We start from the raw sequence: 57,671 nt of genomic DNA, 5'->3' as shown, positions 1-57,671 counted from the left end.
GATAGAATTTGAAGATTATCTTTGGGAACTCATTACTGAACATTCGTGGCAGGCAAACCCGCGCATTTTTTATTTGCATGATGCTTTTCTTTTCCGCAGCAGCCGCATAAAAATGGATTCAGAATATCGAGATATCAAAGAACAAATTTTAATTTCTCTTATCAAGCACTTTTCTAAAAGAGAAGAGAATGAATAAAGCCGAATATGATTGATCTAAATATTTCCGAAACTGTACGAAGAGTCTTCTGACGTTTTAAAAAACCATCATTGAACCCGGTGGATCCAAAGATGGTTTTTAAGTCTAAGCGATTTTCATTCTGGTGGGTCTCATCAGACGTCTGCTTTATAAGCAGGAGTCTCTCAGAACCCCTTGTTTTTTTGAATAAAATCAACAATGTCGTTTAACAAATCCTTATCTTAACATGCAAATAAATCAGGCAGTCGAGAATGTCTCGACTGCCTTTAAACGATGCATGTAAAATCATTTTTTATTCGTATATAAATTCCGGCTCTTGTGAACCTTCATGAAGAGAAACTTTCAATGAATAATCGTCAAAATACCATTCATCTTTCGCTTCAATAAAGTAGCGGACATTGTTTACTTTTTCTTCTGCGATTGGTTCACGGGGCTGATCCTGCATGATGGCCAAAGAAAACCCCGGCTGCAGGCCGCCGCTGCCGCCATATCTTACATAAAAACGAATATAGGATTCATCATTTATTTCGAGTTCTTTTTCATACCAGCTGGCTGCTTCTTCTGTTACTTGTAGTTTCATAAGCTCATCTCCTCGTATGGTTCCTGTATCCGTTGTGTTACCTATTTTTACAAGGAGTAAACGTTTCCTTAAGATTAATTTTTGTCCTCGTCTTTATTTGGAACCGGATCAAATCCACCTTTATGAAAAGGGTGGCACTTTAAAATTCTTTTTACAGTTAAATAACTTCCTTTAAAGAATCCAAACCTCTTAAGAGCTTCAATGCCGTATTCAGAGCACGTCGGCTGAAAACGGCAGCTTGGAGGCGTCATTGGGCTGATCCATTTTCTGTAAAAGGTAATCAGGGCAATAAAAATCTGCTTCATATGGGATCAGCTAAACTTATGCTTCCTGCTTTTTGTCATAAGACAGAGAAGCTTCCGCATCATGAAGGTGAATCGACTCTTCATTTCTGCAGTTTACAGTAAAGGATTCTACAAAATCATATTCATAGAGGTCTGCTGCGACTAATCTTACAATATCTTCTACAAAACGCGGATTCTCATAAGCCTGTTCTGTAACCATTTTTTCATCCGGACGTTTTAATACAGGATGAATTCGGGCACTGGCATTACTTTCAGCAGCTTCAAGCAGGGCTGCTTTCCAGTCGATTTCCTGTTCATTGAAGTCTTCCGTAAGCTTAACAGTCATCGTCACATTACCGCGCTGGTTATGCGCACTGTATTCACTGATCTCTTTAGAGCAAGGGCATAGAGTGGTAATTTTACCGGTTAAAGTTACGGTCACATCATAGCCAGTCGCTTCTGCGTATTCGACGCGAATCGTTGCATCGGCATGGTTCATACCGGCTAAATCAGAATAAGGACCTTTTCTTTCGAAAAACCATGGGAAAGAAACTTCCACTTCTGCATTGTCTTCTTTTAAGCGGCCGGCCAGTTCTGAGGTGAAGGTTTTCAATGTTTCAATATCTATCGCGAACCCTTGGTTATGAAACTTATCCAACTGTTCGGTAAATCGGCTCATATTTGTTCCTTTACTGTCCTGGGAGATAGAAGAGCCAAACTTAAAGGTGCCGATCGTCGTTTGGATTTGCGGTGACAGCTGACTTGGAATTGAAATCGGATGCTTAACATTAGAAATACCGACCATATCTATATCAAACAAAAAGTCTTTCTTGGAATTCTGTAAATCGACCATTTTATCTTTGTCGACCGGCTTTGTGCGCGGGCCGGGCTTTACGGAACCAAATAATTTATGACGATCTTCTTTAGAAGGCAATTTTTTTGAGTTATTTGTTTCTGTTTGATTCATAACTAGGACTCCTTTCAGACCTATTTCTACGTCAAAGTATACCGTATACAGCATTAAATATACAGTGGGATGCTCTTAGATTGTGTGACTGCAAACCCAATTATACCTTCATAAAGAAACCTGCGGCAATAGGGTTTTGCGCAGGTTTCTTTACATCCATGTGATTTTAGGTTCTGTCTTATTTAGGATACGCTTAATATTTGTACGATGGCGATAGATAACAAAAAGGGTAAGTATAGCTATGACAATCGTTAATCCATACTCCTGAAGAAAGAGGGTAACAATAATGGAGACGATTCCTGTGATCATAGATGATAAAGACACATACTTAGTTAAGTATAATAAAAGAAAAAAGGTTCCAATCATTATAGCAAAAACGACAGGGTTGACACCTAATATAACGCCTCCGGATGTTGCTACAGCTTTTCCGCCTTTAAATCCCGCAAACACTGGATACATATGGCCGATGACAGCGAATATACCAACCACTAAAGGAATAACGTCTACACCTATCCAAATCGGCAGTGCGGTCGCGATCGTGCCTTTTAGTATATCAGCCGTCGTTACGATCAAACCTGCTTTCAAACCCAGTACGCGAAAGGTATTTGTGCCTCCAAGATTCCCGCTGCCATGTTCTCGTATATCTATTCCATATCCTAATTTTCCTACGATAAGACCAGAGGGAATTGCTCCTAATAAGTAAGCAATTAAAATAAATAGGAAATATTCCATGATGATGTACAACTCCTTAAGCCTTTGTTATTAGTTTATCATTATATCTAGTAATAAAGAACAAAAAGTTAACGCGAATTAACAGTATCAGACGAATAGAATTTTTCATAGAGGTCTCTTTTTTCATAATATGGAAAAAGAGGAGGGGGGAGCACGTGTTAGAAATGAGAAAGTGACTTATGAAGGAGTTACATATCCTGAGGAAATGATCTCCATTATTCGAAACGGACTTCCAAGGAGAGGACGTGCTAAGCATATTTCCATTATAGGTGCCGGGCTGGCCGGATTAACAGCTGCCAGCCTTCTCATGCAAGCTGGTCATCATGTGACGATCCTCGAAGGAAATAGCCGTATTGGCGGCAGAATATATACAATGAGACAGCCTTATATTAAAGGCAGATAGAACAGGCGTTAAATGAGCTGGCAAAAATATATGGAAAGATTGTTTACCAGGAATTTATTGGCGGAGTTTCCTTCAGCTGGTTTGAAAATCCTTTCTCGGCCGGGTGTTTTACACTCTTTGCTCCCAATCAGGAAAGCGACCTCAGAGAGTATATTTACAAGCATCAAGGCCTTGTACATTTTGCCGGTGAGCGCACTTCCAGCTTCCATGGCTGGGTGGAAGGTGCGATAGAATCGGGGATCCGTGCCGCCTTCAAAATTAATAACTGGGAAGATTAAAGCTGCTGTTTTTGCGGCTTTTTTATTTTATGGAAAAAACAGTTCACTTTAAATTTTTGAAAATTCCTTATATACTTTAGTAGATTACTCGAATAAAGAAAACCATTTCAATAGGAAAGTAACTATGATTTGTAAAAAATTTACTTGTGTAATCGATCCCAATAATTTATTGTAACAAAAGTAAGTTTTTTATATGAATGAGGGAAAGTTAACTAAAAAAGTGGAGGAAAAGCTATTGGATTCAATGTCTTTTATTTTATTCGGTTCAACCGGGGATTTAGCCAAGCGTAAAATCTACCCTGCTCTATACAACTTATATATGGAACAGGCGATGCCCGAATCGTTCTCTGTGATTGGTTTAGGGAGAAGAACGTTATCTCAAGAAGAATTTCAAGGTCGAATAGAGGATGCAGTCTATACCTTTTCTAGAAGCTCAGTAGACGAGGAGGCTATGAAAAAGTTTATTCAAAGCTTCCGTTACCATTCCCTTGATGTGACAGACCCTGCCGGCTATGAAGATCTATTATCATTTGTCGAGCAGAGAGAAGAAGAACTGAACATAACGGAAAATCGATTGTTTTACTTATCTGTCGCTCCACGTTTGTATGATGATATCATTACAAATGTGAAACGTAGCGGTTTAGGCGATACAAAAGGATGGAAGAGGCTGATTGTTGAGAAGCCGTTCGGCCATGATGTGGAAACAGCAAGGGAACTCAACGAGAAGCTCGGTAAAGTTTTTGATGAAAAAGAAATTTACCGAATCGATCATTACTTAGGTAAGCCGATGGTACAGAACCTTGAGGCTCTTGAACATTCCAACCCTGTGCTTAAAGCACTTTGGAATAAAAAATATATCGCCAATATGCAGATTACAGCCAGCGAAGTTGTCGGTGTTGAAGAACGGGCAGGTTACTATGATCAAGTAGGAGCCATACGGGATATGGTGCAGAACCATATGCTGCAGCTTCTGATGATGACCGCCATGCATCTGCCGAATGAAATGAATCCTGATAATATCAGGGAAGAGAAGAAAAAAGTCATGCAGGCACTGCGTCCGCTGTCCAAAGAAGATGTGACGCGTGATGTTGTAAGAGGACAATATGGTTCAGGCGTTATTGATGATGAACACGTACACGGCTATCTTGATGAACAGGGTGTAGATCCCTCTTCAAGAAATGATACGTTTATCGCTGCGAGATTATGGATTGACAGTGATTTCTGGAGAGGTGTTCCTTTTTATATCCGTACAGGAAAGCGAATGAAGGAGAAATCCACTCGCATTGTTATGGAGTTTAAAGGAGAGACGCACAACCAGTATGAGGGTGAGCATCTAGAGCCAAACCTGCTCATTATTGAAATCAGCCCAAATAAAGGCGTTACCTTGCAGCTGAACAGCAAGAACACGTTAAACAATAATAAGCTTGAACCTGTTCATATTAATTTCTCCCGCGATCAAAGCAACTTGCCTGAAGCTTATGAACTTCTTCTTCAGGATGCATTTGAGGGAGACCAGACCTATTTTGCCCACTGGGATGAAGTAGAATTATCCTGGCAGTGGGTACAGCCTATATTGGAAGTGTTTGAAGAAGACGCTACAGATCTTCATGTATATGAATCGGGATCAATGGGACCTAAGGCGTCAGATAAACTGCTCGCTGAACATGGCTTTAAATGGTGGTAAGCCATTTACAGAAATAAAAGCAGAAGTAATTAATTAAGGAGATGATGACTTTGTCACAGGAAATTGGTGTTATTGGCTTAGCAGTCATGGGAAAAAATTTAGCATTAAATATTGAAAGCAGAGGGTATTCCGTAGCGGTGTATAATCGTACGCAAGAGAAAACCGACGATTTCTTAGCCAACGAAGCGGCGGGCAAGAACTTCACAGGTGCTTCCTCTATCGAAGAATTTGTAGCTTCATTAGAAAAACCTCGTAAGATCTTATTAATGGTTAAAGCAGGACCAGCGACTGACGCTACCATTGAGTCCCTCCTGCCTCACTTAGATAAAGGCGATATTTTAATCGATGGCGGTAATACATTCTATCAGGATACAATCCGCAGAAATAAAGAGCTTCAAGAGTCAGGTATTCACTTTATTGGAACAGGAGTATCCGGTGGGGAAGAAGGAGCCCTTACAGGACCTTCTATTATGCCTGGCGGTCAGAAAGAAGCGTTTGAACATGTTCAGCCGATTCTTGAAGCGATTGCAGCACGTGTTGACGGTGTACCTTGTACGACCTATGTCGGGCCGGATGGAGCAGGACACTATGTAAAAATGGTTCACAACGGTATCGAATACGGGGACATGCAGTTGATTTCTGAAGCTTACTTTATTTTAAAACATGTGTTAGGTTTATCAGCACAGGAACTTCACGAAGTATTTGCGGAATGGAACAAAGGAGAGCTTGACAGCTACTTAATCGAGATTACGGCAGACATTTTTACAAAAGTAGATGAAGAAACAGGCAAGCCGCTCGTAGACGTTATTTTAGATACAGCAGGACAAAAAGGTACAGGGAAGTGGACGAGCCAAAGCGCTCTTGAGTTAGGGGTTCCACTGCCGATTATTACAGAGTCAGTATTCTCCCGCTTTATTTCTGCTATGAAGGAAGAGCGTGTAAAAGCAAGCAAGATCCTTAGCGGTCCAAATGCCAAGCCGTTTAGCGGCAACAAAGAAGAAGCGATTGAATCTGTACGTAAAGCCCTGTATATGAGTAAAATCTGTTCCTATGCACAAGGTTTTGCCCAAATGCGCGCAGCTTCCAATGAATATGACTGGAACCTGGCTTATGGAGATATCGCTATGATCTTTAGAGGCGGCTGTATCATCCGTGCACAGTTCCTGCAGAAAATTAAAGAAGCGTATGATCGTGAAGCAGATCTTGATAACCTGCTGCTTGATCCATACTTTAATGACATTGTTCAAAACTATCAGAGCAATTTAAGAGAAGTTCTTTCCTTAGCGATCGAACAGGGAATTCCGGTTCCTGGCTTCTCAAGCGCCCTTGCTTATTATGACAGCTACCGTACAGAGACACTTCCTGCTAATCTGCTGCAGGCTCAGCGTGACTACTTTGGTGCTCACACGTATCAGCGTATTGATAAAGAAGGTATCTTCCATACAGAATGGTTAAAATAATTAAGTTAAAGGATGACTTCGTAAAGAAGTTATCCTTTTTTTCTTATCTTCATAAGGAGCGAGAACGGCTTCCGCCAGAACTGACTGGCTGTCGAAAAAGCTATATCTCAGGATGGAACTATTTTACTCTCTGACCTGTCATCGCAAAGCTGGCTTTCATCCAGAGTATGTAAAAGGTTCTATCGGTTACAACGAGGGCAAATACTGAGAGCCCCCTGCACAACAACCGGGTGATCAAATACACCAAAGCGTGGGTCTTGTGAAAAGGCTTAAGGAGGAAGTTCGATTGAGTTAGGCACTTCCTAAAAGAAGACCATGTCTTTTTCTGCGTTGTAAAATCATAAAGAGATTCTGGTGTGTCAACATCGAACGACCCCACCATATGGGACCGCTTAAAAGAGAGGAGTATTCGCTCCAGTGGAACAAAAAAAAGCTGTCGAGAAAAAACTCGACAGCTTGAGCTCAAAACAACCTTATAAAGTCATTACTTATTTTCAAATAGAAGCACGCGCGCAGGAGCTGCATCTGTTCCTAACAGTTTCATCGGCGCAGCTACCATGTGATAGCTTTTAGGCTCTACTTCTTTTAAGCGCAGTCCTTCAATTACGATAATGCCTGCACCAAACAGTGCTTTATGAGTCGGGTGTTCCGGCTGGCTGCGCTCAATCCCTAAAGAATCGATGCCGACACCGCGGATTTTCTTTTCCACTAAGTAGTTGGCGGCATCTTCTTTCACATAAATAAACTCGAAATTAAATTCGTCTTCAAATGAATTTTTTGTTTTAAACAGGACAAAATCGTTTTCCTCGATATCCAGTCCTTCTAAATCCTGCTTAGTAATACCGTCTTCAACTTCCGTTAAGTCGAAAACTTTGGCATCGCCTACAAGGCTCTCAAGAGAAATTGATTCAAACGTATCCCCATCGTTGACCATATGTAATGGTGCATCAATGTGAGTGCCTGTGTGGGCATCGATTTCAAGGCGTGATTCAGTAACGTGCCCGTTTGTCTGGCTGTTAAAATTCGGCTGCTTTTCTGGTTTGTTTTTATACACCGGCATTCCTTCATAGACTGGAGCCGTAATGTCGATCATTTTCATGTTCATTCTCCTTTCATCTGCATAAACAATCGCTCCTCTCTATTTTTACATGCTTTAAGAAAAGTCGCAAATCATGCAGAGACAGGACGGCTTTAGAAGGATTCCTGTAAAGTTTGTCGAATTGTAAAGTAGACATACAAGGACGAGGTGAAAGGTTTTGGAACAGACCAGTTTGTTTGATAACCAGGCATCAGCCAATGATCCGTTATTTCAGATGCTAAGCCAGCTGGAGTGCGGGATGTCGTTGATGGTTTCCTCCTTTAAAGTGACTAGGAATACGTATGGATTATTTGAAATCGAGAATAATGAAGTACATGACTGTAAAAGTACGGTTGAGGAGTGCTATGCGTATTTATGCAGGGCGATTTTGGAAAAATAAGAAATCCAGAGATTAAAAGAGTAAAGGGAGTGGTAAACACCTTTAGAAATAGAAATAGCATTGGAGGTATAGACATGTGGTGGACTCATTCTTTTTTTAAGTATACGACAGGATTAATTTTACTATTGATCAGCATATTTTTTTTAGAGGTTTTAAACTTTTTCAGCCCGGTGCTTACCATTTTATCTACTTTGTTTTATCCAATATTGATTGCGGGCTTTTTTTATTACATATTTAAACCGGCCGTTTTTTTGATCCAAAAAATAAAATTCGTACCGAAGCCTGCAGCTATTTTGATTGTATTTGCTGCGGTGGCTGGACTGATCTATGGAGGGGTAAAGCTGATCGCCAATACGCTTTCCGGGCAGGTTGAACGTCTTTCTACGAGCCTCCCTGAAGACTTATCGAAAACAGCAGACCAGGCAGAAAAAATGATCGAAGAGAATAATTTAGGACTGTTTTCGTTTGAAAGCCTGCGCCAAAAAGCAGCCAGCTCTCTGAGTGATTTTGTTCAATCGGCCGGAGATCATGTCACAGAGGTCGCCGCTGCAGCGGCTAGTGCTGCTACAGTGATTGTTGTAGTGCCTTTTGTATTGTTCTTTCTGCTGAAGGACGGCCATAAACTATCAGATTTTCTCATAAGGTTTTTACCGGAACAGCATGAGCAAAAGGGGCTCGATTTATTAAGCAACATTGATAAAACTCTTGGTGCCTATATTATCGGGCAAATTACCGTCGCCTTTGCCGATGGTGTTTTAATGTATTTCGGCTATTTAATTATTGGATTGGATTACGCGCTCCTTCTCGCAATCTTTGTTTTTATTACGGCTGTTATTCCGTTTTTCGGCCCGATTCTAGGGGTTATCCCAGCATTAATCGTCAGTCTAACCCAGGAGCCGAATATGGCAATATATGTCCTGATTGTCATGGGTATTGTTCAGCAGCTCGAAGGGAACCTTATCGCACCCGTCGTTCTTGGGAACCGGCTGAACGTCCATCCTTTAACGATTATATTACTGCTAATCGTTGCTGCCGCCCTGTTTGGTTTCATTGGAATGGTTATTGCTGTTCCCCTTTATTCCGTGCTTAAAGTCATTGTGAAAAATCTCTATTCTTTCTTACTCCTTCGAAAAAGCAGTATTTATTAGCAGAAGTTTTGAAAAATATCAGGATAGGGAATAAAGATATAGTTATATAGAAAGAGGGGGCGAACGATGATCACATTTAATAACGTCACAAAAAAATATCCCGACGGAACAAAAGCCGTCAAAAACATTAATTTAGAAATCAGAGAAGGTGAATTCCTCACAATTATCGGTCCGAGCGGATGCGGAAAGACAACTACGATGAAAATGATAAATCGATTAATCGAACCGACAGAAGGATCGGTGTATATTAAAAACAAAGACATCAAGGATTACAACATTCATGAATTAAGATGGAATACCGGGTATGTACTTCAGGAAATCGCATTATTTCCGCATATGTCTGTGGAAGAGAATATATCTGTCGTTCCTGAAATGAAAAAATGGAATAAAAAAGAGTTATCCAAGCGCATTGATGAATTAATGGACATGGTAGGTCTTGATCCAAGTGTCCATCGTAAAAGAAAACCTAGTGAACTGTCAGGGGGACAGCAGCAGCGGGTGGGGGTCATTCGGGCCCTTGCTGCTGATCCTGATATCATATTAATGGACGAGCCATTCAGTGCGCTGGATCCAATCAGCCGCGAACAATTACAAAAAGATATTCACTCTCTTCATAAAGAGATCAGAAAAACGATCATATTTGTCACCCATGATATCGATGAAGCGATGGCGATGGGGGATCGCGTCTGCCTTATGAAAGACGGCGAAATCGTTCAGCTTGATCAGCCGCAGAATCTCATACTTAACCCGGCCAATTCATTTGTGGAAGATTTTATCGGTGAAAGGAAATCTCCGTGGCAGACCGCTGTCGATGTAATGATTGACCAGACAAAGCAGCGGCTGTTTACTACACAGGAATGGGAAGATGGTCTGGTGCCAGGCCGCGGGACTTTTGCAGTGAAAAATACGAATCAAACCTTCGCTTTTGGTGTGGAGCATGGAGAAAAAACCGATCTTCCTATCCTCTCTCACGAAATGACATTAAAAGAGGCGATGGAAGTTTTTGAGCAGAGTGATTACACTCTTCTTCCTGTTACAAGAGATGGTAAAGTTCTAGGTACGCTCTCTTATAAAGATATGGTGTTCTACCTCAAGAAGCAGATTAAATCGGAAAACGGGGTGGTGCAGCCATGAATGAATTCATTCAAGTCTTTCAAAACAGGCAGGGGATTTTGTTAGAAAAAATATGGGAGCACCTGCAAATTTCGATGATTTCCCTTGTTATTGCTACTCTTATATCCGTTCCCCTAGGCTTGTACCTAACGAGAAAACAAAAAGTGGCTGAACCTATTATTGGTGCCACTGCCGTTCTGCAGACGATCCCCAGTTTAGCAGTTTTAGCCTTTTTAATTCCTTTTATGGGCATTGGACAGACACCGGCGATCATTGCCTTAACGGCATATGGACTCCTCCCGATTCTAAGAAACACCTATACAGGAATTAAAGAGGTCGACCCTTCCTTAAAGGAAGCGGCAACAGGAATGGGCATGAATTCTTTTCGGCGATTAGCGCGTGTAGAGCTGCCGATTGCCATGCCTGTGATTATGGCAGGGATACGTACTTCCCTGGGTTTTATTGTAGGAACGACAACCATTGCGGCTCTAATCGGGGCCGGGGGCCTTGGGGATTTAATCCTATTAGGGTTAGACCGCGGCGGGGATCTTAATCTTATTATTTTTGGTGCAATACCTGCAGCTTTGCTTGCGATCGTCCTGGATGCTGTTCTCCGGTTATTTGAACGGACATCAGCCAAATCAGGCTTCCGTTCTTTAGTCATTCTCCTTACAGCTTTTGCATTGATTGCAGCCGGACCGCTGGCTTTTGGAGGAGAAGTGAAAAAAGATATTACCATCGGGGCCAAACTCGGTTCAGAGCCATCTATCTTAGTCAATATGTACAAATTATTAATTGAAGAGGAAACCGATCTGTCTGTAGGACTTGAAACAAACCTCGGAAAAACAGAAATGGTCTTTAGTGCCCTGCAAAGTGGAAGTATCGATATTTATCCTGAATTTACCGGAACAGCGATCGTTTCCTTACTTGGTGAGAAAGCAGATAGTAATGACAGCCGGGAAGTTTACGAGCAGGCCAAACAAGGAATGTCTGAAGAATTTAATTTAGCTTTTCTTGAGCCCATGGAATTTAATAATACGTATGCTGTAGCAACGACAAAGGAAACGGCAGAGCAATATGAGCTTCAAACGATTGGTGACTTAAAAGCGGTGGAAGACCAGATTACAGCAGGCTTTACCCTTGAGTTTAATGACCGCTATGATGGGTATCAGGGTATGAAAGAGGTCTATGGACTCGACCTTGGTGAAGTCCGTACAATGGATGCCGGACTGAGAGAAGGGGCAATTGAAAGTGGAGAAGTTGACGTGATAGACGCTTACGCCACTGATAGTTATATGATAGAATTAGATTTAACGACTTTAAAGGATCCGGAAAATCTATTTCCTCCTTATCAGGGCGCTCCATTGATGAGAGAGGAAACGTTAGAGCAATATCCTGAGCTTGAAGAAGTGTTAAATCAGCTCGGGGGACTTATTTCGGATGACGAAATGAGAAAAATGAATTATCAGGTAGATTATGAAGACCGTAATCCCGAGGAGGTCGCCCGTGAATATTTAATCGAACAAGGGCTTTTAAACGAATAGGAGGGTTCATGATGCATCAAAATCCTGATCGGCAGAAAATGCGTTCTCTCTTAGATGAATCGAAAAATATTGCGGTTATCGGTCTTTCTGATAAGCCTTACCGCACATCTTACCAGGTGAGCGAAGCGATGCAGAAGGCGGGATATAAAATTATCCCCGTCAATCCTGAGATTGAGTCAACACTGGGAGAAAATGCATACAGCAGCTTAAGTGAAGTTAAAGAACGTATTGATATTATAAACGTTTTCAGACGTTCCGAATATTTACCTGGGGTTGCCCGCGAATCTTTAAATATTGATGCAAAAGGTTTTTGGGCCCAGCAGGGTGTCTATCATCCGGACGTGCCGGAGATACTAAAAAAGAAGGATATGCTTGTCATCATGGATAACTGTATTAAAGTAGCTCACGCGGTTTTAAGATAATCTTTTTTTGGAAAAATCCCTGTTTTACAGGGATTTTTTCATGAAATATTGTAGAATGATATTTGCGTCTTTTGAGAAAACCGCTACAATATAACAAGTATGGTTAATAAATGAACGTTTACAGATGCGAACATTTGTTCTATTATAGTGGTAGACCGTGTCGTTTTGTTTTTTGAAAGGAGCCGATGGAACATTGAGTCAAAATCAAGCATACTCAGATGATTCAATTCAAGTATTAGAAGGATTGGAGGCTGTACGGAAAAGGCCGGGAATGTATATCGGATCAACAGACCAAAGAGGACTTCACCACCTAGTCTATGAAATTGTAGATAATGCAGTGGATGAAGCCTTATCAGGGTTTGGGGATCAGATGGTCGTTACCCTGCACAGGGACGGAAGCGTTTCGGTTGCTGATGAAGCGCGAGGTATGCCGACAGGGATGCACCAGACAGGAAAGCCGACTCCAGAAGTCATTTTGACGGTGCTCCATGCTGGCGGGAAGTTTGGACAAGGCGGATATAAATCAAGCGGCGGCCTGCACGGAGTCGGTGCTTCTGTTGTAAATGCACTATCCGAATGGCTTGAAGTCCATATCTGCCGGGACGGCGAAAAGTTTTATCAAAGGTTTGAAAAGGGAGGCGTTCCAGTAACGTCACTTGAAAAGCAGGGAAATACGAGAAAAACAGGAACGACCATCCGCTTCAAACCAGACACAACGATTTTTTCTGTGACTAAATATAACTTTGAAACCTTATCTGAACGTTTACGCGAAGCCGCTTTTTTACTTAAAGGCTTTAAAATTAAGTTAGTCGATGAACGGGATGGATTAGAAGAAACCTACCAATACAACGACGGTCTTGAATCGTTTGTTGCTTACTTGAATGAGGAAAAAGATACGCTGCATTCTGTCGTTTCTTTTGAAGGCAGCAGTGCAGGCATCGAAGTTGATTTTGCTTTTCAGTTTAACGATGGGTTCACGGACAGCATCTTATCCTTCGTCAACAACGTAAGAACGAAAGATGGAGGAACCCACGAATCAGGGGCTAAATCAGCGATTACTCGTGTATTTAATGATTACGCAAGAAGATCTCAAGTTTTAAAAGAAAAAGATAAAAACCTTGAGGGTAATGATATCAGAGAAGGATTTACGGCGATTATCTCTGTAAGAATTCCTGAAGAACTGCTGCAGTTTGAAGGCCAGACGAAGAGTAAGCTCGGTACTTCAGAAGCCCGTTCTGCTGTAGATGCTGTCGTAGCAGAACAGTTATTGTATTTCCTAGAGGAAAACCCGGATATCTCTTCTATGCTTATTAAGAAAGCAATCAAAGCAAAAGAAGCCCGCGAAGCGGCTAGGAAAGCGAGAGAAGATGCCCGTTCTGGGAAAAAGCGCAAGCGTAAAGATGCGTTACTCAGCGGCAAGCTTACGCCGGCACAGTCCAAAAATCCGCAGAAAAACGAGCTTTACTTAGTGGAGGGGGACTCTGCAGGTGGATCAGCAAAGCAGGGACGTGACCGTAAGTTCCAGGCGGTTCTGCCGCTTCGAGGAAAAGTTATCAATACAGAAAAAGCAAAAATTGCAGATATATTTAAAAATGAAGAAATTTCTACGATTATAAATACGATTGGTGCAGGTGTAGGCGGCGACTTTACATTAGAAGACTGCAATTACGATAAAATCGTCATTATGACGGATGCCGATACAGATGGAGCGCACATACAAGTTCTGCTTTTAACTTTCTTCTACCGGTACATGCGGCCGCTGGTCGATGCCGGAAAAGTATATATTGCGCTTCCGCCGCTTTATAAAGTTTCCAAAGGAAAAGGAAAGAAAGAAAAGGTAGAATATGCCTGGGATGATGAAGGCATGCAGAAGCTTTTAAAAGAGTTTAAAAATGGATATACGATCCAGCGATATAAAGGTTTAGGTGAAATGAACGCTGATCAGCTGTGGGAAACAACGATGAATCCACAAACTCGTACACTGATCCGTGTAACGATTGATGATCTGGCTCGTGCTGAGCGCAGAGTGACAACCTTGATGGGCGATAAAGTAGAACCTCGCCGTAAATGGATTGAATCCCACGTGGCTTTCGGTTTAGAAGACGAAGCCAGTATCCTGGAAAACGAGAAACTAGAGAAATAAAAGGGGGATATTCTGTTGGCTGAGGCAGAAAAGTTTTTAGATTTACCTTTAGAAGAAGTGTTAGGGGACCGTTTTGGCCGCTATAGTAAATATATTATCCAGGAGCGGGCGTTACCAGATGCCCGTGATGGACTAAAACCCGTGCAGCGCCGAATTTTATATGCGATGCACCAGGAAAGAAATACACATGACAAAGGCTACCGGAAATCTGCTAAAACAGTAGGTACGGTTATCGGTAACTATCATCCGCACGGGGATTCTTCCGTGTATGATGCGATGGTGCGTTTAAGCCAGAATTGGAAAGTCCGTCACGGATTAGTGGAAATGCATGGAAATAACGGGAGTGTCGACGGCGATCCTCCAGCAGCAATGCGTTATACGGAAGCCAGGCTCTCAAGTATTTCCTCTGAGCTGTTAAGAGATATCGAAAAAGAAACGGTTGAGCATATTCCCAACTTTGATGACACCATTGAAGAGCCGACGGTCCTGCCGGCTAAGTTCCCGAACCTTTTAACGAATGGATCAACAGGAATATCTGCCGGTTATGCAACTGAAATACCTCCGCATAATCTTGCGGAAGTGATAGACGCCGTTATCATGAAAATAGACAAGCAAACCGCTTCTGTTGATGAGCTGATGACGAAACTGAAAGGTCCTGATTTTCCAACAGGCGGGATTATTCAGGGCGTTGACGGATTAAAGAAGGCCTATGAAACAGGTAAAGGAAAAATTGTCCTGCGAGGGAAAGCTTCTATCCAAAGCGTAAGAGGCGGTAAAGAACAAATCGTTATCGATGAAATTCCTTTTGAAGTCAATAAAGCAAATCTTGTGAAGCGAATGGATGAGCTTCGTATTGACCGTAAAGTCGAGGGAATCGCAGAAGTTCGTGATGAAACAGACCGAACGGGAATGCGAATCGTTGTTGAATTAAAGAAAGATGCCAACAGTGAAGGTGTATTGAACTACCTTTATAAACAAACCGATCTGCAGATTGCTTATAACTTTAATATGGTGGCGATTCACGAACGTACGCCTAAGCTGATGAGCCTGCCGATGCTGTTAGATGCTTATATCGCCCATCAGAAGGACGTCGTGACCCGGCAGTCGATTTATGACTTAAACAAAGCCAAGAAACGCGCCCATATTGTAGAGGGGCTGATTAAAGCCATTTCCATACTTGATGAAGTGATTGCCACTATTCGTGCTTCAAAAGATAAGCAGGATGCAAAGCAGCAATTAATCGCGAAGTACGGCTTTACAGAAGAACAATCCGAAGCAATTGTAACGTTGCAGCTATACCGTTTAACCAATACGGATATTACTGAACTTCAGAAAGAAGCGGAAGAGCTCGAGAAGAGAATTGATTACTTACAAACTCTTCTAGGCAACGAGAATGAACTTCTGAAAGTTATTAAAGCTGACCTGCGTTCGATTAAGAAAAAGTTCCAGGATGCGCGCCTGACGCAGATTGAAGAAAAAGTAGAAGAGCTTAAAGTAGACTTGGAAGTAACGGTAGCGAGTGAAGATATCGTCGTTTCTGTAACAAAAGACGGCTATATTAAAAGGACGAGCCTTCGCTCTTATGGCGCCTCAAATGGGCAGGATCTGGCCATGAAAGACGGCGACCACCTGCTCAGATTATTAGAGATCAATACAACCGATACGATTTTACTTTTCACAAATCTAGGTAAATATCTCTTCCTTCCTGTTCACAAACTGCCTGATATCCGCTGGAAAGATTTAGGGCAGCATATTGCGAATATCGTATCCATTGAAAAAGAAGAGTACCTTGTCGATGCGATACCGATTCGCGAATTCAAACAAGATCAGTTCCTCCTTTTCTTTACGAAAAACGGCATGGTTAAGAAAAGCGAGCTTTCCCTTTACCAGGCAACGAGACATTCGAAGGCTCTTGTTGCGGTCAACCTAAAAGGAGGCGATGAAGTCGTTGACGTCCACTTAACCGATGGCAATGCGCAGATTTTCATCGCTTCCAATAAAGCCTATGGATTATGGTATGAAGAATCTGAAGTGAACACTGTCGGCCAGAGAGCGGCAGGAGTTAAAGCAATTCAGTTAAAAGACGGAGAGCATGTCGTATCGGGACAAGTGTTCTCAGCAGAAGAAGACCCGTCTCTATTGCTTTCAACACACCGGGCAGCTGTCAAACGGATGAGATTAAAAGAGTTTGACAGGACATCAAGAGCGAAACGCGGAGTTATCATGCTGCGGGAACTGAAGAAAAACCCGCATCGTATCATTGATTTGCATATGGTTACAAATAAAGATGAAGTTGTGCTTAAAACTACCAAAGATGAACTGACGACAGTTCATCCAATGGACTTTAAAGCCAGCGACCGTTACAGCAATGGTTCCTACGTCCTTGATGTCGATCAGAGCGGAGAAGTGATCGAGTCATGGGTGCAGCCAGGCTATGAAACTCCTTATAAAGAACCGGATGAGCAGGGCTAGTAATGTTGCTACCTTAACAACAAAGAGCAGGTATTTTCCTTTTTTACGCAGCGTTTAAAGGAGCAAAGCGGTCTTTGCTCCTGAAGCTTAATGCTTTTTGGTAAAAGGTGAAGACTTTCCTTATATTAGGAAAGTCTTTTTTGTATAGAATTGTAATTTCAGAAAAATATGATAAGATGAATGTATATTCAGTTTGAGGGGATGGTGTATGAATAATCTTCGAGAAAAAATTATTGAAACATCGCTGCGGTTGTTTGAACAGTATGGCTTTCACGGGGTAACCGTCAAACAGATCGTCGAAGCGTCCAAAACCTCTAAAGGAGGGTTTTATCACCACTTTCATTCTAAAGAGGAGCTTCTTTTTGTCATTCACGATGCCTTCATTACATACGTATCAAAGGAAGCGAGGGCAGCGATGGCGATTCATTCTTCACCCGTTTATCAAATCCAGGCGATCATCCGGTCGTTTGTTAAAGTGTTTGACCTTTATAAGCCGCACATATCCGTTTTTTATCAGGAAAGTATTTATTTAAAACCCGCTTATGAAAAACAAATTAAGCGCAAACGTGATGAATTTAAGCAAATGGTTCTTCAAGTCATTGAAGAAGGTCAGACAACAGGCCACTTCCGAAAAGAAGTTCCACCTATACTAGTAACCATGAGCATTCTTGGCATGGTGAACTGGATTTATAAATGGTATGACCCCGATGGAGAATTTTCGATTGATGAAATTGCCGATGCTTATATTGATTTAGTGCTCCATTCGCTTTTAACAACAGGAAACGAAGCTCACTACCAGGAGCAGATGCTTAAGGTTCCTTTTTTTTACAACTAAAAGTAAACGCTTTCAGTTTTTTATTTTTGCCTCATACAGACCAACCAGTCGGTCTTATTTGAAAGGGGGAGCAAAATGAATTTTGAATTGACGAAAGAGCAGGAAATGACGAAAAAAATGGTGTGTGATTTCGCTGATGAGGTGATCCGCCCGCGTGCAGTGGAGATTGATGAAAAAGCTCAATTTCCTAAGGACATTTTTGATGAGATGGGTAAACTCGGATTGCTGGGGATTCCCTTCCCAGAAGAATATGGTGGCTCAGGCGGCGATACGCTTACGTACGCGCTGGCCGTTGAAGAGATAGGAAAAGTATGCGGTTCTACCGGCTTAAGCTATGCGGCGGCTGTTTCGCTTGGAGCAAGCCCTATTTATTACTTCGGTACAGAAGAGCAGAAACAGGAGTATCTCGTTCCTTTAGCTAAAGGAGAAGGGTTAGCTTCTTTTGGTCTGACAGAACCGAACGCAGGTTCGGATGCCGGAGGAACGAAGACTCGTGCCGAGCTTAAAGGCGATAAATATGTGCTCAATGGTGAAAAATGCTGGATCACAAATGCCGAATATGCACGTTCAATTACCGTCACGGCGGTCAGCGGCAAGCGCGAAGACGGCAAAAATATCATCTCGGCCTTTATTGTTCCAAAAGATACGAAAGGCATGAAGATTACAAGCCCTTATGAAAAGATGGGTGTCCGCGGATCTAATACATCTGAGATCATTTTAGAAGATGTCGAGATTCCAAAAGAGAATATTCTAGGAGATCCACATGGAGGATTTAAGCAGTTTCTTTATACGTTAGATGGCGGAAGAATCTCTATCGCAGCCCTTGCACTTGGAATTGCGCAGGCTTCTCTTGATAAAGCCCTCGCTTATGCCAAAGAAAGAAAACAGTTTGGCCAGCCGATTTCAAACTTCCAGGCGATCCAATTTAAGCTTGCCGATATGGCGATGGAAGTCGAGCTTGCTAGGAACATGGTGCTTAAAGCAGCATGGCTGAAAGATCAAGGAAAACCTTTTTCAAAAGAAGCGGCGTTTGCCAAGCTGTACGCTTCTGAAACAGCTTTCCGCAGTGCAAACCAGGCGATTCAGATTCACGGCGGCTATGGTTACATGAGGGAATATGAAGTCGAGCGTTTCCTGCGCGATGCGAAGCTGCTGGAAATCGGTGAAGGAACTTCAGAAATACAGCGTATGGTCATTGCTCGTCAGTTAGGCTGCTAAATTATAGAGGAGGAATAGGATGAGTCTTTTAAATCTTACCGTAGGTGAATTATTAGAAAAACAGGCCGAGCAGCACCCCGATCATGAAGCGATGGTTTATCCTGAACAAGCTTTAAGAAAAACATATCGCGAACTTAATCAGATGGTCGATGAAGCGGCGAAAGGCTTTATGGCTTTAGGTATTGAAAAAGGGGACCATATGGCGATTTGGGCCGATAACAAACCTGAATGGCTCGTTTCTCAGTTTGCGAGCGGGAAAATGGGGTCAGTCCTTGTGACAGTCAATACGAACTATAGGGCCCAGGAACTTGAATACTTGTTAAAACAGTCCGATTCTTCGACTTTAATTTTAGCAGAAGAATTTAGAGGCGTATCTTATATAGACATTTTAAGAGAAATCTGCCCGGAGCTAGAGTACTCCGAAAAAGGAGATTTACAAAGTGAGAAACTCCCTCACCTTAAAAACATAGTTGTCTTAAGTGAGAAGAGTTATGCCGGATGCTATTCCTGGAAGGACGTCCTTGAGGCTGGACGGAAAGTCAGCGATGAAGAGCTTAAAGAGCGTCATGGTACCCTGGATCATGAAGAAGTGATCAACATGCAGTATACGTCAGGGACCACCGGTTTTCCTAAAGGCGTCATGCTCAGCCACCATAACATCGTTAACAATGGAAAGCAGGTAGCCGAATGTATCAAGCTTACAAAAGAAGACCGTCTCTGTATCCCTGTTCCCTTCTTTCACTGCTTCGGCTGTGTGATGGGGACAATTGCCTCCGTTTCCCAAGGAGCGACAATGGTCGTTTTAGAACAGTTTCATCCGGAAAAAGTGCTCCGCGCTGTTAAAGAAGAATCTTGTACGGCTCTTCACGGAGTTCCAACGATGTTTATTGCTGAACTAAATGATCCAAGCTTTGACACTTATCGCCCAACTACACTTAGAACCGGCATTATGGCTGGATCGATCTGTCCAATGGAAGTGATGAAAGACGTTATGAATAAAATGGGTGTAGAAGAAATTACGATCGCATACGGTCAGACAGAATCTTCACCGGTGATTACGCAGACAAAAACAGACGATCCTGTTGAACTAAAAGTCCGCAGTGTCGGAAAAGCACACCCGAATGTAGAAGTAAAAGTAATTGAACCTGCTACCGGGGAAGAAAATCCTCCTGGTATCCCTGGGGAGCTCTGCACGAGAGGATATCTCGTCATGCAAGGCTATTACAAGAACGAAGAAGCTACTCAAGCTGCCATTGATCCAGATGGATGGCTTCACACCGGTGATATTGCGGTTATGGACGAGAACGGCTATTTCGAGATTACCGGACGAATGAAAGACATGATTATTCGCGGCGGAGAAAACGTCTATCCAAGAGAAATTGAAGAGTTTCTCTATCAGCACCCTGATGTTCTTGATGTTCAGGTTGTCGGTGTTCCTGATAAAAAATTCGGCGAGGAAATCGTGGCGTTTATTATTAAGAAAGAAGGAACGGAAGTCACAGAAGAAGAGATCCGCGAGTTCTGCGAAGGCATGATCTCAAAGCATAAAATTCCTCGCTACATCCGTTTTATTGATGAATATCCAATGACAGCCAGCGGAAAGATTCAAAAATTCAAGTTAAAAGAAGAAGCGCTTGAGCAAGCAGATATAAAAAAATAAGTAAAGGGGGACGCTTAAATGTTTTCCAAGATTTTAATTGCCAATCGCGGCGAGATCGCCTCTCGAGTCATCCGTACATGTCAAAAAATGAATATTAAAACCGTGGCGGTTTATTCAGAAGCCGATCAGGAGGCACCGTTTGTAAAAGAAGCTGATGAAAGTTATTTAATCGGCAAGCCGCGAGTGAACGAATCATATTTAAATATCGAAAAAATCCTGCAGGCGGCGAAGAACTCAGGAGCGGAAGCCATTCATCCGGGCTACGGACTGTTAAGCGAGCATAGCGGTTTCGCACAATCAGTCAGGGAAGCCGGACTTACTTTTATCGGACCATCGGCTGATGTTATTTCCACAATGGGAGATAAAATCGCCGCACGAAAACATATGGAGCAGGCGGGAGTACCTGTGGTTCCAGGCACGATGGAGTCGATCGCAGATGTAGAAGCTGCGAAGAAGAAAGCAGAAGAGTTTGGTTATCCCGTGATGCTCAAAGCGGCCGCAGGAGGCGGGGGAATCGGCATGCAGGCCGTTTCAACTCCTGAAGAATTAGAAAAAGCTTTTGAAGGCAATCAAAAGCGAGCAAAAACTTTCTTCGGAAATGGCGATATGTTTATTGAGAAGCTCATCGTCAACCCGCGCCATATTGAAATCCAGGTACTTGCGGATGAACATGGAAATGCGGTTTATCTCTTTGAAAGAGAATGCTCGATTCAGCGCCGTCACCAGAAAGTGATTGAAGAAGCTCCATCGCCTTTTTTATCAGAGAAAACGAGAGAAAAGATGGGCGAAAGCGCCTTAAAAGCTGTACGTGCTTTAAGGTACGTCAATGCAGGAACGATGGAATTCTTAGTTGATGAAGAGGAAAACTTCTACTTCTTAGAAATGAATACGAGGCTGCAGGTTGAACACCCGGTGACCGAGGAAATTACTGGAGTCGATTTAGTCGAACAGCAGCTGCGGGTTGCAAACGGGGAAAAGCTTACATTCAGCCAAAATGACCTTACGATTATCGGCCATGCCATCGAAGCGAGAATTTATGCGGAGGATCCAAATACGTTTTATCCTTCACCAGGTCAGTTAACTAAGCTTCAGCTGCCAAAGGGAGAAGGCATTCGTCATGAGCTTGCTGTTCATGAGAAATCCCAGGTTACTCCGTTTTATGATCCGATGATCGCAAAGCTTATCGTCCATGCCTCTACAAGGGAAGAAGCCATTGATAGAATGACAAAAGCTCTTCATCAATATGAAGTGGAAGGCATTAAATCAAATGTGACGATGCTTAAGAGAATACTAACTCATGAAAAATTTATCGCAGGAGAAACCACCACATCATTTGTATCAGATTATTATATACCGACTGTAACGAACCACTAAGGAGGAATTAGAGATGAACGAAGTAAAAGCATCTATGGCAGGAAGCGTATGGAAAATTGTCGCCAATCAGGGGGACAGTGTGCAGGACGGAGAGGACATCGTGATCTTAGAATCTATGAAAATGGAAATCCCGATTCCAGCAGAGAAGAGCGGCACGATCAAAGAGTTAAAGGTCACTGAGGGAGACTTCGTCAATGAAGGAGATATAATCGCAATCATTGAGTAATTAGGAGCGGATATGGATGAATAAATGGCCGTCATCAGTAACAATCAAGGAAGTGGGACCAAGGGATGGACTACAAAATGAAGCGGTTCACGTACCGACGGAAGATAAAGTCCGCTGGATCGATATGCTGTCAGAAGCAGGGTATCAATCGATTGAATTCAGTTCATTTGTCCACCCGAAATGGATTCCGCAGTTAAAAGATGCGAAAGACGTTGCCGGACAGATCAGCCGAAAACCCGGGATTACTTATGCTGCTCTAGTTCCTAATCAAAAAGGACTAAAGGCAGCGATCGAAACAGGGGTCGATGAAGCGGCTGTCTTTATGTCAGCGAGTGAAACACATAATAAGAAAAACATTAACAAATCAATTGAAGAGACATTTCATGTTTTAAAAGACGTCGTTCATAAAGCAAAGCAGCAGGGAATGCGGGTGCGCGGCTACCTGTCTACTGTTTTTGGCTGCCCTTATGATGGGGCGACTTCCGTAGATGATGTGATATACATCTCAAGGCGGCTGCTCGATATGGGAATTGATGAATTATCGCTCGGTGATACAATTGGCGTGGCTAATCCTCGTCAGGTGGATGAGGTGCTTACAAGGCTTTTGCAAAAAATTGATAAAGAAAAGGTTGCCCTGCATTTTCACAATACTCAAGGAATGGCTTTAGCTAATGTTCTCGTTTCTTTAGAGCATGGGATTACAACTTTCGATAGTGCGCTTGGGGGCCTTGGCGGCTGTCCTTATGCAAAAGGGGCCTCAGGTAACTTAGCCACAGATGATCTCGTTCATATGCTTCACGGTATGGGAATTGAAACAGGGATTGATGAAGAGAAGCTGAAAGAAGCGGCTCTCTTTATTCAGAAGGCGCTCGGTAAAGAGCTTCCAAGCCACCAAATGCAAATATTAAACCGAGGAACAGAAGGGTAGGTCTTTATGTCACTCGTAACGCTTCATTACTTAGAAGAATATATAGCCGTACTTACGCTCAACCGTGAAAAAGCGGCGAACAGCTTATCAAATAACCTGCTGGATGAACTGCAGGTGAAAACGGAGGAAATCAGACAGTCACCTGCCCGTGTGGTTGTCATTACAGGTGCAGGTGAAAAAGCTTTTTGTGCCGGTGCTGACTTAAAAGAACGCTCGGAAATGACGGAGCAGGAAGTTGTTGCGGCCGTTAAGAAAATTGGCGACACGATACGTAAGGTTGAACAGCTGCCTATACCAGTAATTGCGATGATCAACGGCGCTGCTTATGGTGGAGGCCTTGAACTTGCACTGGCTTGTGATTTGAGGGTAATGGCCGATCATACAAAAGTGGGACTGACCGAAACCTCATTAGCGATTATCCCGGGAGCCGGAGGAACCCAGCGGCTTCCCCGTTTAATCAGTCCAGGACATGCTAAGCGGTTAATTTTCACAGCAAAACCCGTTACAGCAGAGGAAGCTTTACAATTAAATCTTGTCGAAAGTATTTACAGTGCAGATCGATTAGAAGAAGAAACGCTCGCTTTAGCCCGGCAAATCGCAAGTAACGGCCCTGTGGCATTAAAACAAGCGAAAAAGGCAATTGATTGTGGTCTTAATACAAACCTACAGACAGGTTTAGCATTCGAACATGAATGCTACAAATATACAATTCCAACGAGTGATCGATTGGAAGGGTTACAGGCGTTTAAGGAAAAGCGTTCTCCCAGCTATAAAGGGGAGTAGACAAGGAGGGAAACTATGCTAGACGATACGCTGCAGACAATGAAAGAGAAAATAGCTTCAGGCGGTGCTGAAAAATATCATGAAAGCAACCGGCAGAAAGGCAAGATGTTTGTTCGTGAGAGATTAAAGCTTTTATTTGATGATGATTTAAATATTGAGGATGCGTTTTTTGCAAATAACGTGGACGGATCACTTCCGGCCGATGGGGTCGTCACCGGCATTGGAAAAATCAACGGTGAGCAAGTATGTGTCATGGCTAATGATTCTACGGTTAAAGCAGGTTCATGGGGAGCAAGAACAGTAGAAAAAATCATACGGATTCAGGAAACGGCGATGAAGCTCGAACTGCCGATGCTGTACCTCGTTGATTCAGCGGGTGCGCGGATTACAGATCAAGTCGAAATGTTTCCAAACCGCCGGGGAGCGGGACGGATTTTCCATAACCAGATTAAATTATCCGGCCGGGTGCCTCAGGTTTGTTTACTGTTTGGCCCTTCAGCAGCGGGTGGTGCCTATATTCCGGCTTTCTGCGATATCGTAGTCATGGTCGACGGCAATGCCTCGATGTATTTAGGATCACCGCGAATGGCAGAAAAGGTCATTGGTGAGAAAGTAAGCTTAGAGGAAATGGGAGGCGCCTCCATGCACTGCTCTGTTTCAGGGTGTGGTGACGTCCTTGCGGCAGATGAAAACGAAGCGATTGAGTTCGCCCGTAAGTATTTGAGTTATTTCCCTTCGAATTATCGTCATCTTCCTCACAGGGAAGAAACGAAACTTCCAGCTTCTTTTGAAAAAGATATTTCCGAGCTGATACCAAAAAATCAGAACGCTCCGTTTGATATGTATCAATTAATCGACCGGCTGATCGATGAGGGCAGTTTCTGTGAGATAAAGAAGAAGTTTGCACCAGAGTTAATTACTGGCCTCTCTCGGATCGATGGGCGTGTGGTTGGCATAATTGCTAATCAACCACGGGCTAAAGGCGGCGTTTTATTCCCGGATTCAGCGGATAAAGCGGCAAAGTTTATGCAGCTGTGTGACGCGTTTAACATTGCGCTGCTCTTTCTTGTGGATATCCCAGGATTTATGATCGGGACGAAAGTAGAGCGTGCAGGCATTATCAGGCACGGAGCAAAAATGCTTTCTGCGATGAGTGAAGCGACAGTGCCTAAAATTTCTGTTATCGTTCGTAAAGCATACGGAGCGGGCCTTTATGCGATGGCAGGGCCGGCGTTTGAACCAGATGCCTGCTTAGCTTTGCCAACGGCACAAATCGCCGTGATGGGACCGGAAGCTGCGGTTAATGCCGTGTATGCCAACAAAATTTCCGCCCTTGAGGAATCTGAGCGTCCGGCATTTATCAAACAGAAACAGGAAGAGTATAAAGAGAATATCGATCTTTACCGGTTAGCTTCAGAAATGGTGATCGATGATGTCGTACAGCCTGATCAGCTGCGCGGCCAGCTGATGCAGCGCTTTGAAGCCTATCAATCTAAAAACGTCACCTTCACAGAAAGAAAGCATGGCGTTTATCCTGTATAAATAAGAAAGCCCTAGCATGGATGCAATAAAATCTAAAAGCCGCTCCACGTTAGTGTAGCGGCTTTTTAATGTTTATTTCTGCATGGTCTGTGATTCGCCGATGGATCGGATTTCTTCTACTGTTTCCGGGTTTTCCAGGGCACTTAAATCACCAGCCGGTTCATTTAAAAAGGCAGACTTGATCGCCCGGCGCATGACCTTGGCATTTCTTGTTTTAGGCAGATCCGACACTGCAAAAATCCGCTTAGGCGCCAATGCTTTTCCTAACTTTTGAGCTAAGAATTCACGAATTTCATCGATCACTTCTTCTCTGTTTTGATCTTTTGAGTTTAGTACGGCAAAAGCGACGGGTTCTTCTCCTTTAATGCTGTGGGGAACTCCGATTACCCCGGCTTCAACAACGGATTCATGACCTACGAGGACCGATTCTACTTCAGCAGGTCCCAAACGTTTTCCGGCCACGTTTAAAACGTCATCAGAACGCCCTGTAATCGTATAGTACCCGTCATCATCAGCAATCACCCAGTCTCCGTGGACCCATGTATTCTCAAAACGGGACCAGTAAGCAGCTTCATACCTCTCATTGTCTTCAAAGAAGCCATTTGTCATTCCTACCCAGGGCTGTTTAATGACTAGTTCGCCGACCTCATTCCGTAAAGATTCTCCATTTTCATCAAAAACATCAGCATCCATACCTGGCAGCACGGCATTAAATGTTACCGGCTGAATCGGTTTAACGAGCACATTGCCAAAGATACCGCCGGAGATCTCGGTTCCTCCAGAATAGTTAAAAATCGGAACTTTGGATTTGCCGACATTTTTGAAAAGCCAGTTCCAAGGTTCAGGGTTCCAAGGTTCTCCCGTGGAGCCGATAACTTTCAATGAAGATAAGTCATGCTTTTTGATCCAGTCTTTTCCGTGCTTCATCATCGAACGTACAAGTGTCGGGGAAATACCGATATGTGTCACGTTATATTCATCAACCATCTGCCATAAACGGTCCGGGTTAGGGTAGTCCGGAGTTCCTTCAAACATTACGATGGATGCTCCATTTAAAAGTCCGCCGTATACGAGGAAAGGACCCATCATCCAGCCCATATCGGTATACCAGAACAGTGTATCTTCCTGGCAGACATCCATACAGATGCCGGCATCAAATGCTGCTTTAATTGGAAAACCTGCATGAGAATGAAGGACGCCTTTTGGTTTTCCTGTCGTTCCTGACGTGTAAATGAGCATACAAGGATCATCTGCTTTTGTACGCTTTGTTTCATAAACAGAGGAGTTGTTTAAAAGCTCTTCAAACGCAATATCTCTCTGCGGGTTCCACTGGTCGGCGGAACCTGTTCGGTCGACGACGATTACATGCTGTAAATGTTCACTGCGATCGGCAGCCATATCAGCTTCCTGTTTCATAGGGACGGTTTTGCCGCGCCGATAAAAGCCATTGGCAGTTATAAGAATTTTTGATCTTGAAGCATTGAGACGAGTGGAGATTGCCTCGGCCTTATAGCCTGAAAAAGTAGGGCAGGCAACGGCGCCAACTTTAGCAATCGCAAGCATTGAAATTAGCGTTTCGGGAAGCATCGGCATAAATAAAGTCACGATATCTCCTTTAGAAACTCCTAAATCTTCTAAGCCATTCGAGAAAGCGTTTACTTTTTCCTGCAGGCTTTTAAACGTGTAGGAGGTTTTATCACCATTGTCACCTTCCCATAATAAGGCGATTTTCTCCTTAGTTGACTCTTTTTCAGCCCACTTATCGAGAGCATTATGAACGACATTCATCTCAGCGCCGCTGAACCATTTAGGGTAGAGGGGGCCTTTTGAGAGATCAACTACTTCTTCATAAGGTTTATACCATTCAATTCCTAAAACAGAGCAAGCTTCTTCCCAAAGCCACTCGATATCTTCAATTGATTTTTTATGAAATTCATCATAATTATCATATCCGTGCACTTTCATCCACTGATAGAGTCTAGTGCTCTCTTTCAATTCGTCAGCTGGTGTCCAGGCAGTCTCATATGTACTCATTCTAACTTCCTCCTTAGCGACTTTTAAAATATTCAAAATAATGCTAATTATAGTATAACGGAATTTAAGAGCTGAATGAATGATAAATAGGAAGGAAGAAAGAAAATTATCGGAAACAAGCCTAATTCTATGAAAGTCGGGGTATATAAGTTAAGGGTATTTTTGAAATCACTTCATTATTGAGTTTCTTTTCTGTTAATGGTAAAGTCAAAATCGTAAGAGCAAGCTAGAGGGCTTCTCTTGCTTATGATTACCTGAGAGAGAAAAAATAATGTTATTCTAACTATGTAGTAAAAATGCTTACATGTAACTAGGAGGTAGACTATGAGAATTATAGTAGCAGGGGGAGACGGTTTTTGCGGATGGCCAACCGCACTGCACTTATCAAAGCAGGGTCATGAAGTAACGATCGTTGATAACTTAGCGAGAAGAAAAATTGACGATGAGTTACGCTCGAATTCAGTAACACCAATTGCTTCTTTAGAAGAAAGAGTAGCTAAATGGAAAGAGATTACTGGAAAAGAGATAAAAACTTTTATTGGAGATTTAAATCATTACGACTTTTTGCGTGAAGTGTTCCGCCAGACAGAACCTGAAGCGTTTGTACACTTCGCTGAGCAGCGTTCAGCTCCATATTCAATGATTGATAGAGAGCATGCTGTATATACTCAGTCTAATAATGTAATTGGTAACCTGAATGTATTGTATGCTATTAAGGAAATGGCTCCGGACTGTCACCTGATTAAATTGGGTACAATGGGAGAGTATGGTACACCAAACATTGATATTGAAGAAGGTTACATCGAGATTGAACACAATGGCCGTAAAGATACACTTCCATATCCGAAACAGCCAGGATCCTTCTATCATTTATCAAAAGTACATGACAGCCATAATATTATGTTCGCTTGTAAGATCTGGGGCATCCGTGCCACTGATTTAAACCAGGGGATCGTTTATGGGTTACATACAGAAGATACTCAGCTCGATCCTGTGTTGTATAACCGCGTGGATTACGATGGTGTCTTTGGAACAGCATTAAACCGTTTCATCAACCAGGCGGCCATCGGTCATGATATTACTGTGTACGGTTCCGGCGGACAGACAAGAGCCTTCTTAAACATTGAAGATACGGTACGCTGTGTGGAAATTGCAGCAGAGAATCCGGCTGACCGCGGAGAATTCCGTGTATTTAACCAGTTTACTGAATGGTTTACAGTGAACGAATTAGCGGAGCGTGTACAGAAGATCGCGAAAGAAGAAGGATTTAATACTGAGGTTCAGAAGATTGAGAACCCTCGTATTGAAAACGAAGATCATTACTATCATGCGAAAAACACGAAGCTTCGGGATCTCGGTTTAGAGCCTCATTTGTTAACAGATGATGTTATCCGTGATATCTTAAATGTAGCTGTTGAAAATAAAGACCGAATCATTAAGGAAAACGTATTGCCATCTATTACTTGGAAATAAGGAGTTTTACGCCTTGAAAATCGCCATCATTACCGAAACATTCCTACCATCAACAGACGGAGTAGTAACTAGATTAAAAGAAGCCATCAGATATCTCAGGCAGCAGGACCATGAAGTGGTAGTTATTGCTCCGGACCTGGGTGTAACTGAATATGAAGGTGCGATTGTTGAAGGTGTAAAAGCTACTACTATGCCTTTTTACCGGTATAAACAGTTTTCTCTGCCGCAGAAAAAGGTGAAAACGCTGCTTGAGAAACATGATCCTGATCTGGTGCATGTAGTTAACCCGGCCATTGTCGGAGTATCCGGTGTATATTATGCGGATAAAATGGGGTACCCGCTCATTGCTTCCTATCATACCCATGTTCCTAAATATTTTGAGTACTACAAATTATATCCACTTATACCTGCTTGCTGGTGGTATTTCAGGAAACTGCACAATTACGCTCATCTTAACCTGTGTACATCCAAGGCTACCCAGAAAGAATTAAATGCAAAGAAATTTCATAATGTTCACGTCTGGGACCGCGGCGTAGCGATTGACCATTACCATCCGCGCCATCGCAGTGAAAAAATGCGTGAACGTTTATCAGGCGGAGAACCAAATAACAAGCTGTTAGTGTTTGTAGGAAGGCTTGCAGCTGAAAAAGAGATTGATAAGATTAAGCCGCTTCTTGAGCAAAGGGAGGACCTTTCTCTTGCTATTGTAGGGGATGGACCTGAAAAGGAGTCACTGGAGAAATCATTTGCCGGAACGAAAACGACATTTACCGGATTATTGCACGGTGAAGAGTTAGCACAGGCATTTGCTTCATCAGATGCTCTTATTTTCCCGTCCATTACTGAAACATTAGGACTGGTGATCCTTGAGGCTATGGCGTCAGGGTTACCCGTAATTGCAGCAAAAAGTGGACCAACAATGGAACAGGTGGAAGATGGAAAGACAGGGCTGCTGTTTGAAAATGAAAATACAGACAGCATGATTTCAGCCATTAACCGGCTGGAAAACAAAGAATTGTACGAAAAGCTTTGTTATAATGCCAGAATTGAAGCAGAAAAATTCAGCTGGCAGAAGCCTTCTGAGCAAATTCTAGAGTTTTATTACCAGACTCTAAAGATTTATCAGGAAAGTTCATCTAAATCAGCTAAATCCAGACTTAAAGCCACAGAGTAATTCAATCTGTGGCTTTAGTTTTGCATTTTTAATGGATTTTAATTTTTACTTAGTACTTAGTAGTAACTCCGAACATTATTTAAAAACATACCATTTTTAATAACAAATAGAAGATGTCAGCAGGGCAGTGAATACTAATGTGCTGGAGAACGTTACGGTAAATTCAAACCATCCGTATTTTGTTTGGAAAAGTTAAAGGATAATTTGCAATGAGTGTAGAAAAATACTTAAGAACATTAAACAATTAGGGAGGCGAACTAATGATTAATAAAGTTGGTCAAATTATGCTGTATGTAGACGATCAGGATAAAGCAGTGAAATTTTGGACAGAAAAATTGGGTTTCTGCGTAATTTCTGATGAAAATAACGGTCAAGGAATGCGATGGATTGAAATAGCACCAGCAAAGGAATCAGAAACAAGTATAATACTTCACAATAAAGAATTAGTGGCTAAAATGGATCCGGAATTAAATCTAGGAACACCTTCGTTAATGTTTTTCACCAAAAACCTTGAGGAGTTACGTAACAAACTATCCAGCGAAGACATAACAGTTGGTGAAATAGTAAATATGCCGTCTGGCACAGTATTTAACTTTGCAGATCATGAAAATAACTATTTCGCAGTTATGGAAAAGAATGACTAGCAGTCAAAAAGTGTAATAGATCTTGAAACTTAGTAGCAACTCCAACTTAATATAAAAAAACTATTTATAAAACGGCAAAAGTCCCAGTAAGAGAAAACATCCAGGTTAGAAAAAAATGGCTGGGAAGTTAAAAAACATGAGAAACAAAGAATAACAATAATTCATGCAAAACACAATAACAGCTAATTTTTAATTTCGTCTCAATATCTAGAGTATACTTGTATTATGAGACAAAATTAATCTTTCTTAACTAACTTCCTATAATATATATTATGTTAACTAGAAAACAAAAAGTAAAATAGAGGGCTGTTTTATGCCCTCTACCTCTTTAATGTTTAATAATTTTACTCTCATACGGCTGTAATGAATGTCCTTCAAAAATTTTAACTTGATCACTGTGATTCATTATAAAGGAATATTCATCCTGGTCTGTATAACGTTTATAAACCTCAACGCATTCCTCAGTTTCTGTAATCGAGACTTCCTGCTGGACGGTGATCTCTTTAGCAATCATATTCATTGCCTGATCTTCGAGTCCGCCGCCAATATAATAAACTTTTCCGTTACCAAATAAATTCCTCGTTACGGCTGCATATTGGCTGTAAAATTCGTCACTGTATTCAAATAATACTTCAGCTGTCTCAGCGGTGATTAAATCTCTCCAAGCTGATAATGCTTCTACCTCCTGAACATGAATTCCTGTTAAAATACGCACAGGTCCTGGAAGTGGCTCCTTAAAAGGAATATTGTTATTTTTATCTTTTAAACCCGCCCTAAAAGAAAAAACGATTGTTCCGCCATTCTTCGTGAAATTTTCAAGTTTTTCGGCAAGCTGCTCGTCAATGATCTGCATAACAGGCACAACAACTACTTTGTAAGCTGATAGTTCCCGATCATAAGGAATGACATCAATTGGTGTATTTAAGTCGTAAAACGGCCGGTAGAGACGCATAAGCTCATCTTTAAATTCAAAGTCTTTGCTCTGCTGCTGTGAGCGCCACGACCATACATTATCATAATCGTAAATGACAGCTATTTCAGCTTCTATAGGAGCCTGCAGAACCTCTTCATAGTCTTTCATCTCATGAAAAAGTGACTGTACCTCTTTATATTTTCTTCCATATTGATTGTCGTGGTCCACCACACCAAAACAAAACTGTTCTGCCCCTTTTGTCATTCCTCTCCATCTGAAGTACAGCATATCCGTACAGCCATGGGCGAAGGCCTGATAGGACCACATTTTTGCCTGATTAGGCCTAGGGAGATAACCGATCACATCATGCCCCTGCGCTCCCATCAACTCTTCTACAATCCAGAAGTTCTTATCTAACAGACCGCGGTTAAAATCAAGCGTCATCGCAATTTCTGCTGGTGGAATCGGTTCTTCCAGGCCGCCCCAGACCGGATAATTATCGTAGGAGACAAAATCCATCGGCTTCACGTTTTCCGCATGATCAAACCATTTATTAAAAAAGCCGCCAGAGACATTTGTCGTCACTTGCTGCTCTGCACCTTTATGTTTCTTTACAATTGATGTCATTTCATGAGCAAAACTGTTAAGTGAAGCTGACCTGAATCTGGCCCAGTCTAATTTCAAGCTTGGATTATGTGTGGTAATCGTCGGTGTCGGGATAGGAATTTCCGAAAAGTCATTATAATTCTGCCCCCAGAAAATCGTTCCCCAGCTTTCATTTAAATGATCGATATCTTCGTATTTTTTAGATAGATAAATCTGAAATTTATTATGGCAGTTACTGCAGTAGCAAAGATCGCTGCCTTCATGGCCAAATTCATTATCTACCTGCCAGGCAATTATAGAGTTTTCGCTGCTGTAATGCTTAACTAATTCTTCTGTGATTCGGGCACTGTATTTTCGGTAGATCTCTGAATTAAAACAATATTGCCTGCGGCCGCCAAAAGCTCTTTTATGGCCGTATTCGTCTTCGGATAGTATCGAAGGATATGTACTGGCGAGCCAGGCTGGAAACGTTGCAGTCGGGGTTCCAAACATAATATCTACCCCCTTATTTTTCAAAGACTGAATGACCCCATCAAAAAATGAAAAATCAAACTGCCCTTCTTTTTTCTCCATTAAGTGCCAGGCGAATTCACCGATACGGACAATATTTTCTCCGAGTTCTTTTATTCCTTGTATATCTTCTTCCATCATTTCTTTCGGCCAATGCTCAGGATAATAATCAACACCAAGATAAGGCATGCTGCAGACCTCCAATTCATCTTAAAAATTTTCAATGCTTAAACGCTTTCAAAACTTAATAAATTTAATTAACTAATTTGTAACTAACCTACCATAAAGACTTCATCAAGGAAACCCTTTTTTATAAGTTTTCTCAGCCATTCAATTACTTGTATAAGAACTCCCCTCCATATAGAATGGAAACACTAAGTTCAAAAAGGATGAGTGTGCTATGAGAAGATCCGCCTTTATATCTGCTGTAGTTGCTGGATTAATCACCTTTTTAATGCGGCCCAAAAAAGTACTTGCACCTACACATGGAGTTGAGCGTAACGTTTATCCTCATTCGAAGGTTCCTATTTCTCCTGGCGATTTGTTATTTTCTCCAATTGGCAAAAGCGAATCAAAATATGTCGGGCATGTCGGAATCGTTACTTTTCAACAGGAGGTTGTTCATTCGATCCCCTCCGGCCTAGTAAATGACCCGATACCTCACTATTTTGAAAAGTTTCGTTCCATATCTGTGTATAGTGCCAAAAATTCTGAAGCCGGCGCAAAAGCAGCTGAGTATGTTGAATCCATTTTAGAGGAACAGAGAAATAGTCGTTATCGCGTATTTACTCCCTTACAAGTAATCAACCAGGAGCAATATTGTACTAAAATTGTGTGGCAGGCTTACTATTATGGATCCGGAATTAATCTCGGTCGTCTGCCTAAAGCAAGCCGGGCAATCCATCCTCAGCTTTTAAAAGACAGACGGCATTTAAACAGACTAATATAAAAAGTCCGCCCTTTTTATAACAAAGGCGAACTTTTTATTTATGTTTATATTATGACCATCTGGTACTTTTAACTTTTTAGTAATGTTTTTTTATTTTGGGTTTCGGAGTTACTACTAAGTTTTAAGTCAGAATCTTTATTCTTCATGATTGATCTTCGTCTGGCCGTCTGCCTGAATAATTTTTCTTTCTTTTAGCAGTTTTCCAATAGCCCGTTTAAATGCAGATTTGCTAATCTGGAAAGTTTCTCTGATCTCATCTGGATCACTTTTATCTGTTAAGTTCATGACGCCGTCGTTTTCTACAAGGTAGTTGTAAATTAACTCCGCATCTTCATCCATTACCTCCTGTTTCAGTGGTCTTAATGAGATATTGATTGTTCCATCTTCTTTTACGTCAATTACTCTTCCATCTACCTGTTCGCCGAGCCTAGGTTCTTCTGTTCTCTCATGGGGGTGAATAAACCCTCTATACCCTTCTCCTGTTAGCACAAAGGACCCTGCTTTCGTTGAGCGGTACACACGCGCTGCGACTTCTGTACGCAATAGAGACTCAGGCGCAGCAATGATATCTTCCTGAATTTCCCCTTCTGTGATTGGCTCTGCAAATATTCTACCCTTTTTGTCTTTTTCAAGACTTACAAACAGGCTGTCCCCTTCTTTAGGCCAGACTCTTTTCAGTTTAGGCAGGTGATCTACTGAAACGAGAAAAGCTTTATCCAGACCGATATTTACAAAAGCCCCGAGGTGAGGAACGACTTCTTCCACTTCTGCCCACCCATAAGATTCCATAGTGGCTTCCGGAATGACGGTAGTCGCCACTACTTGCTTATCTCTATTTTCGTAGATAAACACTTCGATCATCTGATCCTGTTCAAATGATTCTTCCTCTGCCTGGTCATTTGGAAGAAGGATTTCATGTTCTCCATCTGTAACGATGTAGCCGTCAGACTTTTTCTTAATTACTTTTACCTTTTGAATGGTACCTGTTAGATTATTATTCATTGCTCTCCAACTTTCTTGATATTAACTTTCCTGCTCTTTTACATAGTCAGCGAGCAACTGATAGGATCTAAGCTTGTCCTTAAAAGAAAAGATATTGGTGATGATTAAAAATTCATCGCTCTCATATCTTTCTTCCAGCTCTATTAACTGCTTATAAACAGTAGAAGGACTTCCTATCAAGCACCTTTTTCTGTTCTTCTCTATTTGCTCACTTTCTTTTAGAGAAAAACTGTGTTCTTTAACATCTTCAATAGAAGGAACTCGTGTATCCAGCCCTTTGACTACCTGAAGGAGCCACATATCCTGACTCTGCGCCAGTTCTTCTGCTTCTTCATCCGTTTCACCGCACACGACAAAAATACAGGCGTTGACAGCAGGTTCTTTTAGATGATCTGAGGCCTTAAACTTCTCGCGGTAGACGGCCAGTGTCTCGTCGGCATGTTCTGGATTAATAAAATGACCAAAAGTAAAGCCTGTGCCGTTTACGGCCGCATGGCGGGCTCCTCTTTCTGTCAGTCCTAACGTCCACATTTGTGGATTAGAAGGTGTATCCGGTTTAGCAGAGACGCCAAAATACTCATGCTCCTTAGGGATACTTCCCGTTAAAAACTGTCTCACTTCTTTTACCTGACGCGAGAAAGAGCTTAAAGGCTTATTATACCCATCAGTTAATGCGGCACGCGTCTTCTTGCCGCCGCCCGGGGAACGGCCTAGCCCTAAGTCAATTCGACCGGGAAACATAGCTTCAAGCATTTTAAAATTTTCGGCGACTTTTAATGGACTGTAATGAGGCAGAAGCACTCCGCCTGAGCCCACTCTGATATTTTTTGTTACAGAAGCTACTCTGCCGACTAATAATTCGGGGGAACTGCTTGCTAACCCGTTTGTATTATGGTGTTCAGCCACCCAGTAGCGGTGATAGCCAAGTTTTTCTGTAATCTGGGCAAGCTCTAGTGTGTTTTCTAATGCTTTTTGGGCAGTCTCTCCTTTTGAAATCGGGCTTTGATCAAGTACACTTAATCTCATGGAAACAGACCCTCTCTTATTTATAAACGTCTTTCATAATCTGATTTAATATCGCCAGCTGTTCTTCAAACAAAATCTTGTATTTTTTCTTAAGTACGTCGAATTCTTCTTTCCCTTTATCTGTTAAATAATACCAATACACTTTTTGTCTTCTTTTTTCATGGGATTTAAAGTCTTCTTTTCGATAGAGTAACCCTTCTTCAGTCATATCATGCAGTGTATCAAGAAGTGTTGAGGGTGCAGGGATCCAGTTTGTTGTAAGCTTTTTAAACTCGGCTTTAAAATGCTCGCTGATTAGTGGTTCACTTACCTGCAGCAAATGCATAATATAAAACTTTGTAAATTGAGCGGCACTCATATTTAAAGCAAACTTCTTCGGATTATTTTTATGAGACATCGTATCCTCTCCCTCTGGCTTTTCTTCTATTTTACAATAAAAACCAGAGGGTTTGTCTAATAATAAGCACATTTGTTCGGTTTTAATTTTATTTTTTGATTTTTATAGTATTCGGAGATACTACTAAGTTTTAAGTGAGTGTAATTTATTCAAATACTTTTCTGCGGATTTCCGGCTGGGCAAAATGATGATTTGAGCGTGAGAACAGTGCTGAAGCTGAGCGCTTATCAGCTTGCTTCTCTTCTTTTTAGGAAATTGCCAGACAAACTGGACAAATTCTTTATCAAGCTTTTCTACACAGCCTTCGCCGATATCCTCTCTCGTTCGACCATAGTTGTGCAGCCAGCGTTTGACCACGCGGTACAGGCAAAGATAGCGATTGAGATCGATCATAATAATAGTATCTGCTAAAGCAAGTCTCTCATTCCATACCTTGCTGTAGTTGCCTTCGATGATCCATTGATCCTTTTTTAAATAAAATTCCTGTTTAACCCTAAGCTCTTCCTGGGTAGACTGTAACCAACCAGGATTCCAAAATAAACGATCCATATGAACGACTTCAATATCGAGAATTTTTCCAAGCTGCCTGGCTAATGTAGATTTCCCTGAACCGGCTGAACCAATGATCGCAATTTTGTTCATACGCCACCTCTTTAAGAAAAATAGACACTTTAATAGTCTACCAATCTTCCTGTATTTACGAAAGCAGTTTATATGTAAATGATCTGAAACCAAATGAATTAGTAATTCGTCTATATAATGGGAATAAAAAAAGCCCACTATTGTGGGGGCAATAGCAGGCTTTTTATTAAACTGAATTTTTTACTATTCAGCAAGTACTTGGATAGTAACGTCTTGACGGCCGAAGTCTAATGCGTCTTCGCGATTAGGCATATAAAGATCGATTCTGTTTCCATCGATAGCTCCGCCAGTATCTCCAGCGATCGCTGTTCCATAGCCTTCAACGTATACTTTAGAACCTAATGGAATAACATCCGGGTCTACAGCTACAACTTTTTGATCAGGGTTCTTATTCAGGTCAATTCCAGTAGCTGTTACTCCAGTACATCCTGTGCAGCTTGCTGTATAAGCAGTTGCTTCTGCCGTAAATTCTTTAATTACATCATTGCTAGTATCATTTGAAGTTTCTTCAGTATTAGTTTCTTCCGCTGGGGCTTCTTCAGTTGTTTCCTCAGCCGGAGCTTCTGCCGGTTCTTCCGACGGAACGGCTTCACCGGAAACAGAAAGTTTGTCGCCTGGGTGAATAAGTGAACTTGATAGACCGTTCCAGCTCATAAGCTCGTCCACAGAAGCGTTGTGCTCTTTACCAATACCATAAAGAGTGTCACCTTTTTTAACTTCATAAGTTTCTGCTTGTTGAGCGGATGCTTCACCAGAAAGCTTTAGCTGTTGATCGATTAGAATCAAGTCAGAATCTAAATTATTTAGTTCTTTTAGTTTGTCTACGGAAGTATTATTTTCTTGAGAAATGCCCCAAAGAGTGTCACCTTTGTTTACTGTATATTCATCAGCGCTTACGCTTGTTGCGAACGCTCCAGTTAATGCTGCTGTTGCTGCTAATGAGAAAGCTGTTTTTTTCATATTGAGTCGAGTCCTCCTCTAAAATTGAAAGTGTTTGTTTTAACCACAATTACAAGACTAACAGATTCTCAATAAATTTTAAGAACAAACAGCTAACAGTTAGATTTCAACTATGACGCTTAAATTTCACTGAGTTTACAAATTAGGCCTATGTTACCATAGATCTCCAATTTTATACCTGATTTTAACTTTATTTGGCGTATAACAATTTAAAAATTATATAATTCATTAGGAATTTATTAAAAATGTAAATTTGGTTTTAATATAAATCTTCGTAAATTATTATGTTGGTTTTATAAAAAGGAAGGTCATTTACTCGCTTTCCATCTTAAAACCTTGTTAAACAACAAATAAAAAGAGAGCTGATTAAATAATCAGCTCTCTTTTTATTTATAAACTTGCTAACTGCCTTTTCACTTCTGGATCCTTAAGATATTCATCATAGGTCATCTCTTTATCAATTATCCCTTGCGGTGTTAATTCAATAATGCGATTAGCAATGGTTTGAATAAACTCATGGTCATGAGAAGCAAAGATAATCGATCCTTTAAACTTAATTAATCCTTTGTTCAAGGACGTAATAGACTCAAGATCCAAGTGGTTGGTCGGCTCATCCAGCAGCAGAACGTTTGCCCCGGAGAGCATCATTTTAGAAAGCATGCAGCGGACTTTCTCTCCACCGGATAATACGTTGGATTTCTTTAAGGCTTCTTCTCCTGAGAACAGCATTCTTCCTAGGAAACCGCGTAAGAATGTTTCTGTTTCATCTTCAGGAGAATATTGACGAAGCCACTCTACTAAGTTAATGTCATCGCGCTCAAAGAACTTAGAGTTATCTTTAGGGAAGTAGCTTTGAGAAGTCGTAATTCCCCACTTATACGTTCCTTCATCAGGTTCGATTTCACCCATTAAGATTTGGAATAAAGTCGTCTTGGCTACTTCATTACTTCCAACAAGAGCGACTTTATCATCCTTATTTAACGTAAAGCTTACATTGTTTAAAACCTTTACCCCGTCAACGGTTTTGCTGAGGTTTTTGACTGTCAGTAAATCATTTCCGATTTCGCGGTCAGCTTTAAATGCGATATACGGATATTTACGGGAAGACGGCTGAATATCATCGAGCGTAATTTTCTCGAGTAGCTTCTTACGGGATGTTGCCTGTTTTGATTTAGAAGCATTAGCACTAAATCGCGCCACAAACTCTTTTAGATCTTTAATTTTTTCTTCTTTCTTTTTGTTCTGCTCTTCCGCCATTCTCTGCGCTAACTGACTTGATTCATACCAGAAATCGTAGTTGCCGACATAGATTTGAATTTTTCCAAAGTCTAAATCTGCAATGTGGGTACATACGTTATTAAGGAAGTGACGATCGTGAGACACAACGATTACGGTGTTCTCAAAATCAATTAAAAAGTCCTCAAGCCACTGAATCGCATTGATATCAAGGTGGTTGGTCGGCTCATCCAGCAGAAGCACATCGGGATTTCCAAAGAGTGCCTGAGCTAATAGCACTTTCACTTTTTCAGAACCTGACAGCTCCTGCATCTTTTTATCGTGAAGATCCTCTGAGATGCCAAGACCTGTTAATAGACGGGCAGCTTCCGAATCAGCTTCCCAGCCATTCATTTCAGCAAACTCGCCTTCAAGTTCAGCAGCTCTCATGCCGTCTTCTTCCGTGAAATCGCCTTTCATATAAATCGCATCTTTTTCCTGCATGACTTCATATAAACGGCTGTGTCCCATAATAACTGTTTGCAGCACAGGGTATTCATCGTACTCGAAGTGGTTCTGCTTTAATACAGCGAGTCTCTGGTCATTCTTTAAAGAAACGTCACCTGTCTGAGGTTCAATTTCTCCGCTCAAAATTTTAAGAAATGTAGACTTCCCGGCGCCATTCGCACCGATAAGGCCATAACAGTTTCCTGGGGTAAATTTTATATTTACGTCTTCAAACAGTTTCTGATCACCGTAACGAAGACTTACATTAGTTACATTTAACATTCAATAAACCTCCCGTACCTAAGTGTATAACATTCAAATTATATCATTCATTGAGGTCGCAGAATAGGGTTTTCTATTACTCCCTTTCATCATAGACAAAAAAATCGACTTCTATAGGATCGGAAGTCGATTTTACTTTATTATATATGGTTTTTATTTGTAAATTTATTTCTCTTTCTCATTATAATATAAGCTGTTATTTGTAACGACTTGAATTACTTTGGAAGTTGCCTCCATTTCACTCTTACATAGAGGACATGTTGGCTGTTCATCAGACTTAAAGTTGTCACGCATCCAACATTTACAGTCATCAGATGTACATACCCAAATTTTTGTTTCTTCTTCAATTATTTCCGCTTGGTTCTTCTTACCGAATGCCATACGTATCGAAACCTCCTTTGGACATGAAATGTAATATGTAAAAGAGACTGACTATCGTAAAGCCAGTCTCTTTTATTACCTTATAGTTTGGTTACATTAGCAGCTTGAGGTCCGCGGTCGCCTTCTGTAATTTCGAATTCTACAGCTTGACCTTCTTCTAGAGATTTGAATCCTTCTTCTTGAATAGCGCTGAAGTGTACGAACACATCGTCTCCGCCTTCAACTTCGATAAATCCAAATCCTTTTTCAGCGTTAAACCATTTTACTGTACCAGTTTTCATAAAAATGGGTCCTCCAATGTTTCTAAAAATTAATATGTGTTCCATGTCCCATGAAAAAATCACATATTATAAAAAGTACCAATCGCTGCTGATAACTCTTTATAATACATGATTTTGAGTTATGCTCTGGCTTACTATTTATATACACGTATAACTATACATTACTTCACCGGTGAAGTCAAGCTGGCGCCAGGGAGAATCTACCCCTGCTCAATCACACCACAGGCCATACGAAGCCCGGCGCTGCCGCTCGGCTGTGATTTAAAGTCATCTGGACTCTGATGGATAATTACTGATTTTCCTAAAATATCTTTTACTTCAAATCGATCCGTAAAAAAGATCATTCTCGCTCTGCCGCTATTGGAAAAAATAACTGGAAAGTCTCCTGTATGATTCCCATGCGGCTGCTCATCCGGATTCCAGTGGCCGCCTGCTGTCTCAAAAGGTTTTTCCCCATCTCCAACTTCACATACTCCTTTTTCGTGAATATGAAATCCGTGCGGGCCGACCTGAGTGCCGTCCGGTTTCTTTTCAAATTCAGGGAGCCCTTCTAATTGAACGATTACTTCCACACCATAGGGCATTTGAATAAAGTTCATCATTCCTTTAAGGTCCGGCGCAAGCGGACTGCTGTGAAATTGAACAAAGGCTCTTATTTCAGACGGGCTCCTCGAACCGTAAAGGACAGGGAGCATAATTTTCATCAACTCCTTTCTACCTCATTTTATGTAATAAATGTGGAATTATGACCCAGCAATTTTACTTAAATTGGGCGATGTGCTACACTCCGAATGAAAGATCAACAAAGGAGAGTAAGCACATATGAAAAAATTAGTACTCGCAGCTTTTATTTCTGTATTGGCAGCCTTCATACTGATGGCTTGCGGAGGAAATGAAAGTGCTGAAGATGATAATAAAAATACTGAACAGAAAGAATCCGATCCGGTCGCCGTCGTTAATGGTGAAGAAATTCCCCGTAAGGAATTTGAAACCCAGCTTGACGGGGCTAAAAAGCAGTATGAACAAATGGGCATGGATGTAAAAGGCAAGGAAGAACAGCTCCAAAAAAGTATAATTGATCAAATGGTCGGGCTCGAATTATTGAAACAGGAAGCAAAAAAAGAAGGTTATGAAGTTTCCGAAGACGAAGTAGATAAGCGTTATGAAGAGTTCACTTCCCAGTTTGAAAGTGAAGAAGCTCAAAAGAAAGCTTTTGAAGAAAGCAACCTGACAGAAGAAAAAGTAAAAGACGAGCTGCAACAGAGCTTAGTCATTAATAAATATTTGAAAGAAAATACAGAAGAAGTTAAGGTCTCAGAAGATGAAATGAAAAAGCAGTATGATACGATGAGCGAGCAGCAAGGTGAGGATCAGAAGATGCCAAGCTATGAAGAATCTAAAGACCAGATCAAACAGCAGCTAACGACACAGAAAGAAAATGAACAAGTGAAGAAGCTAATTGAGAAATTAAAAAAAGATGCCGAAGTTGATGTGAAAATATAAAAAAATCCCTTGGAACGTTTCCAAGGGATTTTTTTATTTATACGATTTTTTTCAGTTGATTCAGTCGAGCCTGCACTTCTTCTGTATCTGCTGTGTGCTGCAGCCCAAACAGCAGCCGGTTAAATGACTGCTGCACGTCTTCTTTCCATTGTTGCTGTGCATCTAAAACGCCCTGTGAAAGGAGCTCCTGATAATGTTCATTTAACGGCCCATTGGCCGACTCCACTACTTCAATCAACGGACCTTTTATCCGGTCGGCCAGCTGGTCTTTTATCTTTTCTTTTTCATTTTGTTCAAAGAATGATTTCGTTCCTTTAAACTGAGCGAGAATGGAAGAAAGATCTTCTACTTGCAGCGGCAGCGTGTAATTCACAACCGGAGCATTCAGCCGCTCCCATTCATAGTACGACAGGGTAATCGACCTGATCTTCTGCATTTGAAGCTCAAGCTCGTCGTGCTGCTGCTGCAGCCGCTCCTTAATAAAGCTTTCCATTCGAATTGAAACCGCCCGGATTTCCTGATTCATTTCAAATTCGATTTCTTCAAGCAGGTGTTGTGCAGCTTTTCTTAAGTTCTTTTTCGCTTCTGATTTTGTTCCTTTAATCACTGCTGGATTCATCTGATTTTTATAATAGTCGTGATAGTTCAGCATTAATCGTTCACTTACATAATGCAGCTGCTTTTCCGTTTTATTTTGAACAGCCTGATGATTCCTCTCGGCAGCAAGCCCGTTTAGAACCTGCTCTGCTTTGCGTTGTTCTTCTTTAATCCGCTCGATTTCTTTTTGCTTTTGATCTTCATCTAAGGAAGCCTGTTCAATGAATCCTTCAAGTGTTTGGACAGCTTCTTTTATATCCTGATGCATCGAATGATGGAGTACTTCTGTTAATTCTTCTTTCAAAAAGGAAGAAAACCTTTCTTCAAATGCCATAAAGCCTTTTTCCTGCTCCTTCGGATGACGAAGCGCATTTAGACTTGATAATGAGAAAATTCTCGGCTTCCTTATTTGAAACTGCTGAAGCTGGTCCTGAAGATAATTTTCAACGGTCGTCAGTTCATCCTGCGAAGAAGCTAAATCTGCTGCATTAATAATGAAGAACATCTTATCCATTTCAAATGAGTCCTTCACACGGCCAAGCTGTGTTAAAAACGACTGATCCGCTTTGGAAAATGGATGGTTGTAATAAGTGACAAACAAGATAGCATCCGCGTCTTTTATATACTCAAACGAAACATCTGTGTGCCGGGCATTGACCGAATCCGCTCCCGGAGTATCTACTAACGTTACACCCGCATTCGTCCACTCACATTCATAATAGATGTGAACCCATTCAATGAAACAAGACGTCTTTTCTTCTGAGACAAACGAAGACAGCTCATTCCATGTGATAATTGTTTCTTGATCGATCTTATCGCTCATTTTCTGATAGCCTTGCGTAAACGCGGCAATGAATGAGCGTTTCTTATGTTCAAGCTGATCTATTTCTTCTTCCCGCCAGCTGTTTAATCGATCATAAGCTTTATCCAATGAGTCTGCCTTAAGCGACTGATCAGAAGCGTGGAACAGATCTTCGAGTAAATCCTGCTCAGACTTCACTTTTACAACAACAGTCTTATGCTCGTATTTTTCTGTAGGAGCAGAAATTTTGTTAATTGTAGCCGTCGTTGGATTTGGAGAAACCGGCAGAATCGATTCACCTAACAACGCGTTGGCAAATGATGATTTCCCTGCACTAAATGCCCCAAACAGAGCAATAGTATAAGAACGGTGGTCGAGCCGCTGTTTCTTTTCGGTTAACTGCTGTCGTAAACTTTCCAACCCTTCAACAGATTGCAAAATATCAATCGCCTGTTCTGCCCGTTCCTTCATCCCTGTTTTAACAGAAGGTGAGTCATCAGCAGCGGCTTCATAATCTTCTGAAAGCATGGGCTCCTCTTTATTCTTGCGCGGGGCTAAATCCTCCGGTTTTAAATTTTGAATACTTTCAGCTTTATTAAAGAGCACTTCCTTAATCTGAAAGAGTGCTGCTTCATCTTCAACACCCTGATGGAACGCCTCTTCTAAGCGCTCTCTTTCCCGTTGTATGTGAGCTTCGATCTCTTCGATAGCTGCTATAAGCTGTTCTTTTTCTTCAACGGCCTGATAGTAAGCAGAATTCCGTTCTTTATCTGCCTCCTCATCCTCTTCTAAATAACATTCAATGTCAGACCAGAATCGCTGCATTTCTTGACGGAAAAATTTCTGGATATCTTTCGCCAGCTGATCCGTATACCTTAAAACATACTCTCCCGTCACTGAGGCTCCTGATTCAACAAGTTGATCTAGCTGCTCTTTCGGATAATAAGGGGCAAATCTCTGTACCTTATTTAGCAGCGATTCATCCATGATTTTCTGCTCATCTAAAAACGAGCTCAGTCTTTCTTTTAAAGGCCATACGAGGTTTTTCTCCAGCGTATCATTTAAGACTTCGCTGAAACGCTGAAATCTATTTTCTCTTTCTTCTTCGGTTTTCTTCTTAGTTCCGAGCCAGCCTACTTTAAAGTTCGGCTGTTTTGCTTCTAAATAAGTGCGTGCTTCTTCACGAACTTCACTTGGCATTAAATAAGCATTGGAAATATAGTTATAGACCCGCTCATTGAATCTTTCTTTTACGGAAGGCAGTGAAACAGCCCCTGTCCCTTGAGGTTCTTCTTCTGCTATCGTCTTTGAAGCTTGTTTAAGGTTTTCATGCAGATCATCTTTTTGCTCACTGTATTGATCAGATAACTCTTCCAGTCCTTCTTCAATCAAGGAATACGTATGTCCGTAAATACCCTGCTTTTTTCCTGAAGGTGTCATTTTTTCTTGAAAGTCTTCCTGCAGCTGGTGAAACTGGCTGTTGGCATTACTTTTATCTACCAATGAAGTAAAGAAAATGGCCTCTGGATCAATTCCCCACATGTTTAAAGATTGACGCACACTGTCTTTAAACTGATCAAATGTCAATTCTTCTTCATTATGCTTATCAACCATATTAATGATGATGGAAAAAGGAGTCGCCCGCTTCTGCATTTCAAGCAGGAACCCTAGATTCACTTCAGACTGTACATGGTTATAGTCCATCACATAATAAAGGTAATCCATCAGGTGCAGTGAAGACTCGGTGATTACGCGGTCAGCATCATTCGTCGAGTCTACACCGGGCGTATCTAATACACTCACATACTCCGGCAGCCCCTTTATCGGACGGGAAATATCAAGCTCTTTAATACTATCGCCGTCACGGCAAAGCGACCTTACCACATCGAGGTCGATTTCCCCTTCGTACTGCTCAGGAGAGGTATCGTTATAATAAACAGTGGTTTTTGGATCACCGCTGCTTAAATGAACGATATTTGCACTCGTTGGAATCGGACTGGAAGGCAGGATATCACTTTCCATTAAGTGATTGATCATCGTTGATTTTCCTGCAGAGAAATGACCCGCAAATCCAATCATCACCCGCTGATTCAGCCTTTTATTGATAAGATCCAGCAGTTTTCCTGCCTGGATTGGATACTCATGTTCCATTGCTTTATAAAGCGAAGTCAACTTTGCTAAAAGTTTATCTTCGGTTGTAGTAGATGTCCCCATTCTCATTCTCCTTTAGTTCCTCTCCTATCGTACCCTTATTATAGCAAATCACTGCTTTTTTGCAGTTTATAACAATCTTTTTTTCTCGTCATTCTCTGAAATGAAAGCAGAAAAACCTTTGACGGGGTTATCGATTGTAAAGGTCTGGACGATCCGGTCGACATACGCGGAGGATAAATACTTTGAGGCCCCTCTGTAGATTTCTTTTGCATAATGCAGCGGTACAGCAATATCTTCTTTCTTCTCAAGAACAGTAAACGTTAAGACCTGAAGTATTTCTCCGTTACATTTTACGTCCACCACGGTCGGCCGGTAGTGATGATTGTTGACGCCTTCTCTCATATACAAATAATCAAGGGCGTTTATTTCAATGTGATATAAAACACCTTCGACTTTTTCATGCTGATTCTCTCTGATGTCGGCTCTTGCTCCATCCTCAAGATGTATACCAAAGGCAAGCTGGTAGCCATTTAGCACAGCCGGGCCTGCTACGTTTCGAAAATGGTGATCGACTTTCCCCTGGATAAATCTCTCTTGATCCATGCAGGAACCAAAAGCGAAATAATACAGTTTTTCTCTTTGCAGCTGCTGCTCTACTTTCCAGTCACCATGCTCAATTTTTTCAACTTTTTCTAAAGGAGGACTAGCGAAGTAAGTAAAAGCCTGATTAGTAAAGTATTCAGAGGTCACTTTTACTTTTTCCCGGGTAAATAAAGAAGAGGGGTCAGAAGGACTGTAACCTTCGAGTTTATCAATTTTGTTTAATGTGGATTCATCAATATTATACAATTCTCCATAGACCAGCTCACTTTCGCTGTGAGTAAGAAGCGGGTAGTACGATTTCCCCCGGTATAAACTTCCGTGAACCCATGCTTGTTCACTGACGAGCTGGGCATCTTCTAATAAATGGTGATTAGGTTCGTTCTTACACAATGTTCCATAGACAAACAAAAACAACAAGATCACTCCTTCATTATATCCTGATAAGCCAAAAGCGGCCCTAAGGATCGAGCGGATCTTACCGCACGAAGCACGGCCTGCTCGATCACGTGACTTGCTAAGTAGCTTAAACTGTTTAGATCCGCACTGACCTGATTTGTGCTCATCACAAATATTGTATCACCGTCGACAAACGTGTGTGACGGTCTCATCGTCGCAGCAAATCCATCATGAGCAATAGATGCCAGTTTATTCGCTTCCGATTTTTGCATTTTCGCATTCGTTAGTACAGCAGCAAGCGAAGTATTACCGCTGAAACGATTCGTCTGTGACTGATTAATCTGTTTCAGCAGGACCTCTTCCGTCTTATAAAACTTTTTATGCTCTTTATCAAATGCCCCGGCGAGTCGTTCTCCTGATACAGGATCAATTATATCGCCAAAACTATTCACCACAGCGACCGCCCCGATTTGCAATTCACCGATATTTAAGGCAAAATGGCCGAGGCCGCCTTTCATGGCCTTATTCATTCCCAGGCATTTTCCGACAGATGCTCCACTTCCCGCTCCGACATTTCCTTGCTGGGTGGAGGAACCTTTCAGTGCTTCTTGAGCCGCTCTTTTTCCCATAGCGGCATCTGGACGTACCGCATTATCTCCAGTCAGTAAGTCATAAAGAATCGCCCCGGGCACGATCGGTACAAGACCGCCTTCGGTTTCAAAACCAATCTCTGTTTCCTCTAATGCTTCCATTACACCTCCGCCCGCCTGAAGACCATAAGCACTTCCCCCGGCGAAAAACACAGCATGGACACGATCGACGATATTTTCGGATTTCAACAGATCTGTTTCCCGTGTCCCGGGAGCTCCACCGCGAACGTCAACTCCTGAAACAGCCCCTTGTTTACACAGAATGACGGTACAGCCTGTGGCTCCTTCTTCATCCTGGTCGTGGCCGATCTGAAAACCAGCCAGTTGATCGATCGAAATTTCCTGCATTTTTTTCACTCACTTTCAGGTTTCTTTTATTTTATAAAAAGGTAAAGACCTTAAGGAGGTGCTTTTTATGGCTAGAAAACAATGGACATTTCATGGACGGGTCCAAGGCGTTGGATTTCGTGCTTCTGCTCAAGCTGCCGCAAAGGAAAATAACTTAAACGGATGGGTGAAAAATAAAGAAGATGGTACGGTCGTCGTTGAAGCGGAAGGATCTCAAGACAAGCTTCAATCCTTTCTTCAAGAAATTAAAGCCGGACCCAACCCCTTTATTAAAATCCGCCACGTTGATGAACAAACCTTCTCAAAAGAGGAAGGGTATAAAGGATTTAACGTTAAATATTAAACGGATCACCGCAGGGTGCCTGCGGTGATTTTTCATTTCTTATTCATCGGCCTTACGATCAGTTCATTAACATTGACGCTTTCGGGCTGTGTCACAGCATAGGATACGGCCTGGGCGATATCTTCTGAATCAAGCGGTGTCATATTGCGGTCTTTGAACATATCAATGACGTCTCCATCGGTAATATGTTCGGTAAGCTCTGTATCGACCGCCCCTGGAGAAATATTGGTTACGCGAACACCTGTGCCGGCGAGCTCTTTTTCCATTCCCATGGAGAGTGCCTTAACCGCATATTTTGTGGCGCTGTACACCGTGCTTGAAGGGAATACTTCATGACCGGCAACTGATGCGACGTTAATCATATGACCTGAATTCTGTTCAAGCATGATGGGAAGAGCGGCATGAATGCCGTATAAGACACCCTTAATATTAACATCGACCATTTGTTCCCATTCCTCAATATGGTCATTTTTTAAGAAGGAGAGGAGCATAACACCCGCGTTATTGACATAAATGTCGACTGTGCCAAAGGTATCTTTTGCCTTTTTCACAAGCGCTTCAACATCCACACGTTTGGTCACGTCTGTCTCTACGACTATTGCCTGCACCTGATAGCTGCTGTTGATTTCATCCGCCAGCTCTTTAAGACGCTCTGAACGTCTCGCTGCTAAAACTACGTGAGCTCCTTCACCTGCTAAATGATGGGCGACTGCTTTCCCGATTCCGCTGCTTGCTCCGGTAATGACGGCTGTTTTTCCATTTAATTTTCCCATGATTATATCCTCCCTTAGTCGTTCAAGTAGCAGATATTCAAAGAAAGCCATCCCTATTGAATTAGGAATGGCTTCTTATCATTATGTGTCAATTATTGCTCTTCAAAAAACTTACGGTTTAACTCGATGTATTTAGTTTCTTCTTCTGGAACTTCATCCTCAATATAAATTGCTTCAACTGGACAGACGGCTTCGCATGCTCCACAGTCAATGCAAATGGCTGGATCGATATAAAACATATCTTTACCCTCTTCAATACAGTCAACTGGGCAAACATCTACACATTCGCCAGCTTTCTCATCTTTACAAGGGGAAGTAATTACAAATGCCAAGTGAATTGCCTCCTTTACTAAAAATTAAATCGTGCTATATCTCCTATACACTTCTAAATGAAGTCTTAAACTCCATCCTATATAATAACGATAATCGACGAATTTCGCAATTGCTAAACGTTTATTTTAAAATCGGCGGGATCGTCCCAGATCCGTTCCACCGTATATTCTCCGCCCTGTTTCTGCACGAGGAATATATCCGGGCGCGAAAGGCGTTTCCATTCATTAAATCCGAACTCTCTCTTATACTTCTGGAGGAGTAAAGCGAGTAAATTTCCATGCGTCACCAGGATGACATTGCCTTCTACCTGTTCAAGTTCATCAACTAAGCTCATCACCCGCTGTTTCGCTTCCGTAGAGGATTCTCCTCCCGTCAGCTTAAGCTCAGGGTCTTGAAAAGAATCATAAAGAACTTCTTCCCAGTCGTCCAATGGAGTATGGCTTAAGACTCTCTCTTCAAGGCGTTCGTCTTTTTCGATTTCAATTCCTTTCATGCGGGCAAAAGGTTTAATAGTTTCTATCGCCCTTAGGAAAGGACTTGAAATGATTCGACTGACTTCATAGCCTGAATGATCAAGAAAAGCAGCCAGCACCTGGGCCTGTCTAACCCCAAGCTTCGTTAATGGTGAGTCTTCGTGCTGACCTTCTGTCTCACTGTGACGTACTAAAATAAGTTTGTCCAAATTGACTCCCCCTCCATACTATAGCCTTACCTCTATTATCAATGAAAGCCCGTGTCTTGACAAGGTTTAATATCTATTCTTTCCTATTCTAACCACGTTTTAGGAAGGACATGCGAACAGAAAATAATAAACTGGAGTTCCAGGAACCCCAGTTTTTACACTTCTTTAAAATAATCTTTATAAAATCCACCGATTCGGCCGGAATTATCAATAATGAAATAAAATTCTTCACTTTCATTTTGAACGTCGTACGTTTTTCCAGGAGTCAGCACATTATTGACCACAAATTTCTCGGCTTCATTATGGATACATTCCACTTTTTTAATTGGTTCTGTTTGTTCCCACGTTTTATGAATCATATGATTTAACCTCCTTCTACACCATCTATCATACAATTAAAAGGACGGTCTCACAAATGAGAATTATAAATTCCTCTGATACCACCTGGCTGATTCTATAACTTCCTGTTCAGTCAGACGGTGGCCCATGCGTTCCCAGTGAACGTTAACTGAAGCTCCTGCCTGTTCTAAAATCGACTGAAGCTCTTTCGTTTCTTCAGCCGGGCAGATAGGGTCGTTTTCACCAGTTCCGATAAAAATGCTTAAATTGGAATGATCGGGAAGCGCGTGATTTCTGAGCGGAACCATCGGATGATATAGAATTGCCGCTTTTAAACTTTCTTTATAGTGGAAGAGTAAGCTTGCAGCAATGTTTGCTCCATTGGAATAACCTACAGCGATTACCCGGCTTCTGTCAAATCCATATTCGGCAGCTGCTTGATCGAGAAATTCGTGAAGCTCTTCTGTACGATTCTTTAAATCTTCTTCATCAAATACCCCTTCGCTAATCCTTCTGAAAAAACGCGGCATTCCATTTTCCGATACATTTCCTCTTACAGACAGCACAGCCGCCTGAGAGTCAATCATCTCGGCGATCGGCAGTAAATCTTCTTCTGTTCCTCCTGTGCCGTGCAGCAGTAATAATACAGGAGATTTGCTGGATGCTCCTTCTTTATAAATGTGTCTCATGTTTTTTATGACCTCCTTGGATACGTTTCTCTGCATATAGGGATTTTATCTTTAATTCAAGATAATGTCAAAATCTTCGCCTTCTATCTTCCTGTGCTATACTCTAAATATATTAATTTTTAGGAGGTCCGCCATTCATGGATAAGTGGATTTATGGGTTTGATAAAAAGAATCATCCGTTTCATCATTTACATATACGCAATTATATGGAACAGGATTTTAACCGTTTAATAGAAATCCAAAAAGAAGCGTTCCCTCCACCCTTCCCTTCTAAGCTTCTATGGGATGAAAGTCAGCTTAGAGAACATATTAATATTTTCCCCGACGGCTGTCTCTGTATAGAAGTCGAAGGCGTCGTAGCTGGATCGATGACGGCTATGCGCACAAATGTTAAAGATGAACTCGATCATACGTGGGATGAAATCACTGCTGAGGGCACGATACGAACGCATGATGAAATTGGCAAGGACTTATATGTCGTTGATATCTGTGTCGATCCAAGCTATCGTTCCCTTGGTCTTGGAAGGCAGCTGACTCAAGCGATGTACGAAACGGTTATTCACTTACAGTTAAACCGGCTTGTTGGCGGCGGAAGAATGCCAGGCTACCATAAATATGCCGATGAACTGTCACCGGCTCAATATGTAAATGCTGTCCTGCAGGGAGAACTGCACGATCCAATTTTAACGTTTTTATTTAAAGCCGGAAGATCACCCGTACGTCCGATCAAAAATTATATTGAGGATGAAGAATCCTGCCACTATGGTCTTTTAACCGAATGGAAAAATCCATTTAAATAACCGCTTAGCGCGGTTATTTTTTTTCCGTATTAAGAAGTCCATTTTCAAGAAGCTGAAACAACTGGCGGGTCATTTGTTCGGTCCCGACTGACTTTTTATAGGGGAAAAGAATCGCGTGAAAAATGATATCAGCGATCAGCTGTGAGTCAACGTCATCACCCCAGATTTTCTCCCGCTTCGCTGTTTCGATCCATTTTATTAAAATCGAATAAGTTTTCTGATGTTCTTTTGATAATTCTTTTAAATAAAAAGCGGCAAGTTCCTGATCACTCGTCTGAATATCACGAATCATTCGCTCGACCTGGTGGATTTCATCGTGATTCAGTAAGATAAAGAGGAATTCTTTAAGCTTTTCATTTACGCGTTTATCCTTAGGAATCTGCTCAATGCGTTCATTCATTTCCTTCATAATTTCTTTCAGGTAGGCAACGAGCAGATCCTCTTTGCTGCGGTAGTATTCATATAGCGTGCTGCGCCCGACCTGCAGCTCATCGGCAAGTTTTTTAAAGTGAAGACCGTGTATCCCTTCTGTGCGGAGAAGTTCTCCTGTAGCGTCGAATAGTTCTTTCTTGGTTAGTAGTTTCTTTCTCCCCATCGTTCACCCTCTTTTCTTACTCTCTCTTTAGTATATCAAATCTGGGTTAAATTAAGAAAAACAAGTCATTAGCTTCTAAAAGTTGGGTGATATCAGGCAGCTCCCAGCAGCTGGATGAAGGTGAATCTTCTCTGTTGTGTGGGAGGCTCCTGATAAGCCGCTGATTTTAAGATCATAAATGCAAGAAATTAAACCAAAAAAAAAAAGCTGTTGAGAACAGTCTCGACAGCTCGCAGAAGGACATTAAAATAAAAGCTTTTAATTATTTGAACAAATGCAGTAAATATTCATATCCTTTCTCTTCCATTTCATCTTTTGGAATGAATTCAAGAGCTGCGGAATTGATGCAGTATCGCAATCCGCCTTTATCAGCTGGACCATCTTCAAAGACATGCCCTAAATGAGAATCACCCTTCTCGCTTCTAACTTCCGTGCGGATCATGCCGTGAGTCATATCTACGTTTTCGTTTACTTGCTGCTTTTCAATCGGCTTCGTAAAGCTCGGCCATCCACAGCCCGCATCATATTTATCTTTTGAACTAAATAGAGGCTCTTTCGAAACTATATCTACATAAATACCCTCTTCCTCAAAATCGTGATATTCATTTTGGAAAGGGCGTTCTGTTCCGTTCTCCTGTGTAACCTGATACTGAATCGGCGTCAGCTTCTTCTTCAGGTCACGGAGATCTTTCTTTACTCCCCACGTATTTTTAATAAAATCCTGGCGTCCTGATCCCTTTTTATAGCGCTTATAGTGATAGGAATTCTTCTTATGGTAGTTCTGGTGCTTTTCTTCTGCCGGATAAAATGTTTGAGACGGCAGAATATCGGTTACAATTGGCTCTTTAAATTTATTGGCAGCTTCAAGCTGCTGTTTGCTTTCTTCCGCGATTTTTTTTTGCTCTTCATCATGATAATAAATAGCGGTTGTATAAGACTCGCCCCGGTCAGCAAACTGTCCTCCGGCATCTGTTGGATCAATCTGCTGCCAGAACAGCTCAACAAGCCGCTCGTATGGAAAAATATCTGGATCATATTCGATTTGTACGGCTTCACGATGTCCTGTCGTTTCTGTAATTACGGACATGTAGGTTGGGTTGTCGGTATGGCCCCCTGTATAACCAGAAGTTACGGATATAATCCCTGGTCTTTCTTCAAACGGCTCTACCATACACCAAAAACATCCGCCCGCAAATGTGGCTACTTTCGTTTGATTATCCATGCATTGGGACCTCCCCTGTTGTTGTATCATGTTACCTATTCTTTCTAAAAACCAAAAAAAAATCAAGCAACATGCACAGCCTATATAAATAACTTAGGCTGAGATGTTCCTTGTTTTCTTCTTTGAGGCTTAGGTTTTGGCTGGTCCTTAGGCTTTTCTTCGGATTCTTCCGGGAAAAATCGTTTCATAATAGGCTTAGGCTGCGGCCGTTTTTTCCTGCTTTCTTTTTTAATCTTTTCTTTAGCAGGCTTCTTCCTATCGTTACTTTCTTCTATCTTTTCTTCTATCTTAAGATCGAAGCTTTCTTCAGAAGTGCTTTCTTTATTGCCTTTTTCTTCCACTTCTTCCTCTTCCTCATCGTCACTCATATTCATAAGCTTAACCATATTAATCATGGCGGGTATGTTTTTCATCATTGGCCCATACTGCTGGATCATAGGTGCCGCTTTTTGCACCGCACTTAAGGCCCCCTGAAGCTGGCCCAGCCATCCGGCTCCTCCCGTGGGAGCTGCAGGCGGCTGAAAAGGAGCGCCAAACGACGGGAATCCTCCAGCCGGCGGTCCGCCCTGCTGAAAAAAGTTAGATAAAAAGCCTCTCGTGTTTGCTGCTCCCGGCGGCGGATAATACCCCCCTGGATAGTTTCTTACAGGGCCAAAGAATGGAAATTGATTTTGAGACATAGCAGACCCTCCGTAATATTTCTTACGTTAGCCTATGCATAAGAAACTGTGCAGGTATGGGCCCTGCTTCATCTTTTATTCTTCGATCGCCCAGTCAACCGGCTCCTCCCCCTGTTCCTGAAGAAACTGATTAGCTTTAGAAAAAGGACGGCTGCCGAAGAAGCCTTTATACGCGGCTAATGGGCTTGGATGCGCCGATTGAATGACGCAGTGTTTTGAGGTATCTACAGCGGATGCTTTTTTCTGGGCCGGTTTTCCCCACAGCATAAAAACAACAGGACGTTCTCTTTCATTAAGTAGATGGATCACTTGATCGGTAAAACGCTCCCAGCCTAAATTACGGTGGGAATGGGCCTGATGAGCTCTGACGGTTAACACGTTATTTAATAATAATACCCCCTGCTTGGCCCATGAAGTTAAGTTACCGTGAGAGGGAGGCCTGATGCCAAGATCGTCTTCGAGCTCCTTATAAATGTTCTTGAGCGAAGGAGGGAGGGCCACTCCTTTTTGTACAGAAAAGCTTAATCCATGAGCCTGCCCGTCTCCATGATATGGATCCTGTCCGATAATCACTACCTTCGTCTCTTCAAAAGACGTGTGATGAAAAGCAGCGAATATATCATACATATCGGGAAATATCTTCTCAGCGGCGTATTCTTTTTTCAACTCTTCCCTTAATGCTAAGTAATAAGGCTTTTCCATTTCTGCTTGTAATACATCCGACCAGTCATTTGAAAAAACAGACATAAAATACTCCTTTTCTTACTCCTTTTTCAGCCAAATTTCCGAAAAATTCAGTTGCAGTATTTCCCGGGGAAGCGCACAAACTGACAGAAAATAAAATCAGCCACCCCGATCAGTTGACAGAATGTAAGGAAATCAATCGATATTTACAAATTGTTGTATTTTCTTTGAGAACCAATTCTTCTATTCTTCCTGCCCCTATTTGGTCAGAGCGAATATTTCTTTTTATTTCAATCCGCTCATTCAGCGGGAAAATTTTATATCCTTCAAATATGATCTCAAATAAATTGTCATTGGGAAATACTCTTTTTTCTTTTCCATCCGTTATGATCGTCCATTCCATTGAAAGCGGCGTAGCCATTGTGCCACCTCTCCTTTCTTTATTGAAAGCTAAACTGAACGCTCGATCCTGACGAGCTTGGGTAAACCTGCAGTTTTGCTGGTATTTCTTCCTTCAGCTGCTGCACGTGAGAAATTACACCTAACATACGATTCCCATCCTGAAGGCTTCTTAAGCAGTTAATCGCCTGCTCGAGCGAGACCTCATCTAAAGTACCAAACCCTTCGTCTATAAACAAGGTGTCCAGCTGAACGCCGCCCGAGTGTGCCTGTACAACATCCGCCATTCCCAGTGCGAGACTCAAACTGGCTTTAAATCCCTCTCCTCCTGACAACGTACGGACAGACCTCGTCTGACCTGTATGGTGGTCAATGACTTCAAGATCGAGCCCGCTTTGAGCTCCGCGTTTAGCAATTTGTTCGCTTCTGATCAGCTGATAGCGGTGATCACTCATTTGATCAAGGCGAAGATTGGCCTGCAGAAGAATTTCATCTAAGTAGGAAGCCAATACGTAGCGTTCAAGAGACAGCCTAAGCGGATTGTCTCCTTTTGCTAAGTTGGAAATCTCCGCTAGATCATAATAATCTTTAGCGACTTTTTCCTGCTGCTGGATGAGCTGCTGCAAATTCGCATATATCTTTTCATTATGCTTAAACTGTAAAAGCTGTTCACTCACCTGCTGCTGGACAGTGAGCGCTTCTTGCTTCACTTGCTGCCAGGCTTCATAAAGCCTTTTTAAATCCGGACGGCTGACGTCTTTGATTTTATCTTCAAGGGACTGCAGCCTGTCCTCAACGGCAGTCTTCCGGCGGTAATACTGATCAGTTTGATCCTTAAGCTTTTGTATTTCCCCTGGTTCAAGAAGGGCTTTTTGGTAGTCTTCTTCATCGCTGAATCCAAAATGGCGGAGCGTTTGATCATGCTCTATTTTTTTATTTTCAAGAGTGCCAAACGCCTGCTTAAGCTGCCGTTCGCTTTCTCGTTCTTCTGTTGCTGCCCGCTGGAGGTGCTCGCTCGTTTCCTGATACTGCTGCTGTATCGACTGCCAGCTCTCCAGCGCTTTTTTAAGTTTCTGTTTCGTATGTTGAACAATTTGTTCCATCCCTAGAGCACTTTCCTCAGGGAATTGATACTGGCTTTCATAATACTTCACTTGAGCCTCCAGCGATACTTTACCTTCTTTCACTTTTAGCAGTTCGTTCACACAAGCTTCTTCTTGTTGAATGGCTGTAGCAAGCTGGGCTTCTATTTCTTTAAGCTTTTCCCCTGTTTCTTCCACTTCAGCAAGCTTTTTCTGCCAGCTGTTTACTGTGCTTTTCGTCTGCTGGTAATTTTGGCGGAGCTTCTCCAATTTTTCCTGGATAACTTCAGAAGTTAGCTCTTCAACCTTAAGGTCTTTACTTTCTTCTTTAATAGATTCAACAAGTTCTCTTTGAGATGTGCCTCTTACCTTAGCTGTTGTCATCTGCTCATGTTTATTTAAGTAGAGTTTTTCATACTTCTCATATTCTCTTTTCAGCTGATCAATATTTTCATTTGAAGGAATTTCTTCCGGCTTTTCTGCAAGGCTCGGATGTTCCAAGGAGCCGCAGACAGGACAGAAGCCGCCTGGAGTCAGCTGTGCAGCGAGGTGATAGGCATGGTTTTGCTGAAGAGCTTCAACCACCTGTTCATATTTAGCCTTAGCCGAATCTCTCAGTTTTTCTTCCTGTCTTGCTTCTTTTCTCAAATTGTCAAAATGCTTTCGTAAATCTAAAAGCTTTCGCCACTCCGCAAAAAGCCGCTCTGCATTCTTTAACGTTCTTTCTAAATCTGTCAGCTTCTGCTTTTCTTCATAGAGGGCTTTTGTTATTTCTCTTTCCTCAGCCATAACCTCGGACATTTTTTCTTTTTGGTGTTCGAGTTCATTCTTTTTCTTCGTAAATTGCTGTTTTTGTTCTTCTTTTACACGCAGCGATTGTTCATTTTCTTTGACCTGTTTCTTAAGGTTCAAGTATTCATCAAGCTTATCTCTCAGCTGCTGATTGTGTTTGAGCTGCTCTTTTAAGGATTCGCGCTCGCTTTCCTTTTCTCGTTCTTCCTTATATTTTTCTGTCATCAGATTACTTTTAGCTTCCAGCTCTTTTCGAAGCTTGCCCCTTTGTTCGACCAATTTCTGCAGCTTAACGCTTTCTTCTTTTCGTTCCTTCAGCTGCCGTTCGTAAGGTTTTACTTCTAAAGCTTTTTGGGCGAGTTCTATTTGTTTTTCAATATCTTTAATTTCTACTGCTTTTGAGGTGAGTCCTTTTTGTTCCTCTATAAGGCTACTTTTCTCTCTGAATAATTCTTCAACTCCTTGAGCCTTATGATAAGTATCAGACGCCTGCTCTGTTTTCGCCTGAAGCTCGGCATGCTTTTCTTCTGTCTTTTCCACCGCAATTTTTTGTTTTTGGATCAGGACTTCCAGGTCCTTTACTACTGCTGCAGGCAGCTTTTCGTCTTCAGGCGGCTCCTCCCACTGAACATTCTCGATTTCCTGAGTAATTTTCCAATCAAATTCGTTAATTTTGCTTTCGAGTCCTTTGGCTGCTGAGCGGAAATGATCCGTTAACTCGGAATAGAAATATGTGCGA

At 41.8% G+C, this 57,671-nt stretch carries 57 protein-coding genes (2 of these 57 cut by a window edge); 27 read left to right on the top strand and 30 right to left on the bottom strand.

The features are described 5' to 3' along the window. Positions 1-196, top strand: partial view of a hypothetical protein gene (locus tag HUS26_RS06650; protein WP_173916410.1) — the 3' end only. 356 nt of this gene lie to the left of the window's left edge; only the last 196 of its 552 coding nucleotides appear in the window; the start codon falls outside the window, past its left edge; its stop codon occupies positions 194-196. A gap of 292 nt (positions 197-488) precedes the next feature. Here the strand turns inward: HUS26_RS06650 and HUS26_RS06645 are convergent, their stop codons facing one another. The 4 genes from HUS26_RS06645 to plsY form a co-directional block, all read right to left on the bottom strand. After that, positions 489-776 carry a HesB/YadR/YfhF family protein gene (locus HUS26_RS06645; RefSeq protein ID WP_173916409.1) on the bottom strand — a complete coding sequence of 96 codons (288 nt, stop codon included), beginning with the start codon at positions 774-776 and terminating at the stop codon, positions 489-491. A 74-nt stretch (positions 777-850) separates the two neighbouring features. After that, positions 851-1,081 carry a membrane protein insertion efficiency factor YidD gene (yidD, locus tag HUS26_RS06640; protein WP_173916408.1) on the bottom strand — a complete coding sequence of 77 codons (231 nt, stop codon included), beginning with the start codon at positions 1,079-1,081 and terminating at the stop codon, positions 851-853. 16 nt (positions 1,082-1,097) lie between these two features. Next, positions 1,098-2,027, bottom strand: a complete 930-nt coding sequence (folE2, locus tag HUS26_RS06635; RefSeq protein ID WP_173916407.1) for a GTP cyclohydrolase FolE2 — start codon at positions 2,025-2,027, stop codon at positions 1,098-1,100. Positions 2,028-2,177: 150 nt separating this feature from the next. After that, positions 2,178-2,759 carry a glycerol-3-phosphate 1-O-acyltransferase PlsY gene (plsY, locus tag HUS26_RS06630; protein WP_173916406.1) on the bottom strand — a complete coding sequence of 194 codons (582 nt, stop codon included), beginning with the start codon at positions 2,757-2,759 and terminating at the stop codon, positions 2,178-2,180. Between the two features lie 130 nt (positions 2,760-2,889). Here plsY and HUS26_RS06625 point away from each other — a divergent pair, with 130 nt between their 5' ends. The 4 genes from HUS26_RS06625 to gndA all read left to right on the top strand — a co-directional run bounded on the left by HUS26_RS06625 (position 2,890) and on the right by gndA (position 6,584). After that, positions 2,890-3,162: an NAD(P)-binding protein gene (locus HUS26_RS06625; RefSeq protein ID WP_173916405.1), complete on the top strand. Its 273-nt coding sequence runs from the start codon at positions 2,890-2,892 to the stop codon at positions 3,160-3,162. Then, a complete protein-coding gene (locus HUS26_RS06620; protein WP_173918764.1) occupies positions 3,159-3,440 on the top strand; it encodes an FAD-dependent oxidoreductase in 282 nt (93 codons plus the stop codon). The genes HUS26_RS06625 and HUS26_RS06620 overlap by 4 nt, the downstream gene beginning before the upstream one ends. A 235-nt stretch (positions 3,441-3,675) precedes the next feature. After that, positions 3,676-5,124 carry a glucose-6-phosphate dehydrogenase gene (gene zwf, locus HUS26_RS06615; RefSeq protein ID WP_173916404.1) on the top strand — a complete coding sequence of 483 codons (1,449 nt, stop codon included), beginning with the start codon at positions 3,676-3,678 and terminating at the stop codon, positions 5,122-5,124. A 44-nt stretch (positions 5,125-5,168) separates the two neighbouring features. Next, positions 5,169-6,584, top strand: a complete 1,416-nt coding sequence (gndA, locus tag HUS26_RS06610) for an NADP-dependent phosphogluconate dehydrogenase (protein WP_173916403.1) — start codon at positions 5,169-5,171, stop codon at positions 6,582-6,584. A gap of 484 nt (positions 6,585-7,068) precedes the next feature. Here the strand turns inward: gndA and HUS26_RS06605 are convergent, their stop codons facing one another. Beyond that, entirely contained in the window at positions 7,069-7,683 is a 615-nt protein-coding gene (locus HUS26_RS06605) for a cyclase family protein (RefSeq protein WP_173916402.1), read from the bottom strand. 157 nt (positions 7,684-7,840) lie between these two features. On the opposite strand from HUS26_RS06605, the gene HUS26_RS06600 reads away from it, so the two are divergent. The 15 genes from HUS26_RS06600 to HUS26_RS06530 all read left to right on the top strand — a co-directional run bounded on the left by HUS26_RS06600 (position 7,841) and on the right by HUS26_RS06530 (position 25,470). Further along, complete coding sequence (locus tag HUS26_RS06600) at positions 7,841-8,062, top strand: hypothetical protein (RefSeq protein ID WP_173916401.1); 222 nt, start codon at positions 7,841-7,843, stop codon at positions 8,060-8,062. A gap of 74 nt (positions 8,063-8,136) precedes the next feature. After that, complete coding sequence (locus tag HUS26_RS06595) at positions 8,137-9,210, top strand: AI-2E family transporter (protein WP_173916400.1); 1,074 nt, start codon at positions 8,137-8,139, stop codon at positions 9,208-9,210. 66 nt (positions 9,211-9,276) lie between these two features. Continuing rightward, positions 9,277-10,344, top strand: a complete 1,068-nt coding sequence (locus tag HUS26_RS06590) for an ABC transporter ATP-binding protein (RefSeq protein ID WP_173916399.1) — start codon at positions 9,277-9,279, stop codon at positions 10,342-10,344. Beyond that, a complete protein-coding gene (locus HUS26_RS06585) occupies positions 10,341-11,867 on the top strand; it encodes an ABC transporter permease/substrate-binding protein (RefSeq protein WP_173916398.1) in 1,527 nt (508 codons plus the stop codon). Before HUS26_RS06590 ends, HUS26_RS06585 begins: the two co-directional genes overlap by 4 nt. 8 nt (positions 11,868-11,875) lie before the next feature. Next, entirely contained in the window at positions 11,876-12,289 is a 414-nt protein-coding gene (locus tag HUS26_RS06580) for a CoA-binding protein (protein WP_173916397.1), read from the top strand. A 193-nt stretch (positions 12,290-12,482) separates the two neighbouring features. Next, positions 12,483-14,432: a DNA topoisomerase IV subunit B gene (gene parE, locus HUS26_RS06575; protein WP_173916396.1), complete on the top strand. Its 1,950-nt coding sequence runs from the start codon at positions 12,483-12,485 to the stop codon at positions 14,430-14,432. A gap of 15 nt (positions 14,433-14,447) precedes the next feature. Next, positions 14,448-16,904, top strand: coding sequence for a DNA topoisomerase IV subunit A (parC, locus tag HUS26_RS06570; protein ID WP_173916395.1), 2,457 nt, complete (start codon positions 14,448-14,450; stop codon positions 16,902-16,904). Between the two features lie 208 nt (positions 16,905-17,112). After that, positions 17,113-17,739 carry a TetR/AcrR family transcriptional regulator gene (locus HUS26_RS06565; RefSeq protein WP_173916394.1) on the top strand — a complete coding sequence of 209 codons (627 nt, stop codon included), beginning with the start codon at positions 17,113-17,115 and terminating at the stop codon, positions 17,737-17,739. Between the two features lie 75 nt (positions 17,740-17,814). Continuing rightward, positions 17,815-18,957: an acyl-CoA dehydrogenase gene (locus HUS26_RS06560; RefSeq protein ID WP_173916393.1), complete on the top strand. Its 1,143-nt coding sequence runs from the start codon at positions 17,815-17,817 to the stop codon at positions 18,955-18,957. A gap of 19 nt (positions 18,958-18,976) precedes the next feature. Further along, entirely contained in the window at positions 18,977-20,617 is a 1,641-nt protein-coding gene (locus HUS26_RS06555; protein WP_173916392.1) for an AMP-binding protein, read from the top strand. An 18-nt stretch (positions 20,618-20,635) separates the two neighbouring features. Next, positions 20,636-21,991: an acetyl/propionyl/methylcrotonyl-CoA carboxylase subunit alpha gene (locus tag HUS26_RS06550; RefSeq protein ID WP_173916391.1), complete on the top strand. Its 1,356-nt coding sequence runs from the start codon at positions 20,636-20,638 to the stop codon at positions 21,989-21,991. Between the two features lie 13 nt (positions 21,992-22,004). After that, positions 22,005-22,217, top strand: coding sequence for an acetyl-CoA carboxylase biotin carboxyl carrier protein subunit (locus HUS26_RS06545; protein ID WP_173916390.1), 213 nt, complete (start codon positions 22,005-22,007; stop codon positions 22,215-22,217). A 16-nt stretch (positions 22,218-22,233) separates the two neighbouring features. Then, positions 22,234-23,145, top strand: a complete 912-nt coding sequence (locus HUS26_RS06540) for a hydroxymethylglutaryl-CoA lyase (protein WP_173916389.1) — start codon at positions 22,234-22,236, stop codon at positions 23,143-23,145. 6 nt (positions 23,146-23,151) lie between these two features. Then, positions 23,152-23,928, top strand: a complete 777-nt coding sequence (locus tag HUS26_RS06535; protein WP_173916388.1) for an enoyl-CoA hydratase — start codon at positions 23,152-23,154, stop codon at positions 23,926-23,928. A 15-nt stretch (positions 23,929-23,943) separates the two neighbouring features. Beyond that, on the top strand, positions 23,944-25,470 hold the full coding sequence (locus HUS26_RS06530) for an acyl-CoA carboxylase subunit beta (protein WP_173916387.1): 1,527 nt from the start codon (positions 23,944-23,946) through the stop codon (positions 25,468-25,470). A gap of 72 nt (positions 25,471-25,542) precedes the next feature. Here HUS26_RS06530 and HUS26_RS06525 read toward each other — a convergent pair whose 3' ends face one another. After that, entirely contained in the window at positions 25,543-27,504 is a 1,962-nt protein-coding gene (locus tag HUS26_RS06525) for an AMP-binding protein (RefSeq protein ID WP_173916386.1), read from the bottom strand. Between the two features lie 324 nt (positions 27,505-27,828). Between HUS26_RS06525 and HUS26_RS06520 the strand changes: the two genes are divergently transcribed. The 3 genes from HUS26_RS06520 (at position 27,829) to HUS26_RS06510 (ending at position 30,795) form a co-directional block, all read left to right on the top strand. Next, positions 27,829-28,977, top strand: a complete 1,149-nt coding sequence (locus HUS26_RS06520; protein WP_173916385.1) for an NAD-dependent epimerase/dehydratase family protein — start codon at positions 27,829-27,831, stop codon at positions 28,975-28,977. A gap of 13 nt (positions 28,978-28,990) precedes the next feature. Next, a complete protein-coding gene (locus HUS26_RS06515) occupies positions 28,991-30,151 on the top strand; it encodes a glycosyltransferase family 1 protein (protein ID WP_173916384.1) in 1,161 nt (386 codons plus the stop codon). 260 nt (positions 30,152-30,411) lie between these two features. Further along, entirely contained in the window at positions 30,412-30,795 is a 384-nt protein-coding gene (locus HUS26_RS06510) for a VOC family protein (RefSeq protein WP_173916383.1), read from the top strand. Positions 30,796-31,123: 328 nt separating this feature from the next. On the opposite strand, the gene HUS26_RS06505 is transcribed toward HUS26_RS06510, so the two are convergent. Then, positions 31,124-33,013: a beta-galactosidase gene (locus HUS26_RS06505; protein ID WP_173916382.1), complete on the bottom strand. Its 1,890-nt coding sequence runs from the start codon at positions 33,011-33,013 to the stop codon at positions 31,124-31,126. A gap of 211 nt (positions 33,014-33,224) precedes the next feature. On the opposite strand from HUS26_RS06505, the gene HUS26_RS06500 reads away from it, so the two are divergent. Then, positions 33,225-33,773 carry a YiiX/YebB-like N1pC/P60 family cysteine hydrolase gene (locus HUS26_RS06500; protein ID WP_173916381.1) on the top strand — a complete coding sequence of 183 codons (549 nt, stop codon included), beginning with the start codon at positions 33,225-33,227 and terminating at the stop codon, positions 33,771-33,773. Between the two features lie 135 nt (positions 33,774-33,908). Here HUS26_RS06500 and HUS26_RS06495 read toward each other — a convergent pair whose 3' ends face one another. The 9 genes from HUS26_RS06495 to HUS26_RS06455 form a co-directional block, all read right to left on the bottom strand. Beyond that, complete coding sequence (locus HUS26_RS06495; RefSeq protein WP_173916380.1) at positions 33,909-34,775, bottom strand: S1 RNA-binding domain-containing protein; 867 nt, start codon at positions 34,773-34,775, stop codon at positions 33,909-33,911. A 21-nt stretch (positions 34,776-34,796) separates the two neighbouring features. After that, a complete protein-coding gene (locus HUS26_RS06490; protein WP_173916379.1) occupies positions 34,797-35,801 on the bottom strand; it encodes an LLM class flavin-dependent oxidoreductase in 1,005 nt (334 codons plus the stop codon). A gap of 16 nt (positions 35,802-35,817) precedes the next feature. Next, positions 35,818-36,198, bottom strand: a complete 381-nt coding sequence (locus HUS26_RS06485; RefSeq protein ID WP_173916378.1) for a helix-turn-helix transcriptional regulator — start codon at positions 36,196-36,198, stop codon at positions 35,818-35,820. 123 nt (positions 36,199-36,321) lie between these two features. Continuing rightward, complete coding sequence (locus HUS26_RS06480; RefSeq protein ID WP_173916377.1) at positions 36,322-36,840, bottom strand: hypothetical protein; 519 nt, start codon at positions 36,838-36,840, stop codon at positions 36,322-36,324. A gap of 183 nt (positions 36,841-37,023) precedes the next feature. Continuing rightward, on the bottom strand, positions 37,024-37,800 hold the full coding sequence (locus HUS26_RS06475; protein WP_173916376.1) for a 3D domain-containing protein: 777 nt from the start codon (positions 37,798-37,800) through the stop codon (positions 37,024-37,026). A gap of 390 nt (positions 37,801-38,190) precedes the next feature. After that, positions 38,191-39,804, bottom strand: coding sequence for an ABC-F family ATP-binding cassette domain-containing protein (locus HUS26_RS06470; protein ID WP_173916375.1), 1,614 nt, complete (start codon positions 39,802-39,804; stop codon positions 38,191-38,193). A gap of 165 nt (positions 39,805-39,969) precedes the next feature. Continuing rightward, complete coding sequence (locus HUS26_RS06465; protein ID WP_173916374.1) at positions 39,970-40,185, bottom strand: cold-shock protein; 216 nt, start codon at positions 40,183-40,185, stop codon at positions 39,970-39,972. 80 nt (positions 40,186-40,265) lie between these two features. Next, positions 40,266-40,466, bottom strand: a complete 201-nt coding sequence (locus HUS26_RS06460) for a cold-shock protein (protein WP_173916373.1) — start codon at positions 40,464-40,466, stop codon at positions 40,266-40,268. A gap of 200 nt (positions 40,467-40,666) precedes the next feature. Continuing rightward, a complete protein-coding gene (locus HUS26_RS06455) occupies positions 40,667-41,170 on the bottom strand; it encodes a superoxide dismutase family protein (RefSeq protein ID WP_173916372.1) in 504 nt (167 codons plus the stop codon). A 118-nt stretch (positions 41,171-41,288) separates the two neighbouring features. Here HUS26_RS06455 and HUS26_RS06450 point away from each other — a divergent pair, with 118 nt between their 5' ends. Continuing rightward, positions 41,289-41,969: a SurA N-terminal domain-containing protein gene (locus tag HUS26_RS06450; protein WP_173916371.1), complete on the top strand. Its 681-nt coding sequence runs from the start codon at positions 41,289-41,291 to the stop codon at positions 41,967-41,969. A 37-nt stretch (positions 41,970-42,006) separates the two neighbouring features. Here the strand turns inward: HUS26_RS06450 and HUS26_RS06445 are convergent, their stop codons facing one another. From HUS26_RS06445 to HUS26_RS06435, 3 genes are all read right to left on the bottom strand, one after another. After that, positions 42,007-45,582, bottom strand: coding sequence for a dynamin family protein (locus tag HUS26_RS06445; protein ID WP_173916370.1), 3,576 nt, complete (start codon positions 45,580-45,582; stop codon positions 42,007-42,009). 66 nt (positions 45,583-45,648) lie between these two features. Continuing rightward, positions 45,649-46,539, bottom strand: coding sequence for a gamma-glutamylcyclotransferase (locus HUS26_RS06440; RefSeq protein WP_173916369.1), 891 nt, complete (start codon positions 46,537-46,539; stop codon positions 45,649-45,651). Positions 46,540-46,544: 5 nt separating this feature from the next. Then, entirely contained in the window at positions 46,545-47,519 is a 975-nt protein-coding gene (locus HUS26_RS06435) for a P1 family peptidase (RefSeq protein WP_173916368.1), read from the bottom strand. 67 nt (positions 47,520-47,586) lie between these two features. On the opposite strand from HUS26_RS06435, the gene HUS26_RS06430 reads away from it, so the two are divergent. After that, the gene (locus HUS26_RS06430; protein ID WP_173916367.1) at positions 47,587-47,862 is read left to right on the top strand and encodes an acylphosphatase; all 276 of its coding nucleotides are present in this window, start codon (positions 47,587-47,589) and stop codon (positions 47,860-47,862) included. A 32-nt stretch (positions 47,863-47,894) separates the two neighbouring features. On the opposite strand, the gene HUS26_RS06425 is transcribed toward HUS26_RS06430, so the two are convergent. From HUS26_RS06425 to HUS26_RS06405, 5 genes are all read right to left on the bottom strand, one after another. Further along, on the bottom strand, positions 47,895-48,635 hold the full coding sequence (locus tag HUS26_RS06425; RefSeq protein WP_173916366.1) for an SDR family oxidoreductase: 741 nt from the start codon (positions 48,633-48,635) through the stop codon (positions 47,895-47,897). A gap of 92 nt (positions 48,636-48,727) precedes the next feature. Then, entirely contained in the window at positions 48,728-48,967 is a 240-nt protein-coding gene (locus HUS26_RS06420; protein WP_173916365.1) for a ferredoxin family protein, read from the bottom strand. Positions 48,968-49,080: 113 nt separating this feature from the next. Beyond that, positions 49,081-49,650, bottom strand: a complete 570-nt coding sequence (locus HUS26_RS06415) for a histidine phosphatase family protein (protein ID WP_173916364.1) — start codon at positions 49,648-49,650, stop codon at positions 49,081-49,083. 155 nt (positions 49,651-49,805) lie between these two features. Beyond that, entirely contained in the window at positions 49,806-50,009 is a 204-nt protein-coding gene (locus HUS26_RS06410; RefSeq protein WP_173916363.1) for a DUF6501 family protein, read from the bottom strand. A gap of 63 nt (positions 50,010-50,072) precedes the next feature. Next, positions 50,073-50,678: an alpha/beta hydrolase gene (locus HUS26_RS06405; RefSeq protein ID WP_173916362.1), complete on the bottom strand. Its 606-nt coding sequence runs from the start codon at positions 50,676-50,678 to the stop codon at positions 50,073-50,075. 137 nt (positions 50,679-50,815) lie between these two features. Between HUS26_RS06405 and HUS26_RS06400 the strand changes: the two genes are divergently transcribed. Continuing rightward, entirely contained in the window at positions 50,816-51,478 is a 663-nt protein-coding gene (locus HUS26_RS06400; protein ID WP_173916361.1) for a GNAT family N-acetyltransferase, read from the top strand. A 13-nt stretch (positions 51,479-51,491) separates the two neighbouring features. On the opposite strand, the gene HUS26_RS06395 is transcribed toward HUS26_RS06400, so the two are convergent. The 6 genes from HUS26_RS06395 to HUS26_RS06370 all read right to left on the bottom strand — a co-directional run. After that, the gene (locus HUS26_RS06395; protein ID WP_173916360.1) at positions 51,492-52,073 is read right to left on the bottom strand and encodes a TetR/AcrR family transcriptional regulator; all 582 of its coding nucleotides are present in this window, start codon (positions 52,071-52,073) and stop codon (positions 51,492-51,494) included. A 262-nt stretch (positions 52,074-52,335) separates the two neighbouring features. Then, positions 52,336-53,295 carry a peptide-methionine (R)-S-oxide reductase MsrB gene (gene msrB / locus HUS26_RS06390; protein ID WP_173916359.1) on the bottom strand — a complete coding sequence of 320 codons (960 nt, stop codon included), beginning with the start codon at positions 53,293-53,295 and terminating at the stop codon, positions 52,336-52,338. An 80-nt stretch (positions 53,296-53,375) separates the two neighbouring features. Next, complete coding sequence (vrrA, locus tag HUS26_RS06385; RefSeq protein WP_173916358.1) at positions 53,376-53,975, bottom strand: VrrA/YqfQ family protein; 600 nt, start codon at positions 53,973-53,975, stop codon at positions 53,376-53,378. A gap of 75 nt (positions 53,976-54,050) precedes the next feature. Beyond that, the gene (locus HUS26_RS06380; RefSeq protein ID WP_173916357.1) at positions 54,051-54,722 is read right to left on the bottom strand and encodes a uracil-DNA glycosylase; all 672 of its coding nucleotides are present in this window, start codon (positions 54,720-54,722) and stop codon (positions 54,051-54,053) included. A gap of 109 nt (positions 54,723-54,831) precedes the next feature. Continuing rightward, positions 54,832-55,080 (bottom strand): DUF2584 family protein, encoded by a 249-nt coding sequence (locus tag HUS26_RS06375; RefSeq protein ID WP_173916356.1) that lies wholly within the window; start codon positions 55,078-55,080, stop codon positions 54,832-54,834. A gap of 19 nt (positions 55,081-55,099) precedes the next feature. After that, positions 55,100-57,671: the 3' portion of an SbcC/MukB-like Walker B domain-containing protein gene (locus tag HUS26_RS06370; RefSeq protein WP_173916355.1), read on the bottom strand. 539 nt of this gene lie beyond the right edge of the window; the window shows 2,572 of its 3,111 coding nt (coding positions 540-3,111); the start codon falls outside the window, past its right edge — the gene reads right to left on this strand; it ends in the stop codon at positions 55,100-55,102.

This window comes from Halobacillus sp. Marseille-Q1614 (genome assembly GCF_902809865.1).
Lineage (GTDB): Bacteria > Bacillota > Bacilli > Bacillales > Halobacillaceae > Halobacillus_A.
The sequence above is the reverse complement of the archived record's forward strand: the minus strand, read 5'-3'. Positions and strand labels throughout refer to the sequence as shown.

What these genes read in the sequence shown, in the direction of transcription:
- HUS26_RS06645 (WP_173916409.1), bottom strand. Translation starts at nt 776, where the DNA reads ATGAAACTACAAGTAACAGAAGAAGCAGCCAGCTGGTATGAAAAAGAA.
- yidD (WP_173916408.1), bottom strand. Translation starts at nt 1,081, where the DNA reads ATGAAGCAGATTTTTATTGCCCTGATTACCTTTTACAGAAAATGGATC.
- folE2 (WP_173916407.1), bottom strand. Translation starts at nt 2,027, where the DNA reads ATGAATCAAACAGAAACAAATAACTCAAAAAAATTGCCTTCTAAAGAA.
- plsY (WP_173916406.1), bottom strand. Translation starts at nt 2,759, where the DNA reads ATGGAATATTTCCTATTTATTTTAATTGCTTACTTATTAGGAGCAATT.
- HUS26_RS06625 (WP_173916405.1), top strand. Translation starts at nt 2,890, where the DNA reads ATGGAAAAAGAGGAGGGGGGAGCACGTGTTAGAAATGAGAAAGTGACT.
- gndA (WP_173916403.1), top strand. Translation starts at nt 5,169, where the DNA reads ATGACTTTGTCACAGGAAATTGGTGTTATTGGCTTAGCAGTCATGGGA.
- HUS26_RS06605 (WP_173916402.1), bottom strand. Translation starts at nt 7,683, where the DNA reads ATGAAAATGATCGACATTACGGCTCCAGTCTATGAAGGAATGCCGGTG.
- HUS26_RS06595 (WP_173916400.1), top strand. Translation starts at nt 8,137, where the DNA reads ATGTGGTGGACTCATTCTTTTTTTAAGTATACGACAGGATTAATTTTA.
- HUS26_RS06590 (WP_173916399.1), top strand. Translation starts at nt 9,277, where the DNA reads ATGATCACATTTAATAACGTCACAAAAAAATATCCCGACGGAACAAAA.
- HUS26_RS06585 (WP_173916398.1), top strand. Translation starts at nt 10,341, where the DNA reads ATGAATGAATTCATTCAAGTCTTTCAAAACAGGCAGGGGATTTTGTTA.
- HUS26_RS06580 (WP_173916397.1), top strand. Translation starts at nt 11,876, where the DNA reads ATGATGCATCAAAATCCTGATCGGCAGAAAATGCGTTCTCTCTTAGAT.
- HUS26_RS06565 (WP_173916394.1), top strand. Translation starts at nt 17,113, where the DNA reads ATGAATAATCTTCGAGAAAAAATTATTGAAACATCGCTGCGGTTGTTT.
- HUS26_RS06560 (WP_173916393.1), top strand. Translation starts at nt 17,815, where the DNA reads ATGAATTTTGAATTGACGAAAGAGCAGGAAATGACGAAAAAAATGGTG.
- HUS26_RS06555 (WP_173916392.1), top strand. Translation starts at nt 18,977, where the DNA reads ATGAGTCTTTTAAATCTTACCGTAGGTGAATTATTAGAAAAACAGGCC.
- HUS26_RS06550 (WP_173916391.1), top strand. Translation starts at nt 20,636, where the DNA reads ATGTTTTCCAAGATTTTAATTGCCAATCGCGGCGAGATCGCCTCTCGA.
- HUS26_RS06545 (WP_173916390.1), top strand. Translation starts at nt 22,005, where the DNA reads ATGAACGAAGTAAAAGCATCTATGGCAGGAAGCGTATGGAAAATTGTC.
- HUS26_RS06540 (WP_173916389.1), top strand. Translation starts at nt 22,234, where the DNA reads ATGAATAAATGGCCGTCATCAGTAACAATCAAGGAAGTGGGACCAAGG.
- HUS26_RS06535 (WP_173916388.1), top strand. Translation starts at nt 23,152, where the DNA reads ATGTCACTCGTAACGCTTCATTACTTAGAAGAATATATAGCCGTACTT.
- HUS26_RS06530 (WP_173916387.1), top strand. Translation starts at nt 23,944, where the DNA reads ATGCTAGACGATACGCTGCAGACAATGAAAGAGAAAATAGCTTCAGGC.
- HUS26_RS06525 (WP_173916386.1), bottom strand. Translation starts at nt 27,504, where the DNA reads ATGAGTACATATGAGACTGCCTGGACACCAGCTGACGAATTGAAAGAG.
- HUS26_RS06520 (WP_173916385.1), top strand. Translation starts at nt 27,829, where the DNA reads ATGAGAATTATAGTAGCAGGGGGAGACGGTTTTTGCGGATGGCCAACC.
- HUS26_RS06510 (WP_173916383.1), top strand. Translation starts at nt 30,412, where the DNA reads ATGATTAATAAAGTTGGTCAAATTATGCTGTATGTAGACGATCAGGAT.
- HUS26_RS06505 (WP_173916382.1), bottom strand. Translation starts at nt 33,013, where the DNA reads ATGCCTTATCTTGGTGTTGATTATTATCCTGAGCATTGGCCGAAAGAA.
- HUS26_RS06500 (WP_173916381.1), top strand. Translation starts at nt 33,225, where the DNA reads ATGAGAAGATCCGCCTTTATATCTGCTGTAGTTGCTGGATTAATCACC.
- HUS26_RS06495 (WP_173916380.1), bottom strand. Translation starts at nt 34,775, where the DNA reads ATGAATAATAATCTAACAGGTACCATTCAAAAGGTAAAAGTAATTAAG.
- HUS26_RS06490 (WP_173916379.1), bottom strand. Translation starts at nt 35,801, where the DNA reads ATGAGATTAAGTGTACTTGATCAAAGCCCGATTTCAAAAGGAGAGACT.
- HUS26_RS06485 (WP_173916378.1), bottom strand. Translation starts at nt 36,198, where the DNA reads ATGTCTCATAAAAATAATCCGAAGAAGTTTGCTTTAAATATGAGTGCC.
- HUS26_RS06480 (WP_173916377.1), bottom strand. Translation starts at nt 36,840, where the DNA reads ATGAACAAAATTGCGATCATTGGTTCAGCCGGTTCAGGGAAATCTACA.
- HUS26_RS06475 (WP_173916376.1), bottom strand. Translation starts at nt 37,800, where the DNA reads ATGAAAAAAACAGCTTTCTCATTAGCAGCAACAGCAGCATTAACTGGA.
- HUS26_RS06470 (WP_173916375.1), bottom strand. Translation starts at nt 39,804, where the DNA reads ATGTTAAATGTAACTAATGTAAGTCTTCGTTACGGTGATCAGAAACTG.
- HUS26_RS06465 (WP_173916374.1), bottom strand. Translation starts at nt 40,185, where the DNA reads ATGGCATTCGGTAAGAAGAACCAAGCGGAAATAATTGAAGAAGAAACA.
- HUS26_RS06460 (WP_173916373.1), bottom strand. Translation starts at nt 40,466, where the DNA reads ATGAAAACTGGTACAGTAAAATGGTTTAACGCTGAAAAAGGATTTGGA.
- HUS26_RS06455 (WP_173916372.1), bottom strand. Translation starts at nt 41,170, where the DNA reads ATGAAAATTATGCTCCCTGTCCTTTACGGTTCGAGGAGCCCGTCTGAA.
- HUS26_RS06450 (WP_173916371.1), top strand. Translation starts at nt 41,289, where the DNA reads ATGAAAAAATTAGTACTCGCAGCTTTTATTTCTGTATTGGCAGCCTTC.
- HUS26_RS06445 (WP_173916370.1), bottom strand. Translation starts at nt 45,582, where the DNA reads ATGGGGACATCTACTACAACCGAAGATAAACTTTTAGCAAAGTTGACT.
- HUS26_RS06435 (WP_173916368.1), bottom strand. Translation starts at nt 47,519, where the DNA reads ATGCAGGAAATTTCGATCGATCAACTGGCTGGTTTTCAGATCGGCCAC.
- HUS26_RS06430 (WP_173916367.1), top strand. Translation starts at nt 47,587, where the DNA reads ATGGCTAGAAAACAATGGACATTTCATGGACGGGTCCAAGGCGTTGGA.
- HUS26_RS06425 (WP_173916366.1), bottom strand. Translation starts at nt 48,635, where the DNA reads ATGGGAAAATTAAATGGAAAAACAGCCGTCATTACCGGAGCAAGCAGC.
- HUS26_RS06410 (WP_173916363.1), bottom strand. Translation starts at nt 50,009, where the DNA reads ATGATTCATAAAACGTGGGAACAAACAGAACCAATTAAAAAAGTGGAA.
- HUS26_RS06405 (WP_173916362.1), bottom strand. Translation starts at nt 50,678, where the DNA reads ATGAGACACATTTATAAAGAAGGAGCATCCAGCAAATCTCCTGTATTA.
- HUS26_RS06400 (WP_173916361.1), top strand. Translation starts at nt 50,816, where the DNA reads ATGGATAAGTGGATTTATGGGTTTGATAAAAAGAATCATCCGTTTCAT.
- HUS26_RS06395 (WP_173916360.1), bottom strand. Translation starts at nt 52,073, where the DNA reads ATGGGGAGAAAGAAACTACTAACCAAGAAAGAACTATTCGACGCTACA.
- msrB (WP_173916359.1), bottom strand. Translation starts at nt 53,295, where the DNA reads ATGGATAATCAAACGAAAGTAGCCACATTTGCGGGCGGATGTTTTTGG.
- vrrA (WP_173916358.1), bottom strand. Translation starts at nt 53,975, where the DNA reads ATGTCTCAAAATCAATTTCCATTCTTTGGCCCTGTAAGAAACTATCCA.
- HUS26_RS06380 (WP_173916357.1), bottom strand. Translation starts at nt 54,722, where the DNA reads ATGTCTGTTTTTTCAAATGACTGGTCGGATGTATTACAAGCAGAAATG.
- HUS26_RS06375 (WP_173916356.1), bottom strand. Translation starts at nt 55,080, where the DNA reads ATGGCTACGCCGCTTTCAATGGAATGGACGATCATAACGGATGGAAAA.